The following is a 56,843-nucleotide window of genomic DNA, read 5'->3' on the forward strand; positions in this document are numbered from 1 at the left end:
GCCGTTCTTCACCGGCATGCCCTGCTCGCCCAACCACCCCGGGTTCCGGATGACGCTGATCCGGCGGCACGGCGACATGGAGCGCCCGGACGGCGGCTCCGCCGCCAACGAGATCATCGTGACCGGCGGGCACGTCGGCACGCACATCGACGCGCTCTCCCACGTCAGCCACAACGGCGAACTCCACGGCGGGGTCTCCGCCGCGGACGCGCAGCGCGGCGGGGCGTTCACCGCGCACGGCGCCGAGAACCTGCCCGGTCTTCTGTGCCGCGGCGTCCTGCTGGACGTGGCGGCGGTCCACGACGTGGCGACGCTTCCGCCCGGCTACGGCGTGACCGCCGAGGACCTCGACCTCGCCGCCAAGCGCGCGGGCACCGAGCCCGGCGAGGGCGACGTCGCGCTGATCCGCACCGGCTGGTCCCGCAACTTCGGGGACACCGCCGCCTACCTCGGCAAGGAGACCGGCGTCCCCGGCGCCACCCAGGACGCGGCGCGCTGGCTCGCCCGCCGGGGGATCGCCGCGACCGGGGCCGACACGACCGCCTACGAGCAGATCCCGGCGGGCGCGGGGCACGCCGTCCTGCCCGTCCACCGGATCCTGCTGGTCGAGTCGGGCATCTACATCCTGGAGCACCTCAACCTGGAGGCGCTCGCCGAGGCGGGGCTGCACGAGTTCGTGTTCATGCTGGCCCCGCTGCGGATCAAGGGCGGCACCGGCTCCCCCGTCCGCCCCCTCGCGGCGGTATCGGCATGACGGCCGACGGCGCGACCCCCGTCCAGCGCCTCGCCGCGCTGGCGTCCGACGCCGGGCGGCGCGGGCTGCCCGCCGACCTGCGCGCCGACGCCGCCCGCCGGGTCCTGGACGTCCTGGGCAACAGCCTGGCCGCCACGGCGGAGCCGCCCGCCCGCGCCGTGGGCGAACTCGTCACCGAATGGGGCGGCGCGGGCCGCGCCACCGCGATCGGCACCGGCATCCGCCTTCCCGAGCCGAGCGCCGCCCTGCTGAACGGCACCCTCGCGCATTCCCTCGACTTCGACGACACGCACCTGCCGTCCGTCCTGCACCCGTCGGCCTCGGTGGTGCCCGCCGCCCTCGCGGTGGCCGAGGCCCGCGGCGCCACCGGCGCCCTGCTGCTGGACGCGGTGGCGGTCGGCATCGAGATCACCGTCCGGCTCGGCATGGCGGGCTACGACCGCGACCTCGGCAACTCGGTGTTCTTCGAACGCGGGCAGCACGCCACCGCGATCTGCGGCGCGGTCGGCGCCGCCGCGTCCGCCGCCGTGCTGTCCGGCCTGGACGCCGCCGGCATCGCGGACGCCATGGGCATCGCCGCCAGCATGGGCTCGGGGATCCTGGAGGCGAACCGCACCGGCGGCACCGTCAAGCGGATCCACTGCGGCTGGGCGGCGCACGCCGCCGTCACCGCCGCCGGCCTCGCCCGGACCGGCATCACCGGGCCGCCCACCGTCCTCGAAGGCCGCTTCGGGTTCCTCCAGGCGTTCTGCGGCGACCAGGTCGACCTGGACGCCCTCACCTCCGGGCTGGGCGAGCACTGGGAACTGCCCGGCATCTTCTTCAAGCCGTACCCGTGCAACCACTTCACCCACGCCGGGATCGACGCCGCCCTCCGGCTGCGCGGCCGCGGCCTGGACCCGGCCGACATCGAGTCGATCGAGCTGGGCGCGCCGACGCCCGTCCTCCGCACGATCGGCGAACCCCACGAGGACAAGATCCGTCCCAGGTCGGGGTATCACGCGGCGTTCTCCGGGCCCTACACGGTCGCGGCTGCGCTCCTCGGGGGCGGCGGCCTCGGCGTGTTCCACGAGGACTTCACCGACGCGGCCGCCGCGGACCCCGGCCGGCTGGCGCTGGCCGCGAAGGTCCGCTGCGTCCCGGATGCCCGCTGCGACGAGATCTTTCCGCACCAGTTCCCGGCCGTCCTGCGCATCCGGACACGCGGCGGCACCCTGCTGGAGGAACGGGTCGACGCCAACCGGGGCGGGCCCGACAACCCGCTGTCGTCCGGCGAACTGGCGACGAAGTTCTGCCTGAACGCCGTCCGCCGCGTCCCCGAAACCCGGGCCGACCGGATCACCGACCTCACCTACGGCCTGGCCGAGGCGAAGGACCTTGCGCCGCTGACGTCCCTCCTGGCCTAGACGATTTCCGGCGGGCGGCCGGCGGGCCGGCGCGAGGAGCATGGCAATCTGGTCGGTGCGTGCAGAACGGGCTGCGCGGCATCGAACAGGAGCGGAACGTGGAGCATCTCGGCATCCTCGCCCACAGCGCGGAAGGCGCCGCGCTGTGCTTCCGGACCTTCTGCCAAGAGGGTTTCCGTGAGCTGGGCCCCGACGACCATCCCGACGTGACGCTCGACCTCATCGCGCTGGCACGGAGCATGCCCGCCTGGGACGCGGGAGACCACGACTCGATCCGGGCGACGCTGGCCGAGAGCGTCCGGAGGCTCGCGGCGGCGGGCGCCGGCTTCTTCGTCTGCCCGGACAACACCGCGCACATGGCCCTCGAACGGCCCGGCGACGATCTGGCGCTGCCCGGCCTGCACATCGCGCAGGTGGTCGCCGACCGGGCCGCCCGCGACGGCAGGACGCGCGTCGGCGTCCTCGGCACCCGCTACACCATGGACGGCCCGGTCTACCCCCGCGAACTGGCGGCGCGCGGCATCGCCGCCGAGGTGCCGGACGCCGGCGACCGGGAGACCGTCAACGAGATCATCTTCAAGGAGCTGGTCAACGGGGTCGTCTCCGGGGAGTCACGCCGGCGGTACGTCCAGATCATCGAACGGCTCGCCGAGCGCGGGTGCGACGCCGTCGCGCTCGTGTGCACCGAGATCCCGCTGCTGGTGACGCCCGATGTCTCGCCGCTGCCCACGCTCGACTCCACGCGCCTGCTCGCACGCGCCGCCTTCGACGTGGCGGTGGGCCGCCGCCCCCTCCCCGCATGGCGCGGCGGACACTTCGACCGGCACTGAAACGAACCGTCCCTACATTCGGGACGTGGACAACACAGACCTGCTCGTCACCGGGCACGCCGACGTCACGGCCGTCCTGGGCGACGCCCGATTCACCGTCCCGCCGGCTCTGGGCGACGCCCGTCCGCCCTCGCTGGCGTGGCTGCGGCGGACGGTGTGCCGGTTCAGCGAGGGCGCCGACCATGAACGGCGCCGCGCCATCGTGGTCGGCCCCGGCCCGGACGAGCGGGTCGCGGGCCGCATCGCCGTCCTCGTGCAGGCGTGCGAGGCGACCGCCGCGCTCATCCGCGCGACCCTGCCGTACGCCCGGCGCCCGGAGTCGCGCGGCCGGCCCGCCGGCCGGGTCGTCGCCGAGACACTGCGGTTCGACCCGCCCGTCCCTGTCATGCGCCGCGTCGCCGCCGAGGGCGCGCGGCTCAACGGCCGCGCGATCCCCCGGGGCACCGCCGTGACACTGGATCTGCGGGCCGCCAACCGGGACCCGGACGTGTTCGAGGAACCCGGCCGTTTTGATCCTGACCGGCGGGAACATCCCCACCTGACGTTCGGCGCGGGCCGGCGACCGTGCCCCGGCGGCGGCCACGCGCTCGAGCTGGCCGCCGGCGTGGTGGAGGCGGTCCTGCACGCAACGGAGGGCGGCCGGTGAACTTCCACGAACTGCACCACGGCGACCGTCCGCTGGTCCTGCCGAACGCGTGGGACTTCGCGAGCGGCGCCGCCCTGGTCAAGGCCGGGTTCCCCGCGGTCGGGACGACGAGCCTCGGCGTCGCCGCCGCGGCCGGGAAGAGCGACGCGGCGGGCGACACGCGGGAGGAGACCCTCGCGCTCGCCCGCGTCCTGTCCCGCCTGCCCGTGCCGGTGACGGTCGACATCGAGGGCGGGTTCTCCGCGCGGGTCGCCGACGTCGCCGACCTCGTCGCCGAACTGGCCTCGTTCGGGATCGCCGGGATCAACCTGGAGGACGGGCGATCCGACGGAACCCTCGCGCCGCTCGACCACCAGGCGACCGTCATCGCCGCGGTGAAGCGGGCCGCGCCGCAGGTGTTCCTGAACGCCCGCACCGACACGTTCTGGCTCGGCGACCCGGACCGCGACGAGACGCTGCGGCGGGCCCGCGCGTTCGCGGAGGCGGGCGCGGACGGGATCTTCGTCCCCGGAATCGTGGACGACGCCGACATCCGGGCCGTCCTCGACGTCGCGGACGTCCCGCTGAACGTCCTGTTCATGCCGGGCAAGACCGAGTACTCGCGGATGGACCGCCTCGGCGTGCACCGCCTGAGCACCGGTTCGCTGCTGTTCCGGAAGGCGCTGCAGGCCGCCGTCACCGCGGCCCTCGGCGTCACGGGCGAGGACGGCGACCACCCCGCGCCCTCGTACGGGGACGTCCAGGACCTCGTCGAACCCTAGTGGCCGGTGATCCTGTCGGCGGCGCGGGCCAGGACGGACGTTCTCGCCGACGGTGACGACGACTCGCGGGCGTCGGCGGCGCGGTAGAGGGCGTACATCGCGTGGACGCCGAGCCAGCGCAGCGGTTCGGGTTCCCAGCGGCGGACGCGGCGGTCCACCCACGGCAGCGCCGTGAGGCCGGTGTCGTCCCGCAGGACGAGGTCGCGGAGGGTGCGGCCGGCGAGGTTGGCGGCGGCGACGCCGTGGCCGGTGTAGCCGCCGGCGTGGCCGAGGCCGGCCGCGTGGTCGACGACTACGGTCGAGCACCAGTCGCGGGGCACGCCGAGGACGCCCGACCATGCGTGGGCGACCCGGCCCTCGTCGGCGACGGCGGGGAACATCGCGGTCAGCGTCGTCCAGAGGGCGTCGATCGTGGACGGGCGGGTCCGGCCGCCCTCGTCGATGCGGGAGCCGTACCGGTAGGGGCGGCCGCGGCCGCCGAACGCGATCCGGTCGTCGGCGGTGCGCTGCGCGTACATGTAGTAGTGCGCCATGTCGCCGAGGAGCTCGCGGCGTTCCCAGCCGATCGCCTTCCACGCCGTGTCCGGCAGCGGCGTGGTGACGATCATGGAGCTGTTCATCGGGAGCCAGTCGCGGTGGTGTCCGGGCAGCCCGGCGGTGAAGCCCTCGGTGGCGCGCAGCACGTACTCGGCGGTGACGGTGCCGAACGGCGTGACGGCGGCGGCCTGGACGCCCGCGCGCCGCGGGACGATCCGGACGACGGGCGTCCCCTCGTAGATCTTCACGCCGAGGCCCCGGACGGCGGAGGCGAGGCCGCGGACGAGCGCGGCGGGCTGCACGCGGGCGCAGTGCGGGCTCCACGCGGCACCGGTCGCGCCCTCGACGCGCAGCCGGTCGTCGCGTTCGGCGGCGGGCAGCGGGACGAGGTCGGCGTCCGTCCAGCCCCAGTCGTGCGCCTCGTCCACGAGCGCGGCGAGGCGGGCGCGCTGGGCGGCGTTGCGGGCGACGTACAGGACCCCGCCCTTGACGAGGCCGGCGTCGACGCCCTCGTCGGCGGCGACCCGGGCGACCTCGTCCACCGCGTCGAACATGGCGCGCTGCAACGCGATCGCGGCGGGGCGGCCGTGCCGGGCGGCATAGCGCTCCCGGGACCCGGCGATCTCCCCCAGCACCCAGCCGCCGTTGCGGCCGGACGCCCCGAACCCGGCGAACTCGCGTTCCAGCACGATGACCCGCAGGCCGGGCCGGGCGCGCTTGAGGTAGTAGGCCGTCCAGAGCCCGGTGTACCCGGCGCCGACGACGCACACGTCCGCGGTGCGCGGCCCCGGCAGCCGCGGGCCCGGCTCGGGACGTCCGGCCGCCCGGTGCCAGTGGGAGACCCCGCCGTTGGCGAACTCGGGGGCGAGGGGCGCACGACGCGACGAGGAGCTCATGCGCTCATATTGCTAAATTCCGCACTGAAATCAACAGTCGGCAACGGATTCTATGGGACGGCATCGACGATACGACGGGATCCGATCCAGCGAGAGCGGTCCGCCGCGTAGTAGGCCGCGCCGTCGGGGCCGCCCGGACCGTCCGGCCGGCGGCGCATCCCGAGCTGCAGGGCGATCTCCGCCGACGCCGGGTTCGCCATGTCGATCTCGGCGGTGACGCGGTGCACGCCGATCTCCCCGAACGCGTAGTCGAGCACCGCGCGGGACGCCTCGGCGGCCAGGCCCTGGCCCCACCGGTCCGGCTCCAGGCTGTAGAGGATCTCCACGTCCACGCCGTGGCCGAGCGGCCCGTCGTGGTGGCTGAGCCCCGCCACGCCGATCAGCGGCTCACCCGGCGCGGCCCCGCCGCTCCCGGCCCCGTCGATTCCCGTGGCCCGGCGCGCCGGGCGCAGCGCCCACAGCCCGTAGCCCTCGGTGGCGAAGTCCCGCTCGCTGGCGTCGATGATCTCCGACACCTGGACGGCGGAGATCATCCGGTCGGCGAACAGGTGGCGGCGGACGAGCGGGCCCGTCCAGTGCGTCAGCAGCGCGCCGTGGTCGCTCATCGTCACCGGGTGCAGGACGAGCCGGACCGTGCGCAGGACCTCATTCATCCCCGTCCTCCGCGGCGGCGTCCTCCGCGGCGGGCCACCCGGGCGGGGTCTCGCCGTCCGGGACGCCCACCCGGAACACGCGCAGCTGCAGCGCGAGCGCCTTGTAGTACCCGACGAGGGTGACCAGCTCGACGACGGCGGTGCGCCCCAGCGTGGCCGCCGCCTCGGTGAACACGGCGTCGCCGAGGTCGTTCTCGGCGACGAGCTGCCGCGTCGCCTCGTAGACGACGCGTTCGCGGACGTCGGCGAGCATGGGGGCGCGGCCCTCGCGCAGCGCGTCCATCTCGTCGTCGCCGAGCCCGGCGCGGCGCCCGATCCGCTCGTGCGCGTACCACTCGTAGTCGGACCGGACGTGCGCGGCGACGACCAGCGTCGCGATCTCCCGCTCGCGTTTGGTGAACGCTGTGCGGAAGCGCAGGGCGACGCCGAGATCCTGCAGCGGCAGGCCCACCGACGGGCTGTAGAGCATGGCGTTGAACGGGCCGTGGAGGCGGCCCGAGTCGTCGGCCATGCCGAACGGCGGCGTACGGCCGGTGGCGCGCGGGCCGCCGGTCAGCGCCTCGTAGACGGTTCGCTGCTCGTCGCTGAGCGAGCCGGGGAGCAGCAGGGGGAGCCGGGTCGTGGACGGACCGCGCGGAGGTCGGTCGTCGGCAGGCTCACCGCTCACGGGGTCGATCACTCACCGCACGGTAGGCGGTCGGCGGGGGCCGCTCAAGTCCCCGTCCGGAATGTGAAACCCCTGGCACACCGTGACGTAGCGGTCGCGTAACACCCGTCGGCGAACCTGGTCGCCGACCGCACCGGAGACGAACGGGCGCCCGGCCCCGTGAAGGGAACGTTCCCATGCCGCTGCTGCGCATCCGCACCTCGATCGAGGACAGGCCCGGCCGCCTCGCCCTGCTCACCGCCGCACTGGGCCGGCGGGGCGCCAACATCCTCGGCCTGTCCGTCCAGATGGACGCCGGGGGCGTGGTGGACGAGTTCATCGTGGACGTCCCGCACGGCGGCGCCGACGCGCGCGACCTCGCCGAAACACTGGGCGCGGCCGGCGGGATCGGCACGACCGTGCGGCCCGCCCGCCCCCACGAGCTGGTGGACGAGCCGACCCGCGCCCTGGTCCTGGCGTCCCGGTTGCGCACCGAGCCGCACGCGGTGCCCGCGGTCCTCGGCGAGCTGCTCCGCGCCGACGAGGCGTCCTGGACGGACCCCGGACCGGACGAAACGGACGCGTGCGTCCTCATGGTTCCGGTGGGACGGGGCCGCGCCGTCCGGCTCCGCAGGCTCGGCATGCCGTTCACCGCGACCGAGGCGGCGCGTGCGGACGCGCTGGTCAGGGCCGCGCTGCCCGCCGAGCCGCGGCGTCGCGCATCCCACCGCGTCGTGCTGCGCGACGGCACGCGCGCCGTCGTCCGGCCGATCCGGCGGAGCGACGCGGACGCCGTCCGCGCCCTGCACGAGCGGTGCTCCCTCGACAGCCGCCGGATGCGGTACTTCAGCCCGAAGCCGTTCCCGCCGCGGCGGGCGATCGAGCGGTTCTGCGACCCCGCGTACGGCCTCACGCTGGTCGCCGAGGGGCCGGACGGTTCGCTGCTCGCCCTCGCGCACCTCATCCACGTCCTCGACCCGGGCGTCGCCGAGGTCGCGTTCCTGGTCGAGGACGGCTGGCAGGGCCGCGGCCTCGGCCGCGCCCTCGCGGGCCTGCTCATCGCGCTGGGCCGGGACCGCGGCGTGGTGGAGCTGCGCGCGACCGCGCTGAGCGAGAACGCGCGGATGCGGCGCCTGCTCACCTCGCTCGGCGGCCGGACGCGGCGCACCGCCGACCCCGCCGTCGTGGAGATCCGGCTCCGCCTGGACGGCCGCCCCGCCGGCCCCGGCACGCTGGCAGGATGGCCGGGTGACCGGCATCTATGACGATCCCTGGGCGTACGAGCTGGCGTGCTCGTTCCGCGACGTGCCCGCCGAGGTGGACGCGCTGCTCGGCTGGTGCGCCGGGCACCGCCCGGCCGGGCGCCCCGGAACGGTGCTGGAGCTGGCCGCCGGGCCGGCCGAGCACGCCCGCGAGTTCGCCCGCCGCGGCCTGGCCGCGACCGCGCTCGACCTGAACCCGGAGATGTGCGCCTACGCCGCCCGCGAGGCCGGCCGCGCGAACGTCAGGGTCGAGGTCGTCCGGGACGACATGACCCGGTTCGATCTGGGCCGCCGGTTCGATCTCATCGTGACCATGCTCGACTCCACGTCCCACCTGATGACCCTGGACGCGTTCGTCGCGCACCTGCGCCGCGTCTCCGCGCACCTGTCCCCCGGCGGCCTCTACATCGTCGAGATGTCACATCCGCGGGACCGGCTGGGCGAACCGACCGTCAGCACCGGCTGGACGGTCGAGCGCGACGGTGTCCACGCCAGCGTGCGCTGGGGCGAGCCGGGCGACCGGCTCGACCCGGTGACGCAGATCGCCGACGACCACGTCACGATGACGATCAACGGCGGGGGCGGCGTCACTGCGGGAGGACGACCCCCCGGCGACGACGAAGTACGCGTGCTGCGCGACGTCGTCCCCTACCGCTTCTGGTCCGCCACCGAACTCGACGCCGCGATCCGCGTGGCCGGCGGCCTGGAGAAGGCGGCGCAGTACGGCGACTTCGGGGCCGGAGCGGACACCGTGGCCCTCACCGACCCCGAAGCCTGGCGCATGATCACCGTTCTGCGCGGCGCTCAGGGCGTGGACGTCCAGCCGGGCATCGGATAGGACGCGAGAAGCTCGCGGACCTGGCCGGCGACCCGCCGGGCGACCGTCTCGTCATCCTTGGCGGCGGCCTGCACGACCTCGTCGATCCACGCCGCGACCTGCGGCATCTGCGCCTCCTCCAGCCCGCGGGTGGTGATCGCGGCGGTGCCGAGCCGCAGCCCGGACGGGTCGAACGGCTTGCGCGGGTCGAACGGGACCGCGTTGTAGTTCAGCTCGATCCCGGCGCGGTCGAGGGCCTGCGCGGCGGGCTTGCCCGCGACGCCCTTATTCGTCAGGTCGATCAGGATCAGGTGGTTGTCTGTGCCGCCGGAGATCAGGTCGTAGCCGCGTTCCAGCAGCGCCGCGGCGAGGGCCTTGGCGTTCGCGACGATCTGCCGCGCGTACCCGGAGAAGTCCCGCTGCGCGGCCTCCCGCAGCGCGACGGCGATCGCGGCCGTCGTGTGGTTGTGCGGGCCGCCCTGCAGGCCGGGGAACACGGCCTTGTCGATCGCCTTCGCATGCTCGGCCGTCGACATGATCATCGCGCCGCGCGGTCCGCGCAGCGTCTTGTGCGTGGTCGTGGTGATCACGTCGGCGTGGCCGACCGGGGACGGGTGCGCGCCACCCGCGATCAGGCCCGCGATGTGCGCGATGTCGGCGGCCAGCACCGCGCCCGCCTCGCGGGCGATCTCGGCGAACGCCGGGAAGTCGATCGTCCGCGGGATCGCGGTGCCGCCGCACCAGATGAGCTTCGGCCGCTCCTTGAGCGCCAGGTCGCGCACCTGGTCCATGTCGACCCGGCCGGTGTCGGCGCGCACGTCGTACCGGACGGGGCTGAACCACTTGCCGGTGGCCGACACCGACCAGCCGTGCGTGAGGTGGCCGCCCATCGGCAGCGACAGGCCCATCACGGGGTCGCCGGGCTCCAGGAACGCCATGTAGACGGCGAGGTTCGCGGGCGACCCCGAGTACGGCTGGACGTTGGCGTGCTCGACGCCGAACAGTTCCTTGGCCCGGCCGATGGCCAGCAGCTCGATCGGGTCGACGTTCTGCTGGCCCTCGTAGTACCGCTTGCCCGCGTAGCCCTCGGAGTACTTGTTGGTCAGGACGGACCCGGTGGCCTCCAGGACGGCCGGCGACACGTAGTTCTCCGACGCGATCAGCCGGATCTTCTCGTACTGGCGGCGGGCCTCCGCCTCCACCAGCCCGGCGATCTCGGGGTCCTGGTCCTGCAGACGGGATACGGCCGGTTCGTGCATCGTGAGCCTCCGCGCTGTTCGCGCCGAGGCTTCGGGCACCCCGGCGAAGGGGACCCGTACACCCAGGCGCGCGGTGTGCGGACTACTTTCGCTCCCCGGTGGTCGTCTCCACCTTGACTGCGCCAGTCGCGTGGGCGCCATCATACCGAGCCGCCGCCCGCCCGCGCGGCGGCCGCGCCGGGAACGAGACGACGAACAGCCCGCCCAGCAGGAGCAGCGACCCGGCCGCGACCGGCGCCGACATCCGCTCGCCGAGGACGGCGATGGCCAGGCCCGTGGCCACAAGCGGCTCGGCGAGACTGAGCGTCCCGGCGGCCGCCGCCGTCACGCGGCCGAGGCCGGTGACGAAGCACATGTACGCGGCGGCGGTGGCGGCGATCCCGAGCCAGGCCACGAGGGCCGCCGACCGGGGCGCCGCGAGGGACGGCAGTCCAGTGATCATCCACGGCAGCAGCGCCGCTCCCCCGGCGAGCAGCGTCACCGACACGGCGGCCGCCATCCCCACGTCCCGCCCGGTGAGGACCTTGGCCGACACGGTGTAGACGCCGAAGCACGTCCCCGCGAGGAGGCTCAGCACGATCCCGGCGGGGTCGACGTGGACGGCCGTGCCGGGGACCATCAGCAGCGCGACACCGCCGATCGCGCACGCCGTCCCCGCCCACCAGCGCCGGCTCAGCCGGGACCCGAGCACCAGCCGTTCACACAGCCCCGTCGACACCGGCGCGAGCCCGAACACGACCGCGGTCGCGACGGCCGCGCCCGTCCGGTCGACCGAACTGAAGAACGCCGCCTGGAACGTCCCGGTGGCCGCCGAGGCGGCCGCCACCGGCGCCCACGTCCGCCGCGACAGCGACAGAAACGCCCGCCGGTTCGTCACGAGCACCAGCGCGGCGAGGACCAGGCCGCCCGACAAGATCCGGGCCCCGCCCACCGCCACCGGACTCGCGGACGACCCGGCCATCACCTGCGCCGGCCCGACCGTCCCCCAGAGCACCCCCGCCACCAGCACCAGCAGCGTCCCAGAAGGATTGCTTCGTCGGTACATGCTCGCAACGCTAAAAGAAAATGCGGGCCGCACCGCGACGAACCGACGTTCATGCGGTCAGCCCGCTGCTGACCGCCGATCGTTCACCACCGACACCTCAAGCCAAAGATCAGGTGTAGGACGTTCGGCCCTCACGCCGCTCCGCCATGGGAAGTTCGGACTGTTCCACCGGCTGGACGTAGTCGTAGACGACCAAGGTGCGCACGTCCACGAACTCCTTGCGCCGCGCCAGCCGGTCGAGCACGAAGTCACGCAGGTAAGCGGTGCTCGGCACCGCCACGTGAACGAGGAGATCCTCGTTGCCCGTCACCACGAACACCCCGACTGCCTCGGGCATCGCGGCCATGCCGTCGCGCGCCGATTCGATCGCCTCGCGCGACTGCGGCCGGATCCGGATCGAGATCAGCGCCTGCACACCTCGATCGAGCCGCTCGAAGTCGACGGCGGCGTGGAATCCCGTGATGACGCCACGGGAACGCAGCGCACGCGTCCGCTCCAGTGCCGTGGACGGCGCGATCCCCACCGCCTCGGCCAGTTCCCGATTGGTCTGCCGCCCGTCCCGCTGCAACCGCCGCAAGATCGCCTGATCGATGGCGTCCATGGAACTCCCCCTCCACGCCGAACTCTCACGCACCAACCGCGCCCAAACACCCACTCCCCCGAAGAATATTCGACAACGCCCCCGCCCCAGCGAAACCAGCCACAACGCAACCCACGCAATCCCAACCACACCCGAAGACAGGTCCCAAGCGAAGCAAGAGACCTCATCGCGCAGCGAGCCGCCAGGCGAGCCGGAGCGATGCAGCGACCGCACCTCCAGCGACGCCCAGGGCCAGTGCCATGAACACCACCATGTCAGTGACACCAGCCGCCGCCCCGGCCACGCGACAACCCCGGGATCCGCGATCGCGTCCGAAGGCAGGGTTCGAGCCTGCGAGAAACCTGATCGCGCAGCGAGCCGCTAGGCGAGCCGGAGCGATGCAGCGACCGCACCCCCAGCGACGCCAGGCCACTGCGATGAACACCACCGTGTCAGCGACCCCAGCCACTGCCTCAACCCGCGACGACCCAAACCATCGCGATCGCGTCCGAAGGCAGGGTTCGAGCTTGCGAGAAACCTGATCGCGCAGCGAGCCGCAAGGCGAGCCGAAGCGATGCAGCGATCGCACCCGCAGTTCCCGCCGAAGGAGGGCCCTCTAGGGCCCGACGCCAAGGGAACTGCAAAACAAACAGGCGATTTCGCCGATGCGGTTGGGGCTGGGGTGTCCCGACAATGGGCGGCTCACAGTTTCTGGCGCGGGGTGTCCGCCGGGCGGGGAGTCGAGGTCGACCTTGAGTGGAGCGCATCGCGGGAAGGGCCGGCGTACGCGGGGGCGGGCGAGGCGGGTCGCCGCGGTCACGGGGGTGGCGCTGGCGGCGGTGCTCGGCAGTTCGGTGTACGCGTTGTCGGAGGTCCGGGGGTGTTCCGGCCCCGTGCTCGGGCTGGACGTCGCGGTCGCACCGGAGATCGCCGGGGCGGTGTCGGCGGTGGGTGCGGACTTCAACCGGCGGGAGCACGGCGCCGGGGGGAAGTGCGTGCGGGTCGCCGTGCGGGCCTCGGCGCCTGCCGGGGTGCAGGCGCTGCTGGCTGGGCGGATTCCGCGGGACGCGGGCGTCCGGCGGCCGGACGTGTGGGTTCCGGACTCGTCGCTGTGGCTGCGGATGCTCGACCGGCCGCCCGTCGTCGTGGGCGCTCTCGCGCGCTCGCCGCTGGTGGCGGCGCTTCCCCGGGTGGAGGCGGGCCGGGTGAGCGGGTCGTGGGAGGATCTGCTGGGCGCTGCGGTGCCGGGGTCGGAGGGCTCCCGGTCCTTCCGGCTGACGCCGGCGGACCCGGCCCGCACGGGTGCGGGGATGATGTCGCTGCTGATCGTCCACGATCTGTACCGGAGGTCGGAGGGGTCCTTCGCGGCGTTCGCACGTTCGGTGCGGGAGAGCGCCGCGCCGGATGTGCGGGGGCAGTTCGCCGCGTTCGAGAGAGGCGGCGACGGGCGGGTCCCGATTCTGCTGACGCCCGAGCAGGCGGTGTGGGCTCACAATCAGGGTGCGGCGCCGGTCCCGGCGGAGGCCGTCTATCCCCGTGGCGGCACCCTGTCCCTGGACTTCCCGCTCACCTTGATCGACGAAGGGCCGGCGGCCCGGCTGTTCGCGCGGGCGCTGCGCACCGGCCGGGCCCGGGAGATCTTCCGCGCGCACGGGTTCCGGGACCCGGACGGCAGGCCGCCGGCGGCGTTCACTGCGGCCGGCGGGGTGAAGAGGTGGCAGCCGCCGGACCTGCCGTTTCCGGATGCGGCGGAGGTCCGGCGGGTCGCGCAGGCGTGGGCGCGGCTGGCGCTGAGCTCACGGATGCTGTCGGTGATCGACGTGTCCGGGTCGATGGCCCTGCCCGTCCCCGGTACCCGGCTCACCAGGCTTCAGGCGATCGCCCAGGCGTCGCAGCGGGGACTGGCGCTGCAGCCGGACGACACCGAACTCGGCCAGTGGGTGTTCTCCACGCGGATGGACGGCGACCGGGACTGGCGGGAGACGGTGCCGATGGGGCCGCTCGGCCGGCGGGTCGGCTCGGCGACCCGCCGCCAGCGGATCCTGAGCACCCTCTCGTCGCTGCGCCCGAAGCCGGACGGCGACACCGGCCTGTACGACACGCTGCTGGCCGCGGTCCGGTACATGCGCGAGACCCACAAACCCGAAATGATCAACACGGTGCTGGTGTTCACCGACGGCCGCAACGAGGACCCGGACGGGCCGACGCTCGCCGCGACGCTGACCGCGCTGCGCCAGGGGCGTGACCCGGCCCGCCCCGTCCAGATCATCGTGATCGGGTTCGGCCCGGACGTCGACGCCGACGAACTCGACAAGATCGCCGAGGCGACCGGCGGCAGCGTCTACACCGCGAACCGGCCGCAGGACATCCTGCGGATCTTCGGCCAGGCCACGGCGCGACGCCTCTGCGCCCCCGACTGCTGATCCCGCTCGCGCGACGGCCCCGTTCGCGGGCTCCCGCACGTGCGGTCGCGGGAGCCCGGTTCTTCGGGGTTCAGGGGGCGTCAAGGGCGCCCTGCGGACTCCAGTGCTCGCTTGACGGCGGCGCGCTTCTCGCGGAGCTTGGCGAGCGCCTCCTCGAGGATGGCCTCGCCGTCCTCGTCGCTGCGCCGCTCCTTCACGTACGCCAGGTGCGTCTTGTACGGCTCGGTCTTCGGCGGGGCCGGAGGGTTCTCCGAGTCCTGGCCGGCGGGGAACCCGCAGCGCGGGCAGTCCCATGTCTCCGGGACCGCGACGTCGGTCGCGAAGCTCGGACGAGTCTCGTGCCGGTTGGCGCAGTAGAACGTCACCCAGACGCGGGGGGCGGCGTCGCCGCGCTCCGCCTCTCCCATCGGACCGGCCCCGACACGGCTGCCCCGAATCGCGTTACCACTACCCACGGAGTTACTCCTCGCTCAGTGTTTCCGCCGCCGCCCGTGCCCTCCAGGACGGCGCGGCGTCGCCTATGCCTGACGGGTCGTTCAGCCGGCGCCGTTGCTCTTGAACAGCAGCCCGAGGACGACGATGGAGGCGAACCAGACCACGCCGACGCCGACGGTCAGCCGGTCGAGGTTGCGCTCCACCACCGACGACCCTCCCAGGGACGTCGAGATGCCGCCGCCGAACATGTCGGAGAGGCCTCCGCCCTTGCCCTTGTGCATCAGGACGAGGACCACCATCAGCAGGCTCGACAGGACGAGCACGATGGACGATGCGATGATCACTTTTCTTCAGCGCCTTGTCTTCGTAGTCAGGACGGTGGATCGGGCCGGGCGGTTTACCCGTCAGGTACGAAGGGTACGACGAACCGTCCGCTGGTTCGGCAAGAACCCCCAGTTCACGCAGAATTGATCAGTTTTGATCAGACGGGGAGATCCCGGTACCGGCAGATTTTGACGAACTCTCCCGGGTCCAGGCTGGCACCACCGACCAAGGCGCCGTCCACGTCGTCCTGCGCCATGAGCTTGGCGACGTTGCCGCCCTTGACCGATCCGCCATACAGGATACGCACCTGGTCGGCCAGTCCGCCGTCGTAGAGTTCGGCGAGCCGCGTCCTGATGGCCGCGCAGACCTCCTGCGCGTCCTGCGGGGTGGCGACCTCGCCGGTGCCGATCGCCCAGACGGGCTCGTAGGCGATCACGGTGCGCCGCACCTGGTCGGCGGGGATCTTCTCCAGCCCGCCGTCCACCTGCGCCAGGACGTGCGCCACGTGCTCGCCGACCTTGCGGACCTCCAGGCCCTCGCCGACGCACAGGATCGGGGTGAGGTCGGCGGCGAGCGCGGCCTTGGCCTTGGCGTTGACGGTCGCGTCGTCCTCGGCGTGGTACTGGCGGCGCTCGGAGTGCCCGACGACGGCGTAGGCGCACCCCAGTTTGGCCAGCATCGCGGCGGAGATCTCGCCGGTGTAGGCGCCGGAGGCGTGCTGGGAGACGTCCTGCGCGCCGTACTGGATCCCGAGCTTGTCGGCGTCGACCAGCGTCTGCACCGAGCGGATCGCCGTGAACGGCGGGATCACGGCGATGTCGACGGCGTCGTGGTCTGCCTCCTTGAACGCGAACGCCATCTTCTGGACGAGCGAGATCGCCTCAAGGTGGTTGTTGTTCATCTTCCAGTTGCCGGCCATCAGCGGCTTGCGGCCGCTCTGCTTGCCGGAAGGTGTCGTGGGGGCCATCGGTCAGTCCTCCAGGGCCTGAAGGCCGGGCAGCGTCTTGCCTTCGAGATATTCGAGGCTGGCGCCGCCGCCGGTCGAGATGTGGGAGAAGGCGGCCTCGTCGAAGCCGAGCCGCCGCACGGCCGCGGCGGAGTCGCCGCCGCCGACGACGGTGAACGCGCCGGAGTCGATGAGCCCTTGGGCGACGGCACGGGTGCCGTGCGCGTAGGGCTCCATCTCGAACACGCCCATCGGGCCGTTCCAGAACACGGTGCGGGCGTCGGCGAGACGCGAGGCGAACAGTTTGCCGGACTCGGGGCCGATGTCCAGGCCGAGCCGGTCGGACGGGATCGCGTCCGCGCCGACCACGCCGTGGTCGGCGTCGGCGGCGAACGCGGTGGCGGCGACGATGTCGACGGGGAGAACGAACTCCACACCGGTCTCCTCGGCCCGCCGCAGGTATTCGCGGACGGTGCCGAGCTGGTCCTCCTCCAGGAGGCTCTCGCCGACCTCGTGCCCCTGCGCCTTGAGGAAGGTGAACACCATGCCGCCGCCGATCAGGATGCGGTCGGCCTTGCCGAGCAGGTTGTCGATCACACCGAGCTTGTCGGACACCTTGGAGCCGCCGAGAGCGACGGCGTAGGGGCGTTCGACGTCCTCGGTGAGCCGCTTGAGGACCTCGACCTCGGCGGCGATCAGCCCTCCGGCGGCGTGCGGGAGCCGCTGCGGCACGTCGTACACCGACGCGTGCCTGCGGTGCACGGCGCCGAACCCGTCCCCGACGTAGATCTCGGCGAGGGCGGCGAGCCGGTCGGCGAACGCGCCGCGCTCGGCGTCGTCCTTGCTGGTCTCGCCGGGCTCGAAGCGCAGGTTCTCCAGCAGCGCGACGCCGCCGTCCGCGAGGCCGTCCGCGGCGGCGCGGGCGGAGTCGCCGACGACGTCGCCGGCGGCCGTCACGTCCGCGCCGAGCAGCTCGCCGAGCCGCTTCGCGACCGGGGCCAGCGAGAACTCGGGTTCGACCTTCCCCTTGGGGCGTCCGAGGTGGGCGCAGACGATGACCTTGGCGCCCCGGGACCGCAGCGCCTCGATCGTCGGGAGGCTCGCCCGGATCCGCCCGTCGTCGGTGATGGCGCCGTCCTGCAGCGGGACGTTGAGGTCCGCGCGGACCAGCACGCGCCGGCCGGCGACGTCGAGATCGTCAATGGTGCGCATCGGGATGCGGTGTCCTTCCGTACACGGCCGCGCCGTGGCCGCACGCCCCGGTCGGAGCACGGTGCGCGGCCACGGCGCCGGATGCCTTCGGTCAGAGCGGGCCGGCGGTCAGAGCTGCGAGCCGACGAGCTTGACGAGGTCGACGAGCCGGTTGGAGTAGCCCCACTCGTTGTCGTACCAGCCGACGACCTTGACCTGGTCGCCGATGACCTTGGTCAGCCCGGAGTCGAAGATGCAGGACGCCGGGTCGGTGACGATGTCGCTGGAGACGATCGGGTCCTCGGTGTAGGTGAGGTAGCCCTTCAGCGGGCCCTCGGCCGCGGCCTTGAACGCCTCGTTGACCTCTTCGGCCGTGGTCTCGCGGGACAGCGTCGCGGTGAGGTCGGTGGCGGAGCCGGTCGGCACCGGGACGCGCAGCGCGTAGCCGTCCAGCTTGCCGTTCAGCTCCGGCAGCACCAGCCCGATGGCCTTGGCGGCGCCGGTGGAGGTCGGCACGACGTTGACCGCGGCGGCGCGGGCGCGGCGCAGGTCCTTGTGCGGCGCGTCCTGCAGGTTCTGGTCCTGCGTGTAGGCGTGGATGGTCGTCATCAGGCCCTTCTCGATGACGAAGGTGTCGTGCAGCACCTTCGCCAGCGGGGCCAGGCAGTTCGTGGTGCAGGACGCGTTGGAGATCACCGTGTGGTTGGCCGGGTCGTACTTGTCCTCGTTGACGCCGAGGACGACGGTGAGGTCCTCGTTCTTGGCCGGAGCGGAGATGATCACCTTCTTGGCGCCGTTGTCGGCGTGCACCTTGGCCTTCGTGGCGTCGGTGAAGAAACCGGTGGACTCCACGACGATGTCGACGCCGACGTCGCTCCACTTGAGGTTGGCGGGGTCGCGCTCCTCGAACGCCTTGATGGCCTTGCCGCCAACGACGATCTCGTCCGCGGTGGCGCGCACGTCCTCGGGAAGGCGGCCGAGGATGCTGTCGTACTTGAGCAAGTGGGCCAGCGTGGCGTTGTCGGTCAGGTCGTTGACCGCCACGATCTCGATGTCGGCCCCGGATGCCTTCACAGCGCGGTAGAAGTTACGGCCGATCCGGCCGAAACCGTTGACGCCTACTCGGATGGTCACGGAACGGCTCTCCTCGCACGTCGATAGCGCCCGGCGTCCGCCGGACTGTTAACTACGGTCGATCCGGGGGTTCTCCCCCGACCACCGACCCTATCCAATGACCAGTGAGTAGCCCGACACCGCCGGTGTGGGAAATCGGGGGGTGAGCCCGCCTCCCCCGGGAGGGGGACCATTCCGTCGCATCCCCGGTCACGGGGGTTCGGCGATCATCACTAGACTCCCCCTCCATGCGCCGCGGGTGGTTCGTCCTCGTCTTGACCGGAATGCTCGCGTGCCTGCTCGCGGCCCCCGCCGCCGCGTTGGAGCGTGCCGATCCGGTGAGCCGCGCCGATCACCTCGCCGCGGAGTTGCGCCGCGATCCCGTCTACGTCACCGACCACACCCCGCGCGTGCTGCCGCCGGACGCCGCCGCGCAGATCAAGGCGTCCATCGCCCGGCTCGGCGTCCCGGCGTACGTGGCGGTGACGCCCACCTTCGGCCTCGGGCTGGGGAACCCCACCGACTCTCTCGTCGCGCTGCTGCGGGACCGGCTGCGCAAGGACGGGATCTACCTCGTGGTGTCCCCGTCGACGTCCGGCGGCGAGGTGCGCCAGTTCGGCGGCGGCCGGCGCCTCCCGGTCGACGACGCCTGGCGGGCGACGAGCCGGGAGCTCCCCTCCGACGCGACCGCCCCCGAGCGGGTCGCGCGGTTCGTCGACATCGCGTTGTCGGGCCATGCGCGGGAACGCGCCGACAAACCGGGCCCGCGGCCCAAGTCGGAGATCCGCAAGGCGCTGGACGCCGACGACGCGGCGGAACGGCGCGTCGCGTACGTGGAATGGGGGACGTTCGGCGGGGCCTCGGCGCTCAGCGGCCTGCCGATCCTCGCCCTCCTGGTCCGCCGCCGCACCCGCCGGAAGCAACCCCGGCAGGCCCTGCGAAGACCCCCGCAGGTCCAGGGAAAGAAGAAACAGGCCGGGAAGAAGCGGCAGAAGAAGGGACGCGGATGAGACGAACAGGCGTCCCGGCGCTGCTCACCGCGCTCGTCCTCACCGCACTCGTCCTCGCCGCATGGCCCACCGGAACCGCCGCCGCGGACGATCCTCCGCATGCCGACGACCGCCTGATCCGGGTCGCGGCCGCCCTCGCCGAAGACCCCCTGTTCGTCGACCCCGACGCCGGCGTCGCACTGGACGAGGCCGAGCGCGGCCGTGTCCGCCAGGCCCTCGGCGTGACCGCCCGGCGGCTCGGCGTGCCCGCCTACGTCGTCGTCCTCCCGAACCTGACCGACTCGGAGTCCCAGGGCCGCAACGACGCGTTCCTGTTCGCGCTGCACGAGCGGACGCGGCGCGACGGGCTCTACGTGATGGTCGATTCGCACGGCACCATGGACTCCGAGGCGTTCCGGGTGCCGCGCCGCTACCGGTACTCCTCCCTGGACGAGGACGAGCCGGGCAGTTCATTTCCGGCCGACCACGACCGTCCGTTCGACGGGCTCGCGGACCGGATCGTCGCGCGGCTGAACGGCTACGTCACGGCGCCTTCGGCGTCCCCCACCATGCCGACGCTGTACTCCACCCCGGACCCGTTCGGGGAGGAGCACACGCTGACACCCCCGGACGCCGAGATCCAGGCACCGCTCCTCACCGGTCTCCTGCTCGCCGGGCCGGTCGGCGCGGCGCTGCTGTACTGGATCGGCCTCGGCGTCATCGCCCTCCTGGGTCGCGGGGGCCGGCCCACCGGAGGCAAGCAGAGTCGCTACTGGAGCACGACGACTCCCAGCCTGCGCCAGCTCCGCCATCACGGCGCCAAGGAGCTGGAACGGCTCCAGAGCCTGCTCACCACGACCAGCGCCGGGCGGGGGCGCGCCTACGCCGTCTCCGCCTACGACGCCGCCCAGATCCTCTACGACGACGCCAAGGACGACGCGGACCGCGCCATCGACCTCGTCGGCGCGATCGTCCTCGCGCGCCAGGGGCAACTCGTCCTCAGCCAGAACATCGTCGAACCACCCGCCCCCTGTGTGGTGAACCCGCTGCACGGCGAGTCCACCACCCGCAGGCGCCTCGCGAAGCTCACCCACAAGGTCCTGCCGAAGGCGTGCCCGTTGTGCGAGGCCTGCGATGTCCTCGACCGGCGAATCGGGCTCACCGACCGGCACCTCCTCAAGGTCCCGGGGCCGGGCCGCCACCGCCCTCACACCGCGATCCCCGGTGTGTGGCGGGACGCGGCGTGGGGCGCCACCGGCAAGAACTTCCTTTCCCGCGTGATGAGGTACCTCGGTGTTGACTGAACCGTCCCCCGGCGAACGGCTGGCCGCGGCCCTCCGCCGCTCCCCGATCTACGTCGATCCGTCGCTGGCGTCCGCGCTCCCCCAGGCGGAACGGCGCAAGCTCCTCGCCAAGTTCGCGAAGGCACCGGCGCCCGTCTTCGTCGTCCTGGTCCCCCTCGTCAAGGGCGGCACCTGGACCGAGGCCGACCAGCTCGCGACCGTCGTCCACGACCGGCTGGGCCGCGACGGCATCTTCATCACCTTCGACGACGACACCGACGACCTGACCGCGCGCGAGTGGGGCGGCGACCACCAGGCCCGCGACGCCGCCTGGGCGGTCACCCTGGACCGCGCGATGGACGACGCGCCGCTCGCGGCCCGGCTGTCGCGCATCACCGACCTGATCGTCTCCGGCACCGGCTCCCAGGAGTACGACCGCGTCTCCGCCGAGATCAACGAACGCGCCAGGAAGCGCCGCGAGAAGGACGGCGCCACCGAACCCGGCGCGTCCGAGGACGACGGCGGGCTCGCGCTCCCCCTGGGCGCCGCCGGGGTGGCGGTGGCCGGAGCCGCGGGGTTCCTGCTGTGGCGCCGCCGCCGCATGGCGTCCGTCCGCCGCGAGGGCAGCGGCCTCCTGATGCCCCGCACGGTGTTCGCCACCGCGAGCCGCGCCAACGAGGAGCAGCTCCGCGAGCAGGCGTCCCGCGAGGTCATCGCGTTCGGCGAGCTCCTGGACGAGAGCGGCGTCCCCACCACCGGCGAAAAGGCCCGCGTCCTGATGGCCACGGCCCTGGACGCCTACCAGGCGGCCGGCAAGACCCTCGACGCGGCGCGCGGCGTCCCCGACCTGGCCGGCGTCCTCGTCCTGCTGGACCAGGGCCGCGACGCCCTCGCCTCCGCCCAGGCCGTCGCGAACGGCAAGCCGGAGATCCCGCCGATGCCGCTCTGCTTCTTCAACCCCCTCCACGGGGACGCCGCCACCAAGCTCGATTGGCGCCCCGTCGGATCGCGCAAGCGCCTCCGCGTCCAGACCTGCCGCCCCTGCGCCCGCGCGGCCCGCAACAAGCAGACCCCGGACGTCCTCATGGACCACCGCGACGGCCGCGACCTCCCCTACTACGAGGCCGACCCGTCCCAGAGCGTCTGGGCCGAAACCGGCTACGGCCAGCTCCGCGACGACCTGATCCACCGGATTCTCAGGGGCGACCTGGACCGCGAATGACGCCTACGGCGCCAGCATGTCGGCCGTGAGGTTGGCGTCGGTGCCGGGGATCCCCTGGTCGCCGGCGCGCTTGTCGGCCATGGCGAGCAGGCGGCGGATGCGGCCGGCGATGGCGTCCTTGGTGAGGGGCGGGTCGGCGAGCTGGCCGAGTTCCTCCAGGGACGCCTGCTTGTGTTCGAGGCGGAGGCGCCCGGCGTTGACGAGGTGCTCGGGGGCGTCGTCGCCGAGGATCTCGAGGGCGCGGGCGACGCGGGCGCCGGCGGCGACGGCGGCGCGGGCGGAGCGGCGCAGGTTGGCGTCGTCGAAGTTGGCGAGGCGGTTGGCGGTGGCGCGGACCTCGCGGCGCATGCGGCGCTCCTCCCACGCGAGGACGCTGTCGTGGGCGCCGAGGCGGGTGAGCAGCGCGCTGATGGCGTCGCCGTCGCGGACGACGACGCGGTCGACGCCGCGGACCTCGCGGGCCTTGGCGTGGATCTTGAGGCGGCGGGCGGCGCCGACGAGGGCGAGCGCCGCCTCGGGGCCGGGGCAGGTCACTTCGAGGGACATGGACCGGCCGGGTTCGGTGAGCGAGCCGTGTGCGAGGAACGCACCGCGCCAGGCGGACTCGGCGTCGCAGGCGGCGCCCGCGACGACGTGCCGGGGCAGCCCGCGGACGGGCCGGCCGTTGTTGTCGATGAGGCCGGTCTGCCGGGCGAGCGACTCGCCTTCGCGGAAGACGCGGACGACGTAGCGGTTGCCCTTGCGCAGGCCGCTCGGCGCGAGGACGACGACCTCGGACGTGTGGCCGAACACCTCCGCGATGTCCTTGATCAGGCGCCGTGCCGCGACGCCGGTGTCGATTTCGGCCTCGATCACGATCCGCCCGCTGACCAGGTGCAGACCTCCCGCGAACCGCAGCAGCGTCGAGACCTCGGCCTTGCGGCAGCACGGCTTCATGACCGTGAGCCTGCTCAGCTCGTCCTTGACCACACCGGTCATCGCCATCTGATGAACCCTCCCCCTATCGGACTCCCAGCAGTGTGGCCGATTCCGGCCCCGCGGGACGTCAGTCGGTGAATATCTGTACGAAGGCTTGGGCCAGGCGGGCGGGTTCATGACGCGGGGAGCCGTCGTCGGCGGCGACGTCGGCGAGGACGAGACGTCCGCCGATCTCCTTGACCGCCTTGTCGAGGGCGCCCGGGTCGTCCACGACCCCGCGGTCGGCGACGACGACGTCCACGTTCAGGTCGGGCGCGTGGGCGCGCAGGACCTCCAGGTGGGTCTGCGGGGAGAAGTCGTCGGTCTCGCCGGGCTGCGGCGCGAGGTTGAGCGCGACGGCGCGGCGGGCGCGGGCGGAGGTGAGGGCGCGGGCCAGCGCGGGCACTTTGAGGTGCGGCAGGACGCTGGTGAACCAGGATCCGGGGCCGAACACGATCCAGTCGGCGTCCTCGACGGCGGCGAGGGCCTCGGGGCACGCGGGCGGATCGGCGGGGACCAGCGACACCCCGAGGACGCTCCCGGGCGTCCTGGCGCACGCCGCCTGCCCTTTGACGTGGGTGATCTCGTCGGGGCGGGACGGGTCGGCGCCGCGGACCTCGGCGACGATGTCCATCGGGACGGCGGCCATCGGCAGTACCCGGCCGTGCGCGCCGAGGAGCCGGCCGACCCAGTCGAGGCCGGCGACGGTCGAGCCCGGCCTGCCCTCGGGCCCGGGCCCGACCTCACCGAGCAGTTCCCACAGCGCGACGATGAGGAGGTTGCCGACGGCGTGGTCGCGCAGGTCGCCCTGGCTGCGGAAGCGGTGCTGCACCACGTCCCGCCAGGTCTGCCCCCACTCGTCGTCGCCGCACAGCGCGGCGAGCGCCATCCGCAGGTCGCCGGGAGGCAGGACGCCGAGTTCGCGGCGGAGCCGTCCGCTGGAGCCGCCGTCGTCGGCGACGGTGACGATCGCGGTCAGCCGGTCGGTGACGCGGCGCAGCGCCGACAGCGAGGCGTAGAGGCCGTGGCCGCCGCCGAGTGCGACGACCTTCGGGCCGTTGGGCTTCACCGTGCCGATACTCTCCTCGTCCGGGACCCGCGCCGGGCCCCGGGGCGGGTCTCACTCGCGGCCGAGGTCACGATGGGCGACCTGCACCTCGATGCCTTCGTCCCTCAGCCGGGCGGCGATCTGTTCCGCCATGGCCACACTACGGTGTTTGCCACCGGTACATCCCACGGCGAGGGTCACGTAGTGCTTGCCCTCACGTTCGTAGCCGTCGGCGAGGAGCCGCAGGACCTCGGCGTAGGCGTCGAGGAACTCCTTGGCGCCGCGCTGGCCGAGGACGTAGTCGCGGACGGCGGTGTCGCGGCCCGTCTTCGGCCGCAGCTCCGGCACCCAGTGCGGGTTCGGCAGGAACCGGCAGTCGACGACGAGGTCGGCGTCGACGGGCAGCCCGTACTTGTAGCCGAACGACACGACGGTCGCGCGCAGGCTGGACTCGCCGGTGTCGTTGCCGAAGAACCCGATGATCTTGTTGCGCAGCTCGTGCACGTTGAGGCCGCTGGTGTCGATGACCAGGTCGGCCTCGGCGCGGACCTCGCGGACCAGCTCCCGTTCCCGCGCGATGCCGTCGACGAGGCGCCCGTCGTCCTGCAGCGGGTGGGGGCGCCGGACGCTCTCGAAGCGGCGCACGAGGTCGGCGTCGTTCGCCTCCAGGAACACCACCCGCGGGTGGACGCCGCGCGCCTCCAGCTCGGCGATGGAGGAGTGCAGGTCCTCGGTGAACGCGCGGCTGCGCACGTCGACGACGACCGCGATGCGGGGCACCGCGTTCTTCACCCGGCCGCCGAGGTCGGCCATCGTCGCCAGCAGCCCCGGCGGCAGGTTGTCGACCACGAACCAGTCGAGGTCCTCCAGGGACTTGGCCGCGGTGCTGCGGCCCGCCCCGGACATGCCGGTGATGATCACGATGTCCGGAATCTTCGTCTCTCTGGTCATGACCGTCTCCCCCTGTGTTCCCCGTCTCCGCCCGTGCCCGCGCCGCGCCCGCCCGGGCCCCCGGACGGGACGGCGGTGCCGTGCAGCGCCGCGACGATGCCCTCGGCGCTGCGCCGCCCGATGCCGGGGACCTCGGCGACCTGCTCTGGCGTCGCGTCCTTCAGCCGCTTCAGCGAACCGAAGTGTTTCAGCAGCGCCGCGCGGCGCGCCGGGCCCAAACCCGGAACGTTATCGAGTTCGCTCACCGTCATGGACTTGGATCGCCGCTGCCGGTGGAAGGCGATGGCGAACCGGTGCGCCTCGTCGCGGACCCGCTGGACGAGGAACATGCCTTCGCTGTTGCGCGGCAGGATCACCGGGTCGCTCTCACCGGGCAGCCACAGCTCCTCCAGCCGCTTGGCGATGCCGCAGACCGCGATGTCGTCGACGCCGAGTTCGTCCAGCGCCCGCTGCGCGGCGGCGACCTGCGGCGGGCCGCCGTCGACCAGCACCAGGTTGGGCGGGTAGGCGAACTTGCGCGGCCGGCCCGTCTCGGGGTCGATCGGCTGGTGCGCGCCGTCCTCCGGGTCGCCGAGGGCGTCGAGCTCGCCCGTCTTCTCGCTCTCGGCGAGGTAGCGCTTGAACCTGCGGGTGATGACCTCGTGGATGGAGCGGACGTCGTCCTGCCCCTCGACGGCCTTGATGGTGAACCGGCGGTACTCGGCCTTGCGGGCCAGGCCGTCCTCGAACACGACCATGGACGCGACGACGTTCGTGCCCTGCAGGTTGGAGACGTCGTAGCACTCGATGCGCAGCGGCGCGTCGTCGAGCTCCAGCGCGTCCTGGATCTCCTGGAGCGCGCGGCTGCGGGTGGTGAGGTCGGACGCGCGGCGGGTCTTGTGCTGCTTGAGCGCCTCGTGGGCGTTGCGCGCGACCGTCTCCAGCAGCGTCTTCTTGTCGCCGCGCTGCGGGACGCGCAGCCGGACGGGCCCGCCGCGCTGCTCGCACAGCAGCTCGGTCATGGCCTCCTCCTCGGGCGGCATGGCCGGAACGAGCACCTCCCGGGGGACCGACTCGCTCTCGCTGTAGATCTGGATGAGGAAGTGCTCGACGAGATCGGCGGTGGTGACGTCCTCGACCTTGTCGACCACCCAGCCGCGCTGCCCGCGGATCCGGCCGCCGCGCACGTAGAAGACCTGAACGGCCGCCTCGAGCTCGTCCTCGGCGAAGGCGATCATGTCGCAGTCGGTGGTGTCGGCGAGGACGACCGTCTGCTTCTCCAGGGCGCGCTCCAGGGCGCGGATGTCGTCGCGGAGCCGGGCGGCGCGCTCGTACTCCTGGGACGCGGCGGCCTCGCGCATGTAGCGTTCGAGGCGCTTGGTGAACCGGGTGGTGTGGCCGGCCATGAAGTCGCAGAAGTCCTCGGCGAGGAGGCGGTGCTCCTCCGGGGAGACGCGGCCGACGCACGGCGCCGAGCACTTGCCGATGTAGCCGAGCAGGCAGGGCCGGTCGAGCTGGTGCTGCCGCTTGAACACGCCGGCGCTGCACGTCCGGACGGGGAACACGCGCAGCAGCTGGTCGACCGTCTCCCGGATCGCCCACGCGTGGGAGTACGGCCCGAAGTAGCGCACGCCCTTGCGCTTGGCGCCCCGCATCACCATCACCCTCGGGAAGTCCTCGTTCAGGGTGACGGCCAGGTACGGATAGGACTTGTCGTCGCGGTAGCGGACGTTGAACCGCGGGTCGAACTCCTTGATCCAGGAGTATTCGAGCTGGAGGGCCTCGACCTCGGTGGCGACGACGGTCCAGTCGACGCGGGCGGCGGTCTGCACCATCGTCTGCGTGCGGGGGTGCAGGACGGAGAAGTCGGCGAAGTAGGAGTTCAGGCGCTGGCGCAGGCTCTTGGCCTTGCCCACGTAGATGACCCGGCCGTGCTCGTCCCGGAAGCGGTATACCCCGGGGGACTCCGGGATGGAGCCCGGTGCGGGTCGGTAAGTCGCCGGATCTGCCACGCTCAGAAGCCTAGTGGGCGGTACCGACACGCCGTGCGCCCGCGCGTCCCGTCCCAGGGTGACGGAGATCTCCCCTTTTCGACTGGATGATGCTAAAGCGAGTGGAAAGGGAGGGTCGAACGGAGGTTCCGGACCAAGGTCTCCACGCAGGCAGAGGGGGTCGTCGCACAGGTGTCGGCATTGTGGGGGTGGATCTTCCTGGCGGCCGTCGTCGCCACGTCCGCGATCATCGTGGAGGCCGGCCGGCGGCTGCTCGCCGGCCGCCTGTCGGTGCGCTGGCCGGGCGCCGGGCGCGCCGCCCGGCGCTGCACCGCGCCGGCGTTCGCGTTCGCCGCCGTGGTCAGCGCCAACGCCGCGATGCCCTACCACCTGCTCGCCGGCCAGGCGGAGGGCGGCGTCCGGCACGCGCTGCGGATCGCCGCGATCGGCGCCACCACCTGGCTGGTGCTGCGGATCGGCTACGCGCTGAGCGATCCGCCGCTGGAACGGCTGATGCGCATCGAGGGCGAGCGCAACCGGCGGGCCAGGCGGGCCCGGGCCCAGATGCTGCTCCTGCGCCGCATCGCGGCCGTGCTGATCGTGATCCTCGCGGTGGGCGCCGCGCTGTTCACCTTCCCGGGCGTGCGGGCGGTCGGCGCCGGGGTGCTGGCCTCGGCGGGCGTCGCCGGGCTGGTCGTCGGCATCGCGGCGAGGCCGACGCTGGGCAACCTGCTCGCCGGGCTGCAGCTGGCGTTCAGCGACGCGCTGCGGCTGGACGACGTCGTCGTCACGCAGGGCAACTGGGGACGGGTCGAGGAACTGACCCTGTCCTATGTGGTGCTGCGCCTCTGGGACGACCGCCGGATGATCTTCCCGGTCTCGCATTTCACCGAGCAGCCTTTCGAGAACTGGACCCGGCACTCCAACCGGCTGCTCGGCTCGGTCGAGCTGCACGTCGACTGGTCGGTGCCGATCGAGGAACTGCGCGCCGAACTGCACGCGGCGCTCAAGGAGAACCCGCTGTGGGACCGGCGGGAATGGATCCTGCAGGTGGTCGACGTGCAGCCGAACGGGCTCGTCACACTCCGGGCGCTGATGAGCGCCGCCGACTCGGCGAGCACCTGGGACCTGCGCTGCGACATGCGCGAACATCTCATCACCCACATCCGCGACCACTACCCCGACGCGCTCCCCCGCTTCCGCGTCGGCCACGAGGAGATCCCGGCAGGCGGCGCCGGGGACGGCGCCGGCTCGGACGGCGCCGGGGACGGCGCGGGCCCGGACGGCCGGGAGCCGGCGGACGGAGAGATCGTCGGCGGCGAGACGGCCGGCGGCCGGCCGGACGGCGATCGCGCCGACGACGGGCGGGCCGCCCCGCGCGAGGGCGGCCCGGCGCGCGCGAAGACGCTCAGGCGAGCATGATCTTGTCGCCCTGAACGGTGATCTTCTTCTCCTCCAGCGGCTCGTCCGCCGGCGGGCTCGCCACCGAACCATCGGTGATCTTGAACTTGCTGCCGTGGCAGGGGCAGTTGATCATGCCGCCGGACACCGACCCGACGCTGCAGCCCCGATGGGTGCAGGTGGCGGAGAACGCCTTGAACTCGCCCTGCGCCGGCTGGCACACCACGACCTTCGCGTCCTCGAAGACCTTGCCGCCGCCGACCGGGATCTCACCGGCGGACGCCAGGGCCGTGCCGGCCCCCGCGCCGCCCGTGTCCCCGCCGCCGGAGCCGCCCGAGCCTCCGGCGTCGCCGCCGTCGTCCCCCGACCCGCCGCACGCCGCCGCGAGCCCGGCGATGCCCGCGAGCCCCGCGCCGAGGAGAACGCCCCTGCGGGTGTTCCCCTCGGCCGGCGCGTCCCCGGCCGCCCGCTCCGCCCCGTCCGCCTGCGTCTCGGACTCCCGCATACTCGCCCTCCGGTGACATCTCTTGGTTCCCGTGTGTCACCGGGGAGAACGAATCCGCGACCGAGATGGTTCAAACCAGAACCAAACTCTCAGATTCGGGTGGCCGCCGCGTCAGGTGACGACGATGCCGCCGTTGCGGACCTGAACCGGATACTCCGCCAGCGGCTGATCCGCCGGCCCCTTCTGCACCGAACCGTCCGCGATCTTGAATTCGCTGCCGTGGCAGGCGCACCTGATCAGCCCGTTCTGCACCTTGTCCACCGTGCAGCCCTGGTGCGGGCAGACCGCCGTGAACGCCTTGTAGGTGCCCTGGGCGGGCTGGGTCACCACGATTTTGTCCGCGCCGTAGACCTTGCCCCCGCCGACCGGGATGTCGGCGGCCTTCGCGATCTCCTGGCCCTTGAGGTCCTCGGCGGTCTTCTCCTCTCCGCCGCTCGCGCACCCGGCGAGCACGGCGGCGCCGGCGACCCCCGCACCGCACAGCACCGTGCGGCGCCCGATCCCCCCGTTCCCGGCGCACCCCGCACGCTGCGAGGCTCCGGGCGTCACGTCGTCAGTCATGCCTCCATGATCCTGGACGGGCCCTCACGTGACGCACCGACCCACGGCAAAGCGCACCGGAGGTGGCCAGGGCGCACCGCTGGGGCCGCGTGGCGTGGATCAGTGAACCCGGGAAAACCTCACGTGAGGATCTTCGCGAGGAACTGGCCGGTGTGGCTGGCGTCGACCTCGGCGACGTCCTCGGGGGTGCCGGTGGCGACGATGGTGCCGCCGCGGGAGCCGCCCTCGGGGCCCATGTCGATGATCCAGTCGGCGGTCTTGATGACGTCCAGGTTGTGCTCGATGATGATCACCGTGTTGCCCTTGTCGACAAGGCCGTTCAGGACGCCGAGGAGTTTGCGGATGTCCTCGAAGTGCAGGCCGGTGGTCGGCTCGTCCAGCACGTAGATGGTGCGTCCGGTGGAGCGCTTCTGCAGCTCGGACGCCAGCTTGACGCGCTGCGCCTCGCCGCCGGACAGGGTGGGGGCGGGCTGGCCGAGCCGGACGTAGCCGAGGCCGACGTCGTTGAGCGTCTTCAGATGCCGGTGGATCGCCCTGATCGGCTCGAAGAACTCGGTGGCCTGCTCGATCGGCATGTCGAGCACCTCGGAGATCGTCTTGCCCTTGTAGTGGACCTCCAGGGTCTCCCGGTTGTAGCGGGCGCCGTGGCAGACCTCGCACGGGACGTAGACGTCCGGCAGGAAGTTCATCTCGATCTTGATGGTGCCGTCGCCGGAGCAGTTCTCGCAGCGGCCGCCCTTGACGTTGAAGGAGAACCGGCCCGGCTGGTAGCCGCGGACCTTCGCCTCCGTCGTCTGCGCGAACAGCTTGCGGATGTGGTCGAACACGCCGGTGTAGGTGGCCGGGTTGGAGCGCGGCGTGCGCCCGATCGGCGACTGGTCGACGTGCACGACCTTGTCGAGCTGGTCGACGCCGTTGACGCGCTTGTGCTTGCCGGGGACGAGCCTGGCGCCGTTCAGCTTCTTGGCCAGCGAGCTGTACAGGATGTCGTTGACCAGCGTCGACTTGCCCGAACCGGACACACCGGTCACGGCGGTGAGGACGCCGAGCGGGAACGACACGTCCACGTCGCGGAGGTTGTTCTGCTGTGCGCCCTTCACGGTGACCTCGCGGCCCCGCGTGCGGGGGCGGCGGATCTGCGGGACGGCGATCTCGCGGCGCCCGTCGAGGTAGGCGCCGGTCAGGGAGCGGTCGGACTTCTTCAGGTCCTCGATGGTGCCGGACACGACGATCTCGCCGCCGTGCTCGCCGGCGCGGGGACCGATGTCGACGATCCAGTCGGCGGCGGCGATGGTGTCCTCGTCGTGCTCGACGACGATCAGGGTGTTGCCCATGTCGCGCAGCCGGAGCAGCGTCTCCAGCAGCCGGTGGTTGTCGCGCTGGTGCAGGCCGATGGACGGCTCGTCCAGCACGTACAGGACGCCGACGAGCCCGGAGCCGATCTGCGTGGCCAGCCGGATGCGCTGCGCCTCGCCGCCGGCGAGGGTCGCCGACCCGCGGTCGAGGGTCAGGTAGTCGAGGCCGACGTCCAGCAGGAACCCGAGCCGGGCGTTGATCTCCTTGAGGACGCGTTCGGCGATGTGCGTCTCCCGCTCGCTCAGCTCCATCGCCAGCAGGAACTTCGCGGCCTCGCCGATCGGCATCGAGGCGACCTCGGCGATCGACATCCCGCCCATGGTGACGGCGAGCACGACCGGCTTGAGCCGGGCGCCCTCGCACGTCGGGCACGGGATCTCCCGCATGTAGCCCTCGAACTTCTCGCGGCTGGTGTCGCTCTCGGACTCGGCGTGCCGCCGCTGGATGTAGGGGATCACGCCCTCGTAGGCGGTGTAGTACGACCTCGTCCGGCCGTACCGGTTCTTGTAGCGCACGTGGACCTGGGTCTCGTGCCCGTTCAGGATCGCCTTGCGCGCTTTGGCGGGCAGCTTCTCCCACGGCGTGTTGAGGTCGAAGCCCATCGCGTCGCCGAGCGCGGACAGCAGGCGCAGGAAGTAGTCGCTCACGTGCCCGTTCGACCAGGGCTGGATCGCGCCCTCGCCGAGCGTCAGCTCCTCGTCGGGGACGACGAGCTCCGGGTCGACCTCCATGCGCGTGCCGAGGCCGGTGCAGTCGGGGCAGGCGCCGTAGGGCGAGTTGAACGAGAACGACCGCGGCTCCAGCTCCTCGAACGACAGGTCGTCGTAGGGGCAGTAGAGGTGCTCGGAGTACATCCGGGTGCGGTTCTCGTCGCCTTCGGGCAGGTCGACGAAGTCGAGGACGATCGTGCCGCCGGCCAGGCCCAGCGCCGTCTCCACCGAGTCGGCGAGCCGCTGGCGCGCGGTGTCCTTCACCGAGAGCCGGTCGACCACGATCGCGATGTCGTGCTTCTCCTGCTTCTTCAGCTTGGGCGGCTCGTCCAGGCGGATCATCTGCCCGTCCACGATCGCCCGGGAGTACCCCTTGGACTGCAGCTCGCGGAACAGCTCCAGGTACTCGCCCTTGCGCCCGCGGATCACCGGTGCGAGCACCTGGAACCGGGTGCCCTGCTCCAGCTCCAGCACCCGGTCGACGATCTGCTGCGGCGCCTGCCGGCTGATCGGCCGGCCGCACTCGGGGCAGTGCGGGTGCCCGATCCGCGCGTACAGCAGCCGCAGGTAGTCGTACACCTCGGTGATCGTCCCGACCGTCGACCGCGGGTTCTTGCTGGTCGACTTCTGGTCGATCGACACCGCCGGGGACAGGCCCTCGATGAAGTCGACGTCGGGCTTGTCCATCTGCCCGAGGAACTGGCGGGCGTAGGCCGACAGCGACTCGACGTACCGCCGCTGCCCCTCCGCGAAGATCGTGTCGAACGCCAGGCTGGACTTCCCGGAGCCCGACAGACCGGTGAACACGATCATGGAGTCCCGCGGGAGGTCGAGCGAGACGTCCTTCAGGTTGTGCTCGCGTGCTCCACGCACGATGAGTCGGTCATGCACGGCGTTCTTCCGGTTCCTCTTCTGGGCGCGGCGATAGGGAGAGACAGGTCGGTCTCAAGGCTAGCCAGGGGGTACGACAGAATCCCCCGAGTCCATCAACGGCGGCGGCCGCCGCCGCATTTCATGACGTTCCCCGCCCGCTCCCGGAGGGTCCGGACGGCACTACCGCACCGTACACGTGTTCGAACACCCCCCGCCACCAGAACACCCACGCGGGGGGCCTCCCGGAAATGGGGCATCGGCTCGGGTCACTCGTCGTCCAGGGCATACGAGAGGTAGCGGTCGGCGGAGCGGCGGACGGCGTTCTTGCCGTCGGTGTAGACGATCTTCTTCCACCAGGCGCCGTAGACGCGGTCGAACTCGTAGGGCTCCAAAAGGCGCAGGGCGCGGCGGACCGTGCGGGGGCGCTCCGGGATGAGGTTCGGGTAGCTGTACATGAAGCTGACCCAGTCGCGGTCGTTGACGACCTGGAGGATGTCGCCGGAGAACATCGCGCGGGCGTCCCGCCAGTGCAGGACCTGGCCGCCGTCGAAGTGCACGCCCGCATTGATGAGAGTGAGTCCGTCGGCCAGCTCGTGAGTGTCGCCGGACCAGAAGACCACCGCGTCGTCCGGGCGGGCCACCCAGCGGCGGTCGGCCTCGTGGATGTAGACGGGGGCGTCGAACGCGTGCGCCCACTCGATCATGGAGCCGTAGAAGTGCGGGTGGCTGATCGCGATCGCGGAGACGCCGCCCAGGTCGTTCACCTGGCGGATCAGGTCGTCGTCGATGTGGGTGACCATGTCCCAGAGGACGTTGCCGGACGGGGCGCGCAGCAGCAGGGCGCGCTGGCCGATGGCGGTGGACGGCTCGGTGCCGATGCCGACGACGCCGGGGCCCTCCTCGGCGACCCGGCCCCGGTGGTCGGCGCGCAGTTCCTCCAGGGTGGTCCATTTCTGGCCGTCCCAGCCGACGTACTGGCGCTCGTCCTCGCAGATCGGGCAGTCGGGGCGGGGCCCGGCGTACTGGACGCCGCAGGTCACGCAGATCGGAAGTTCCATGATCGCCATTGTGTGGCATGGGGAGGGTCGGTGCGAAAGGATGAAGGCTCTTTCGGTCTAGGAGGCGCGCAATGGACTGGCGAGAAGTGATCGATGAGCTGGATTCGGGCGTGGAGCGCATCGCCCGGACATTGTCGAAGCTCGGCGACCAGGATCTGCGCGCCGCGTCGGCGCTGCCCGGGTGGAGTCGCGGGCATGTGGCCACCCATATCGCCCGCAATGCCGACTCCCTGTGGAATCTGCTCGAAGGGGCGCGGACGGGGGTGGAGATCCCGCAGTACCCGAGCCTGGACGCCCGCAACGCGGCACTGGACGAGGGCGCCGGACGCGGTCGGGACGAGCTGATCGAGGACGTCCGCGCGACGGGCGCGCGGTTCGCCGAGCAGGCGAGGACGCTGCCCGACGAGGTCTGGAACGCTCCCGTGAAGGCGATGGGGGGCTGGTCGCACCCGGCCTGGTACACCGTGTACCGCCGCTGGAACGAGGTGGAGGCGCACCACGTCGACCTCGCCGCCGGGTACGGGCCCGCCGACTGGCCCGAGCCCTACGTCCGATGGTCGCTGGCCGGCACGCTGGCGGACATGGCCGCGCTCCCGGAGAAGCTCCGCGGCGAGCTCGCCGGGCTCCGGATCACCGCGACGGACTCCGGCGAGTCCGCCTCCCTCGGGTGGGCGCCGGGCGGCCCGGAGGCGTCCGGGTCCGGGCGGGCGCTGCTCGGCTGGCTGAGCGGCCGCACGGACGGTGCCGGTGTGAGCGTCCGCCCGGACGGACGGCTTCCGGTGCCGCCGCCCTGGCCGCACCGGCCCGCGGGTTTCTAACGGGCCCAAGACGCGGACGCGCGTCAGCCCGTCCTCCAGGGCCGGAGTTTCTCTGGGTTCCGCACCGCCCAGATGTGCCTGATCCGGTCGTCCGCGACGTCGAACGCCACCACCACGACGGTGACGCCGTCGAGCTGGGCCGCCAGTCCGGGCTGGCCGTTGACCGTACGCTCCAGGATCGTCAGGCCCGGAGCCTTGTCGGAGACGTCGGCGAACGCGCGCGCGACCCGCTCGGCGCCCTCGATCGGAAGGAGCTCGGCGCTGACGAGACCGCCGCCGTCGGCGGTCGCCGTGGCGTCGGGGTCGAGGAGCCCGATGAGGGCGCCGATGTCCTTGGTCTCCCATGCCCGCTTGAAGTCTCTGACGATGCCGGCCTGCCGGGCCGTGGGAGCGGCGGGAGCCTGCACCGCGCGGATGCGGCGGCGGGCCGACGAGGCCAGCTGGCGGCAGGCCGCCGGCGTGCGGCCGACGATCTCGGCCACCTCGGCGAACGGGTAGCGGAAGACGTCGTGCAGAACGAACGCCACGCGCTCGGCCGGCGTCATCGATTCGAGGACGACGAGGAAGGCCATGCTGACCGACTCGTCGAGGGTGACCCGGTCGGCCGGGTCGGCGGGGGCGCCGCCCGTCCGCCCGCCGACCCACTCCGTCCGTCCGGGCAGCGGCTCCGGGATCCATTCGCCGACGTAGCGCTCCCGCCGGGCCCGCGCCGAGCCGAGCTGGTCGAGGCAGATACGGCCGGCGACCTTCGTCAGCCAGGCGCCGGGCGATTCGATGGCCTCCTGCCTTTCCCGGGACATGGAGTACCAGCGGGCGTATGTCTCCTGCACGACGTCCTCGGCCTCGGCCAATGAGCCGAGCAGGCGGTACGCGAGATTGATCAGCCGGCGCCGCTCGCTCATGATCGCGCTCAGGCTCGGGTCGGGCCGGTCCCGTTCCGGCTCGGATCGGTCGGTCATGGTGTCGACGCCTCCCTTGGTCGCATCGGCCCTCACCCGTTCGACGAGACACCGCGACGAAACGTGAGGCCGGCGCGGTGCGGTGTCATGTTCCTCCGGTCAGTCCGCGTCGTGGCCCGCCAGGCGGTGCAGGGCGTCGACGGAGCGGACGACGATCGCGTTGCGGGCGACGGTGAGGCCGCCGCGAACGGGCTCGGCGGCGAGGATCTGCGCGACCTTCCGGCGGCCCATGCCCGCCCAGCGTCCGAGGTCCTGCTGGGTGACCGGGATCCGAACCTGGACGCCGCCGTCCCCGGTCACCTCGTCCGATCCCTCGGTGACGCCGTCCGGCCGCTCCTCCTTGACGGGGGAGCCGAAACGCGACACCAGGCGCAGCAGCCGGCTCGCGAGGCGCCGTTCGGGGTCGTCGGGGAAGTGGGCGACGCGCAGCTCGTTGGAGTCGCGCAGCCGCTCGGCGAGGACGGCGGCGACGGCCCAGGCCGAGCCGGGGTGGCCGTCGAGGACGGCGCGGAAGCGCGCCGCGGGCAGCACGAACGCCTCCACGCGGGTCAGCGCCTCGACGTTGGCGTGCCGGACGCCGCCGTCCACCGCCTCCAGCTCGCCGACGAGGTCGCCGGGGCCGAGGACGTCGAGGATGGCGATCTCGCCGTCCCGGTCGACCCAGACCTTCACCGCCCCGGCGCGCAGGACGAAGACCTGGGACGCGCGGGTGTGCTCGCGCATCAGGAAGGCGCCCGGCCGGATCACCACCGGGGCGCCCGCCTCCCGCAGCGCCTCGCGGGCGCGTTCGGGCAGCGCGTCCCAGAACGGTGCGGTCTCCATCTCGCCTCCTCCGCCGAACCCGGGCCGGGGCACGGTGTCTCATGATCGTTCATTTCATGATCCGTCGCCTTGTGGTCCAGTGAACGCGGCGCTGCGCCGATGGACTACGTCCTATGCCACATGTCGAGCGATCCTTGTCACCTGTCGAGGTCACATGTCGGGTGATCCGTCCGATTCGAGCCAGTTGTCCAGGGCGCGGACGCGGCGGACGCAGTCGGCCGCCGCGGCCTGGTCGCCGAGGGCCAGATGGGAGTCGCGCAGCAGCTCCAGCGCGCGCCGCAGGCCCCGCTGGTCGTCCATGTCGCGGCGGATGCCGATCTCGGCGTTGACGTGCTCCACCGCGTGGGCGTGCTCGCCGAGCAGCTGGGAGGCGCGGGCCATGGAGTGCAGCGCCGACGACTGCGCGCGGGTGTCGCCGAGTTCGGCGGCCAGGTCGTGGGCGCGGCGCCCGGTGTCCAGGGCCTCGTCGGCGCGGCCGAGGTCGAGGTGGATGGCGGCGAGGTGGACGAGGGCGGTGCCCTCGCTGTGCCGGTCGCCGACCTCGCCGAGGACCCGCAGCGCCTCGAGTTCGCGTTCCAGTGCCTCCTCCGGCCGGCCGGCGCGGCGCAGCACGGCGGCGAGGGTGTCCATCCCGACGCCGAGGCCGTACCAGTCGCCGCCCGACCTGCGGATCTCCAGGGCCTGGCGCGCGGCGCGCTCGGCGTCCCCGGGCAGGCCGAGCTGGGAGTAGGTGCGGGCCAGGCTGCCGAGCGTGCCCGCCATGCCGCCCTGCGCGCCGAGCTGGTGCCACAGGTCGAGGGCCTCCAGGCCGAGGACGAACGCCTCCTGGTGGCGGCCGAGGCGGCGCATGACGACCGTGAGGTTCTCCAGGTCGTGGGCTTCGCCGTGCTGGTCGCCGATCTCGCGGCGGATCTCCAGGGCCCGCAGGAGATGCTCGCGCGCCTCCCGGTACCGGCCGAGCCGCGAATGGACGATCCCGATCTGCGCGAGCGTCTCGGCCTCGCCGTGCCGGTCGCTGGTGTCACGGTGCAGGCGCAGCGCCTGCCCGCAGTAGGTGAACGCCTCGGCGAACTTGGTGGCGTCGCACATCAGCCTGCCGAGTGTGGTGAGCGCGCGCGCCTCCCCGTGGCGCGCGCCCAGGGCGCGGTACGTCCGCAGGGCTTGTTCGGCGTCCTGCTGTGCCATGTCGCGAAGGCCGAGCGTGGCGTTCATGCGCGCCAGCTCCGTCAGTGCCTGGGCGGCGCCGTACATGTCGGCCAGTTCCTGCCGGATGTACAGGGCCTCCAGTGCGTGCGACACCGCCTCGTGGAAGTTCCCCTGACGCCGGTGAACCTGCGCGATGCTGAGCAGGGTCTCCGCCACGCCCGGCTGGTCGCCTGTGCGGCGCCGTATGCCCAGCGCCTGGGCGGCGTGTTCCAGCGCCTGCTCGTATTCGGCGAGGCCCAGGAGAGCGCGGGCGAGGGTGTCGTGCCCTTTGGCGACTCCCCCGTCGACTCCGCCGTCGACGCCCTCGTCCCGCAGTTCCCCGTGGATGTCCAGAGAGCGGTGCGCGTGCTCGATCGCCGTCAGGTAGCGGCCCAATGCCACGTGCACGTCCGCGAGGGTGGCGAGCGTGACGGCCTCCCCGTACCGGTCGGGCGGGTCGACGGCCCGGAATCCGCGCCGCGCGTCCTCCCCGTACCCGATGGCCTGGACGGAGTCGCCCAGCTCGAAGTGCGCCATCGCCAGGTTGTGCAGCATGACGGCCGCCGCCGCCCAGTCCTCCTCGGTGCGGGCCGCGTGCAGCGCCACCTGGTGGACGGCGATGTTGTCCTCGCTGTAGCGCCGGAACTCCTGGAAGTCGAAGAGCGCGTCGGCGAGTTCCCAGCACGTCCGGTGCAGGCCGAGCCGGGCCGCCTGGTGGACGGCGGCGACGAGGTTGCGCCGCTCGGACTCGAACCAGCCGAGCCCGACCGCGCGTTCGGAGGCGGTGGCCGGGCGGCTCGGCGTCTCGGCGGGGTGCACGGTGGGACGGGGCCGTCCCGTCAGCACCGCTCCCGCCCTGCGCGCCTCGGCGAGGTAGCCGGCCAGCAGCCGCCGCTGCGCCGCCAACTGCTCCCCGTCGGAATCCTCCCGCAGCCCCCGCTCCCGGGCGAAGTCGCGCAGCAGGTCGTGCATCCGGTAGCGGCCGGGCCCGACGTCCTGCACCAGGTACGCCTGCCGCAGGCCCTCCAGGCACTCGCGCGCCTCTTCCACGGTCCGGTCCTGGAGCGCGGCGAGGGCGGTCGGGGTGAAGTCGTGGCCGGCGACGAGGCCGAGCCTGCGGAACGCCTTCCGCTGGTCGTGGCGCAGGCTGCGGTAGGCGACGTCGAACGTCGGGCTCATGACGGCCTGCAGCCCCGGCCCGGACGCGCCGTGCGCCGCGCCGTCGCCCAGCCCCGCGCCCGTCAGGCCCGGCCCGTACGGCGGCGGCGCGTCCTCGGCGTCGCGCGCCGTGAGTTCCCGGACGGTCGCGGCGACGGACTCGCCGGGGTTCTCCAGCAGCCGCCCGGCCATGACGCCGAGCGCCAGCGGCAGGTGCCCGCACTCGCGGGCCAGCCGCACGACCGCCTTGCGCTCGTCGCGGACGCGCGCGTCCCCCGGCCCGAGCACATTCGAGATGAGGTCCACCGCCTCCTGCGAGGCCATCTCGCGCAGCTCCAGCGTCCGGACGTCGGCGTCTTCGAGCAGCGCGGGCAGCCGCCGCCGGCTCGTCACGATCACCAGCCCGGACGTCGCCGCCGCCAGCAGCGGCCTGATCTGCTCGGGCCGGGACGCGTTGTCGAGGATCAGCAGCATCCGCCGGTCGGCCAGCATCGACCGGCACTGCGCGGCCAGTTCCCCCTCGGTGCGCGGAAGCTGGTCGCCGGGCACGCCGGCCGCGCGGAGCACCTGCCCCATCGCCTCCGCCGGCGTGACGGGGCTGCGCCGCGTGCCGCGCAGATCGGCGAACAGGACGCCGTCGGGGAACCGGTCGACGACCCGGTGCGCCCAGTGCAGCGCCAGCGTCGTCTTGCCGACGCCCGCCATCCCCTGGACGATCACGGCGCGCGGCCACTCGGACTGGCCGACCAGCAGGTCCAGCTTGCCGAGGCTGACCGTCCGGCCGGCGAAGAACGGGTTGTCGGCGGGCAGCCGGACCTGGGGCGGCCCGCCGCCCTCCAGGCGCACCGGCTCACGCGCCGCGATCACGGCGTCCCCGTCGGGTTCGGGACGCGGCGGCGCCTCCCGGTCCGGGTCCGGCCACTCGTCCCCCCACGGGCTGGCGGCCCGGCGCAGGCGCTCGGTGTCCAGGACGGTCAGCGGTCGCGGCCTGCTGTCGAGGATCCCCTTGCTCCGCCACAGCCGGAACCACCGCACCAGGGTCTCGCGCGAGATGCCCGCCCAGTTCGCCAGCTCCGCCTGGCTGAGCTTCAGCGGGATCCGCGTCCCCTGCCCGGCGACGGGCTCGCCGAACCGGTGGGCGAGCTCCAGCAGATGGTAGGCGAGCCGCTGAGGATGGTCGGCCGCCCGCACCGCGTGCCGGCGGCCGCCGAACGTGACGGTCTGGGAGATCGCGTGCATCATCGCCTCGGCGACCTGCGGGCTGGCCGCCAGCAGGCTGCGGAACTTGCGGCGGTCCACCCGCAGCGCCGCGACGTGGTCCAGCGCGGCGACGGTGCCGCGCTGCGGATGCCCCCACGGGCCGAGGACGCCGACCAGGTCGCCCGCCCCGAACAGATCGATGATCGACTCGTCGCCCTCGCTGGAGTCCACGAACTCCTTGGCCACCGCGTTGCTCGCCGCGCGGGGGGACGCCTTGAACACCACGTACACGGCCGGCGCGACCGAGCCCTGGTGGCACAGCATCCCGCCAGGCGGGATGTCGGTGCGCCGGCCCATGGCGCGCAGGGCCTGCCGGTCGGAGGGGGCCAGCCGCTCCCAGAAGCTGCCCGGCCGGACGTCGTGGTCGATCAAGGGGGTCAGCCTCCAGTCATCGCCGCCGCCAGCGTCCAGAACAGGAACAGCACCGAGGTCGCCGCCGCCCAGGCGACGGCCTGCCAGGACAGTTCTCCGCAGCGGTGCGCCGCCGACAGCAGCCGCCGGAGCTCCACGTCGCGGATCCGGTCGTCCAGCGCGGTCGCCGAACCGAACGGCGTCCACGGGACCCCGGGGTCGATGGGCGAGCCGGTCCTGCCGCGGACCCCGGCGAGCACCGACACCAGCGTCCGGCGCGACCGGACCGCGTACGCGGCCGAGATCGCGAACGATCCGGCCAGCACGGGCAGCAGCGCCAGCGCGGTGAGGCCGGGCATGCCGGCCGCCAGCCGGGACACGGTCCCGACCAGCACGAGGGCGAGGAACACCGCGGCGATGGCGGAGTCCCGGCCGCACAGCCGGACCAGCGTGCAGGCGTGCCCGAGCAGGTCCTCGGGCTTCTCCCTGTCCGGTCCGGGACGGAATGCGGTTACCAAGGTTCACCGTCCTCCCGCGTAGATCCTGATCTTCCAGTACCCATGATGCGCTGGCAAGACGGATGTTTCCGTCCGCCGGCGCACGGTTCGGCTGCGTCTGGCGACTCATTTCCATCAGGCGGCCGGGGCGGCGCGGAACCGGGGCGCCGATGATGGAGGATGGGGCTTCGCACCATCGACGGGAGGACGCATGACCTACACGGGAAACGTCGAGACCGGCGGCCGTCCCGACGTCCGGGAGCTGCCAGGCCTGACGGTCACGAAGGTGGCGGTGGGCCCCTACGACAACAACGCCTACATCCTGCGCTGCACCGCCACCGGCGAGCAGCTGCTCATCGACGCGGCCAACGAGGCGTCCCGGCTGCTGGAGCTGATCGGCGACGGGCCCCTGGCCCGCATCGTCACCACGCACCGCCACCAGGACCACTGGATGGCGCTGAGCGAGGTGGCCCGCGCCACCGGCGCCCCGGTCGTCGCGCATTCCCGCGACGCCGAGCCGCTGCCCGAACCGGTCGCCGAGCCCGTCGAGCACGGCGACACCGTCCGGGTGGGGCGCGCTTCCCTGGACGTCATCCACCTACGCGGCCACACGCCCGGTTCGATCGCGCTACTGTACGAAGCGGGCGGCGAACTGACGGACCGCCCGCACCTGTTCACCGGCGACAGCCTGTTCCCCGGCGGCGTCGGCAACACCTGGGGCGACCCGACCCGCTTCAAGCAACTGCTCTCCGACGTCGAGGAACGCGTCTTCGACCGTCTCCCGGACGCCACCTGGTTCTACCCGGGCCACGGCAAGGACTCGACACTGGGCCGCGAGCGTCCCGCGCTCCCCGAATGGCGGTCCCGCGGCTGGTGATCCCGGCCCCTCGGCCGGAACAAGCGGTGGTGGGTGTTCGTTGCTTCAACCACACTTCGGGCCGAGACCAGGAGACAGACAATCCGCGAACTCCACCAGGTGGACCCGGGACCCTCGCTGCGTTACCCGGCGGGCTCCCTCGTGCTCGTCGCCGGCCTTCCGGGGGCCGGCAAGAGCACACTGCTGAACCGCCTGTACGGGCTCGACGGTGACGAGACGGCGCCGGTGCCCGCCGGCGACGTCCTCATCATCGACTCGGGCCAGTCCCGCAACTGGTGGGCGCGGTCCCTGCGCCCGCTGCCCCTGCGGCTGCGCACCCCGCTCGTCCACGCCACCCACGTGTGGCGGATCGGCCGCGCCATCATCGCCGGGCACGGCGTCGTCGCGCACACCCGGGGCACCTGGCCGCACATCCTGCGCTTCTTCGCGTGGATGGCGCACCACCGCGGCAACCACCTGCACCTGATCCTCATCGACGTCGACCCCGAAACGGCCCGCGCCGGGCAGTTCGCCCGCGGCCGCGTCGTCACGTCCATCACGTTCGCCCGCCACTGCCGCCGCTGGCGTCCCCTCATCGCCCGCGCCCGCGGCGGCGACCCCCTGCCGCCCGCCGCCGGCGTCACGGTCCTCGACCGCGACGCCGCCGACAAACTCCAGGCCATCCACTTCACCTGACCCCCGCCACGCGGCGCCCGCGGCACGCGGCCCCGTACCCACTACCGTGCCCACTCCCGTGTTCCGGACGGCGGAAGCGGCCGGGGAGGCCGCCCGGGAAGGTATATAGGGTCGGAGGAAGATCCAGATCAGGAGAGGCGGCAGCATGGCGCAGCAGGTACGCGGGGTCATCGCACCGGGCAAGGGGCAGCCGGTGCGGATCGAGACGATCACCGTTCCCGACCCCGGGCCCGGGGAGGCGGTCGTCGACGTCCAGGCGTGCGGGGTGTGCCACACCGACCTGCACTACCGCGAGGGCGGGATCAACGACGAGTTCCCGTTCCTGCTCGGGCACGAGGCCGCCGGGGTGGTCGAGTCGGTCGGCGACGGGGTGACCGAGGTCGAGCCCGGCGACTTCGTGATCCTGAACTGGCGGGCGGTGTGCGGGCAGTGCCGGGCGTGCCTGCGGGGGCGTCCCTGGTACTGCTTCGACACGCACAACGCCGCGCAGAAGATGACCCTTGAGGACGGCACGGAGCTGTCGCCCGCGCTGGGCATCGGCGCGTTCGCCGACAAGACGCTGGTCGCGGCGGGGCAGTGCACGAAGGTCGACCCGGCGGCCAAGCCGGCGGTGGCGGGGCTGCTGGGGTGCGGGGTCATGGCGGGCCTCGGCGCGGCGATCAACACCGGCGGGGTCGGGCGCGGCGACTCGGTCGCGGTCATCGGCTGCGGCGGCGTCGGCGCGGCGGCGGTGCTCGGGGCGCGGCTGGCCGGCGCCGCCAAGATCATCGCGGTGGACCTGGACGAGCGGAAGCTGACCACGGCGTCCTCGCTCGGCGCGACGCACACCGTGAACGGCAAGGACGCGGACGTCGTCGAGACGGTCCGGGAGCTGACCGGCGGGAACGGCGCGGACGTCGTCATCGACGCGGTCGGCCGCCCGGAGACCTACGAGCAGGCGTTCTACGCCCGCGACCTCGCCGGAACCGTCGTGCTGGTGGGGGTGCCGACGCCGGAGATGAGGCTGGAGCTGCCGCTGCTGGACGTGTTCGGGCGCGGCGGGTCGCTGAAGTCGTCCTGGTACGGCGACTGCCTGCCCTCACGGGACTTCCCGATGCTCATCGACCTGTACCTGCAGGGCCGCCTGGACCTGGACGCGTTCGTGTCCGAGACGATCGAGCTGGACGGCGTCGAGGCGGCGTTCGAGAAGATGCACCACGGCGACGTGCTGCGCTCGGTGGTGATCCTCTGATGGCGGCGCGGATCGACCACGTCGTGACGTCGGGGACGTTCTCCCTGGACGGCGGCACCTGGGACGTCGACAACAACGTCTGGATCGTCGGCGACGACAGCGAGGCGATCGTCATCGACGCCGCGCACGACGCCGGCGCGATCGCCGGGGCGCTCGGCGGGAGGCGGCTGGTGGCGATCGTGTCCACGCACGGCCACGACGACCACATCGACGCGGCCCCGGCACTGAAGGCCCGCACCGGCGCGCCCGTGCTGCTGCACCCGGACGACCTGATGCTGTGGAAGCAGAGGCATCCCGACGCGAGTCCCGACGGCGACCTGTCCGACGGGCAGGTCATCACCGTCGCGGGCACCGATCTGACCGTCCTGCACACGCCCGGCCACAGCCCCGGCGCGGTGTGCCTGTACGCGCCCGGCCTGGGCACGGTGTTCTCCGGCGACACGCTGTTCAACGGCGGGCCGGGCGCGACGGGGCGGTCGTTCTCCGACTTCCCGACGATCATCGCCTCGATCCGTGAGCGGCTGCTGACGCTGCCCGCCTCCACCGAGGTCCGGACGGGGCACGGCGACTCCACCACGATCGGCGCGGAGGCCCCGCACCTGGACGAGTGGATCGCCCGCGGCCACTGATCTCAGGACGCGGCGCGTCCGGCCGGGCGGGGTGAGGCGAGCCGGGTGGGGCGGGTGCGTCCGCGGAGGGTGACCTCGTCGCCGAGGGTCCAGTGCGCCGCCTCGTCCGGCCCGGCGCGGGCGACGAGGGAGCCGGCCGCCAGCACCCGCTCGACGCGGGTCTTGGCGAGGTCGGTGAGGCGGGCGGCCTCGTTCACGGGGTCGCCGATGACGGTGTACTCGAAGCGCTCCTCGGCGCCGATGTGCCCGGCGACGGCCTCGCCCGCGGAGACGCCGACGGCCGCCCGCAGGCCGGGGACGTCGTCGCGCAGGCGGCCGGCCAGCTCGCGGGCGGCGGCGAGGGCGCGGCCGTGCGCGCCGTCCAGGTCGAGGGGCGCGCCGAAGATCGCCAGGGCGGCGTCGCCCTCGAACTTGTTGATCCACCCGCCGTGCGCGCCGACGACCTCGACGACCACGGCGAAGAAGTCGTTCAGCAGCCGGACGACCTCGGCGGGCGGGCGGTCGGCGGCCAGCCGGGTGGAGCCGATGAGGTCCACGAAGATCACCGCGACCTCGCGGAGTTCGCCGCCGAGGTCGATGCCGCGTTCGACGGCGACGCGCGCGACGTCCTCGCCGACCTGGCGGCCGAACAGGTCCTGGAGCCGCTCGTGCTCGCGCAGCCCGGCGGCCATGTGGTTGAAGCCGGCCTGCAGGAGGCCGACCTCGCTGGCGTCGTAGACGGGCACCTCGACGTCCAGGTCGCCGCGTTCGACGCGGGCGAGGCCGAGCCGCACCGACTCGACCGGGTCGGCGATGGCGCGGGCGGCGCCGTAGGTGACGCCGAGCCCGACGACGAGGGCGATGCCGCCGAGGGCGAGGACGGCCAGCGCGAAGTCCCGGACGGTGATCCTGGCGATGAGGAACGAGCCGACGGCCAGGGTGATCAGCCCGAGGATCGGGACGGCGGTGCCGAGCGCCCAGGCGAGGACGGAGCGCGCGACGACGCCCGGCAGGCCGGTCCGGCGCGGCATCTCGCTGTGCAGCGCCGTGGTGACCGCGCGCCGCAGCAGCCGCTCGGTCAGCAGGTAGACGACGGTGCAGGTGGTGAGCCCGCCGAGCAGGCTGGTCAGGCCGAGCTTGACGGCGAGCAGCGCGGAGAACGGGGCGTTGATGATCACCCAGCCGACCGTCCCGATGCCCCACAGGGTCAGGTGCAGGGCCATCAGCCGCAGCGGCCCGTACAACAGCAGGGAGCGTTCGCGCCGGCCGGGTTCCTCGTGCCGTTCGACCAGGCGGCGGACGCGGCGGAAGAACCGTTCGCCGAGGACGAGGCCGACGGGCATCGCGGCGGCGACGTAGGCGGTGAAGACGATCAGGTTGATCAGCTGCAGGCGTTCGGAGACGTCGCCGACCGGGTCGGGGACGACGACGGCGAAGGCGAGCACGACCAGCGCGCCGCCGAGGTTGGCGAGCCCGGTCGCGATCGTCACCAGGATGCGGGCGCGGCGTGCGATCTGGGCCCGCGTGTCGTCGGGGCCTCCGTCGATGAGCCGCCACAGGGGGCCGAGCAGGATCCGCCTGGGCCGTGGGGCAGGCGTCGCCTCTTCGGTCTCCATGAGCGTGCAGGTTATCCGGTCATATCCACCTATCTCGCCGCGCGCCCGGAAACCGGCAGGTCAGGTGCGGATGGGTTCGAGGAGCCGGTGCGGGGAGCGGAGGATCACGCTGACCGGGTCGCTCCTGCGGCGGAGGCCGGAACCGGCGTGGGCCTCCAGGTCCTCCGGCGGGACGCGGCGGCGGCAGGCGGCGCACGTGCCGTCCGGTCCGATCCGGGTGCCGCAGGCGGTGTGGACGAAGAAGCGGGACGGTTCGGCGGACAGGTGGTCCTCGGCCCAGCGTGCGAGCATGTGCAGGACGGGCCACAGCTCCTTGCCCATCTCCGTCAGGACGTAGTCGTGGCCGTCCTTGACCAGGACGCCGGTGTCGGCCAGCGCCTGGAGCCGCGCCGACAGCACCGCCCGCGGGATGTCCAGGTGGACGAGGAAGTCGCTGAACCGGCGGACCCCGTAGAAGGCGTCGCGGACGATCAGCAGCGTCCAGCGCTCTCCGACGACCTCCAGGGCACGGGCCAGCGAGCAGTCCTGCTCCGCGTAGTCCTTGCCGAGTGCCATGCAACCAGACTACCGCCCCTGTGGTTCATTGAACGAACCTAGTCGTGCTACCGTCGGCGCCTGGGTTCATTCAAGAAACCCACCAGCTGGACCCCCTGGAGAGTGCATGACGACCGTGGCGGCCTCCACCACCGCGCGCCGCACGCCCGGCACCGCGGTCGCGCTGGCGGTCCCCGCCGCCGCGACGCTGCTGGCCCTGATGAACTACACGGCGCCGATGGCGGCGCTGACCGACACGGCGCGCGGTCTGCACGCGGACCCGACGGCCCAGATCTGGCTGATGAGCTCGATCAGCCTCGGTCTCGCGGCGGCGCTGCTGGCCGTCGGCAGCCTCGCCGACGACCACGGGCGGCGGCGGGTGTTCCTGATCGGCGCCGCGATGCTCGCCGCGTCCAGCGTCGCCTGCGCCGTGGCGCCCAACGCGGCGGTCTTCGTCGCCGGGCGGATCGTGCAGGGGGCGGCGAGCGCGGCGCTGCTGGCGACCGGGCTCGGCATCATCGCCGCCTCGTTCGGGCCGGGGCCGCGCCGGGCGTACGCCACCGGGGTCTGGGGGGCGATGCTCGGACTCGGCGTCGCGGTCGGCCCGATCGCCTCCGCCGGGCTGGCCGAGGCCGGCGACTGGCGGCTCTGGTACTGGGCGGCGGCGGTCGGATCGGTGCTGCTCGGCGGGGCGGCGCTCCGGCTGCAGGAGTCCCGGGCCGAGCGGCCGCGCGGGCTGGACCTGCCCGGCCTGCTCACCATGTGCCTGGGCGTGGGGGCCCTGGTCACGGCGATCACGTGGGGGCGGCTGGGCTGGACGCGCCCGGTGGTCGGGGCGCTGTTCGCGGCGGCGGCCGTGCTGCTCGCCGCGTTCACGCTGATCGAGACGCGGCGGCAGGAGCCCATGATCGACCTCGGGCTGCTGCGGCGTCCCGCGTTCCTGCTGTCGATCTCGGGGGCGATGGTCACCGGGCTCGGGGTGATCGGGATCATGAGCTATCTGCCGACCATGATGACCCTGGTCATGGACATATCCCCGTTCGTGGCGGCCCTGGTCCTGGTGTTCTGGTCGGGGCTGTCGTTCCTCGCCTCGCTGCAGGCCCGCCGCCTTCCCGCCCGCTTCTCCGCCGGGAGGCTCCTCGGCGCCGGGCTCGCGCTCTGCGCCGCCGGGCAGTTCGCGATGCTGGGGATGGCGCCGCAGGACCACTGGGGGCGGCTCGTCCCCGGGCTGATCGTGGCCGGGCTCGGCGGCGGCCTCTCCAACGCGATGCTCGCCAGGCTGGCCGTGGACAGCGTCCCCGCCGACCGCGCCAGCATGGGGACGGGCGCCAACAACACCGCCCGCTACGTCGGCGCGTCGGTGGGCGTCGCGATCGTGGGCGCCATCGCCACCGGTTCGGGCACCGGCGTGTCCGAACTCGCCCACGGCACCAACGTGGCGATGTTCGTGTCCGCCGTCATCGCGATGGCCGGCGCCCTCCTCGCGGCCGCGATCCGCGTCAGGTGAGCTCCTCGATGAAGGCCGCCAGCTGGGTCAGGTTCCGGCATTCGTACATGGGGACGAGTTCGCCGTAGCGGGACGCGGCGGAGTCGCCGGTGTCCCACTGGCCGCGCGGCTCCGGGTTGAGCCAGTAGGCGTGCCGGGTGCGGTCCACCAGGGAACGCAGCACGGGCAGGGACAGCTCGCCGTAGTTGGAGCGGGCGTCGCCGAGGATCAGCAGCGACGTCTTGGGCGTGATGGCGTCGCGGTACCGGTCGTCGAACACCTTGATGGCGTGGCCGTAGTTGGAGCGGCCGGTGATCCAGACGAGGTCGGCCTCGGCGGCCAGCCGGGTCATCGCGTCCGTGACGTCCGCGCCCGGCGCGAAGAACCGGGTGATCTCGTCGGTGGTGTCGATGAACGCGAACGCGCGGACCTTGCTGAACTGCTCCCGCAGCGCGAACGTCAGCAGCAGCGTGAAATGCGCGAACGACGACACCGAGTCGCTGGCGTCGCAGAGCACGACCAGCTCGGGCTTGTGCGGGCGGCGCGGCCGGTGGTGGGTGGTGAGCGGCACTCCCCCGCTGGCCAGGGACGCGCGGACCGTCCGGCGGAAGTCGAGCCTGCCGCGCCTGCCGTGCCGCTGCTTCTGCACGAGCCGGGACGCGAGCTTGCGCGCCAGCGGGTGCACCTCGCGGCGCAGCGCCGACAGCTCGGCGCGGTTCGCGGCGGAGAAGTCGAGCCGCTCCAGCGGCGGGCGGACGGCGATGCGGGCGGTGCGCTCGACTCCGGTGTCCTCGGCGATGCGGCGCCGCACCTCGCCCGCGACGAGGGCCTCGAACCGGGCGATGCGGTCGCGGAACGTCCGGCGGGCGACCCGCTCGGCCATGCCGCCGCGTTCCTGCCCGGCCAGGACGGCGTTGAGCAGCCGGGCCATGAGCGTCTCGGGCGACATGGCGCGCATGACGCCGAACGAGAACCACGACTCCTGCCCCGGCGTCCGGCCGTAGTCGGCGACGGCCATCCGGGCGAACTGCCGCAGCGCGGCGTCGTCGCCCGACAGCAGGAGTTCCGCCAGCTCGCCCCGGCGGGCCTGCACCTCCGGGTCGAGCGCGGGCGGGACGGGGCGCCCGTCGTCGTCCAGCGTCCGGGCGGGACGGTCGGGGTCCGGGTGCGCCCCCGCGCCGTCCCCGACGGCGCCGGGGAACCACAGGTCGAAGAGGGTGTCGAACGTCGGGCGGTGCTGGGGCCGTTTCACGAGCGTCGCGGCGTAGGAGGCGCGCAGCGACTCGCGGTCGAGCAGGTCGATGGCCTGCATGGCGCGGACCGCGTCCAGGCCCTCGGCGACCGACACCGGCATCCCGGCGCGCCGCAGCTCCGCGACGAACCCCGTGTGCCGGTCGATGAGGGAGGCCATGTCAGTGTCCCGGGGTCAGCCCCGCAGCCCCAGTTCCTTGGCGGCGCGTTCCTGGTCGGTGACGTGCTTGAGGACGACGCCGAGCGTGCGGGCGACGGCGGCCTCGTCCAGGTCGTCCAGGCCGAGGGCCAGCAGGGTGCGCGCCCAGTCGACGGTCTCGGCGATCGACGGGGCCTTCTTGATCTCCAGGTCGCGCAGCGTGCCGACGGTGCGGACGAGCTGCTCGGCCAGCTCGGCCTCGATCCCGGGCACCTGGGCGAGGACGATGTCGCGTTCCCGTTCGGGCGCCGGGTAGTTCAGGTGCAGGTAGAGGCAGCGGCGCTTGAGCGCCTCCGACAGCTCCCGCGCGGCGTTCGAGGTGATCACCACGAACGGGCGGCGGACGGCGTCGACCGTCCCCAGCTCGGGGATCGTGATCTGGAAGTCCGACAGGACCTCCAGCAGCATGCCCTCCACCTCGACGTCGGCCTTGTCCGCCTCGTCGATCAGCAGGACGGTCGGGCCGGTGCGGCGGATGGCCGCCAGCAGCGGCCGCTCCAGCAGGAACTCCTCGGAGAAGATGTCGTCGTGGGTCTCCTCCCAGGCCCGGTCGGACGGCGCGGCCTGGATCGCGAGGAGCTGCTTCTTGTAGTTGAACTCGTAGAGGGCGCGGGCCTCGTCCAGCCCCTCGTAGCACTGCAGCCGGATCAGCTCTGCGCCGGTCGAGGCGGCGACGGCCTTGGCCAGCTCGGTCTTGCCGACCCCGGCCGGGCCCTCGACGAGCAGCGGCTTGCCGAGCGCCTGCGCGAGGTACACGGTCGTGGCGATCGACTCGTCGGCGAGGTAGCGGACCTCCGCCAGCCTGCGGTCCACGTCGGCGGGGGACGCGAACGCCCCGTCCACGATGTCGGTCATCCCCTGCCCCTCTGTGCGCCGCGCTTCTGCGCGGCCGCCTTCTTGTACGTCTGGTTGGTGCCGGCGAACACGAACGATTTGCGGTCCTCGTTGAGGGAGACGCCCCAGTAGGACGCGGTCTTCGGGTCGCCGCCCTTCCAGGAGAAGCGGTACTTGCCGCCGCCCTCGGGGATGGCCGTCCCGCTCCAGAGCTTCTGCTTGCCCTTCACCCACACGCCGCTGCCGTCCGCCGTGAACTGGAAGTAGTCCCCGGCGGTGCCGGCCCAGCGCCCGACGAGCGGCTTCATGTCGGAGGGCTTCACCACCGGGATCGGCGCGAGCGTGGTGGGCGGTGCGGACGAGGCCGTGCCCGCGGCCTCACCCTCGCCGCCGCAGCCGGTGAGGGCGAGCGCGGCGGCGGCCGTGCAGGCGGCGAGGGCGGTGACTCTCACGAGGACCTCCGGGACGATCTGGGGTGAAGCGGCAGTTTACCGGCGGTCACGTCCTCGTCCCCGCCGAGACCTGCGGTGAGACCTGCGGGGTAGGCGCCGGTTGGCACCGGCGGGTGACGCGTCCGCGGCGGGCCGTTGCCTATAACCGAACCATGACGACCCCACGACTCCCCCGCGACGACCTCACGGCGGCGATGGCGGCCCGGCGCGAGCTGGGGCCCGACTACGACGACGCCTTCATCGAGACGGTCGTCGACCGCATCCAGGAGACCCTCGACGCCCGCGCCGCCGCGTCGCCCCGGACCCGGCCCAGGTTCGGGCCGGGTCCGGGGCACGGCGGCCGCGATCACAGCCTGGCCATGGCCGTGCTGTCGCTGCTGGCCGCGATCCCGCTGAGCGCCATCGGGGTCGTCCACGCGGGCCTCCCCGGCCTGGTCGTGACCCTCACCGCGATCGTCCTGGTGAACGTCACCTACACCTGCCGTAGGCGTTAGCCCAGGGGGGCGACCCCCTGGAACCCCCGTCACGAGCCGGTCGATCCTCACGACACGGTTTTGGTTGTTGTGACCGTGCGGGTTCGTGGCGTGTCGCTGCGGTCGCCCGGCTCGGCGGGTCGTGCGACCTGCGCTCGCTGCGCTCGCTCCGGCCGCACAACCCGTGACCTTGGGTCTCGCTTGAGGCGACCCTTGGTCACTTGCCCGGCTCGGGGTCGCGGGGGAGGCCGAGGAGGCGCTCGCCGATGATGTTGAGCTGCACCTCGGTGGTGCCGCCGTAGATCGTCATCGCGCGGCTGAACAGCATGGCGCGCGCCACGATGCCGCTCTCGGCCAGCGGCACCTCGGTGGCGGCCGCGGTGCCCTGCGCCGCCCAGCAGTGGTCGGCGACGTCCTGGTTGAACTGGACGCCGAGGAGCTTGCGGACGCTGGCCTCCGCGCCCGGCTCCACGCCGTTCAGCTGCTTGAGCGTGGTGCGCAGGCCGAGCAGGTCGATCGACTGGCCCTGGGCGACGAGCTTGCCGACCTCGGCGGCGGCGACCGGGTCCAGCGTCCGCCGCTTGAAGAACTTCAGCAGCTCGGGGACGCCCATGCCGAGGCCGCCGCCGGTCGACAGCGACACCCGCTCGTTGGACAGCGTGTTCCGCGCGACCTGCCAGCCCTTGTCCACCTCGCCGACCACGCGGTCGTCCGGGACGAACACGCCGTCAAGGAACACCTCGTTGAAGATGGCCTCGCCGGTCAGCTCCTTGAGGGGCCGGACGTCGACGCCCTCGGACTTCATGTCCACCAGGAAGTAGGTGATGCCGTCGTGCTTGGGCGCGTCCGGGTCGGTGCGGGCGATGCAGAAGCCCCACTGGGCGTAGTGCGCGAGCGAGGTCCAGATCTTCTGGCCGGTGAGCCTCCAGCCGCCCTCGACCCGCTCGGCCTTCATCGACAGCGACGCCAGGTCGGAGCCGGCGCCGGGCTCGGAGAACAGCTGGCACCACACGATCTGGCCGCGCAGCGTCGGGCGGAGGAACCTCTCCTTCTGCTCGTCGGTGCCGTACCGGACGAGGGACGGCACCAGCCAGGCGCCGATCCCCAGGTTCGGGGCCTTGACCTGCGCGGCCTTCAGCTCCTGCTGGATGAGGATCTGCTCGACCGGCCCGGCCTCGCGTCCCCACGGCTTCGGGAAGTGCGGGACGCTCCAGCCCTCGTCGCCCAGCTTCGCGTGCAGCGCCTCCTTGTCCTCGATGGCGGCCAGCTCGGCGACCTCGGCGCGGATCCGCTCGCGGAGCGGCTGGGCGTCCTCGTCCAGTTCCAGGACGACCTCGCGGCGGCGGCCGTCCAGCGCGAGCGCCGCGATCTCGGCGGCCCAGTCCTTGGACGGGCCGAGCAGCGACCGCAGGGTCAGGGCGCGGCGCAGGTAGACGTGCGCGTCGTGCTCCCAGGTGAAGCCGATGCCGCCGAGGATCTGGATGGCGTCGCGGGCGGTCTGCACGCCCGCGTCGACCGCGATGACGGCCGACACCGCGGTGGCGAACCCGGCTTCCTCGGTGCCCTCGTCCAGGGCGCGGGCGGCGTCCCAGGCGGCGGCGCGGGCCTGCTCCAGCGCGATGAGGCTGCGCGCGGCCTTGTGCTTGACGCCCTGGAACTGCCCGATCGGCCGCCCGAACTGCTCGCGGACCTTGGCGTACTCGGCCGCGGTCGTCACCAGCCAGCCGGCGAGGCCCGCCGACTCGGCGCCGAACAGCGCCGCGGCGAGGTCCCGGACACGGCCGGTGGTGACGCCGTCCAGCACGCGGTCGGGGGCGACGGCGACGCCGGACGCCTCGACGGACGCGACGCGGCGGACCCGGTCCAGGCTCGCGACCGGCGTGACGGTGACGTCGGCGGCGTCGACCGCGATCCACTGGTCGCCGCCGCCGTCCGCGACCGGCAGGACGATCACGTCGGCGAGCGCGCCGCCGAGAACCGTCGCCGACGTCCCGGACACGACGAACGAGTCGCCGTCGCGGCGGCCGGTCAGCTCGCCGTCCAGGGCGACGGCGGCCGTCCTGGACCCGTCGGCGAGGGCGGGCAGCAGCTCCGCGCGCACCTTGGCGTTGCTGGACGCGTTGACGACGGCGCTCGCGAGCACGGTCGGCAGGAACGGGCCGGGCGCGGCGGCGCGGCCCAGCTCCTCCAGCACGACCGACAGCTCCAGGAGGCCGTAGCCCTGGCCGCCGTGCTCCTCGTCCAGATGCAGGCCGAGCAGGCCCTGCTCGGCCAGGGCCGGCCAGAACCCGGGCCTGGTCTCCTCGTCCGCCTCCAGCGCGGCCCGGACGGCCGTCACCGGAATGTTGCGCTCGGCGAAGCCGCGCACCGAATCGGCGAGCGCCTCGTGCTCCTCGGTCAGCCCGATGGCCATGCGTGAACCCTCTCTCAGCCGCTTTTGACAGCGATTCTAGAACAGGATTCGGTGCTGTGGTCCAGTGCCGCCGGGACTCAGCCTTCGCGCGTTGCCGCGGCGTCCGCGTCGGCGTCCGGGAGCGCGTCGGCGTGCGCGTCCATGGGCGGCCCGGCCGGCACCGCCTTGTTGCCCCCGCCGGGGGCCTTGCGGCCGACGGCCAGGCTGGCGATGGTGGTCGCGACGAGCGTCCCGGCGATCACCGCCAGGGACAGCCAGATCGGGATCTCGGGCGCCCACGCGACACCGTACTCGTGCATCGCGTGGAAGATCAGCTTGGCCCCGATGAAGCCGAGGATGAACGCCAGCCCGTGCGCGAGGTAGACGAGCCGGTCGGTGAGCCCGCCGAGCAGGAAGAACAGCTGGACCAGGCCCATCAGCGCGAACGCGTTGGCGGTGAACACCAGGTACGGCTCGGTCGTCAGCCCGAAGATCGCGGGAATGGAGTCCAGCGCGAACAGCACGTCGGTGGAGCCGATGGCGATCATGACGATGGCCAGCGGGGTGACCAGTCGGCGGCCGTGCCGCCGGACGACGAACCGGTTCCCCTCGTACTCGTCGGACGTCGGGATGACCCGCTTGGCCCACCGCAGCAGGACGTTCTCCTTGAACTCGTCCTCCTCGTCGCCGCCGCGGACCAGCCCGATCGCCGTCCAGATGAGGAACGCGCCGAAGATGAAGAAGACCCAGGTGAACGTCGAGATGGCGGCGGCGCCGACCGCGATGAAGATGCCGCGCAGCACCAGCGCGATGACGATGCCCGCCATCAGCACCGTGTGCTGGGACCGCTTCGGCACGGCGAACCGGGTGAGGATCACCATGAACACGAAGAGGTTGTCGACGCTGAGGCTCTTCTCGGTGACGAAGCCGCCGAAGTACTCACCCGCGTACCGCGCGCCGGAGAAGATCCACACGCCGATGCCGAACAGCACGGCGAGGCCGATGTAGATCGAGGACCAGAACGCGGCCCTGCGGGTGGTGAACTCCCGCGTGTCGTTCCTGTGGATCAGGAACAGGTCGGCGGCGATGACGGCGAGGATCCCTGCGATGGTCAGGGCCCACACCAGGGGTGAGACGGACAACGTGAACACCTCCAGCGGACATGAACGAGCGCTGGAGGTCTCTCCCGCCCCGGACGAGCGAGGGCCGCGGAACCCGGGACGGTATGGACCGGCCGTATTGACGGGAACCGTGCGCGGGGATACTCCCCTCCACTGCCTTCTTCAACGCGAGCCCCACCAGGGCGGTTCCCCTCCGCGCGAACTTTCTCGATCTTTTCTCGAACCGGACCGCCGGAAACCGCGTCCAAGGCGCCGTCGCCCGCGCCTTCCGGCTCAGCGGCGAGGGCCCGCCAGTTCGCGGTACAGGTCGGCGAGCTGGTCGACGGCGTCGTCCTCGCCCGGCAGCAGGGCCGACCGCTGCGCGGCGGCCGACCCGAGCCGCGCGGCGAGGGCCGGATCGTCCAGAACGCGGCTCACCGCACGTTCCAGCGCGCCCGCGTCGCCCGGGGGCACCAGCAGCGCCGCCTCGCTCTCGGGTCCGTGCAGCAGCGGGCCCGCCGCACCGCCGTCCGCCGTCCGCTCCTCCGCGCCGACCATGCCGGGGATGCCGCCGACGCGGGTGGCGACGAGCGGCCGGCCCGCCCGCAGGATCTCCTGGACGATCAGCGGCTGCCCCTCCCACACGCTCGGCACGACCGCCACGTCGCAGGCGGCCAGCAGCCCGGCCACGTCCGAACGGCGCCCCATCAGGCGGACGGGCAGTTCCTCGGCCTCGACGCGGCTGCGGAGCTCGTCCTCCAGCGGGCCGTCCCCGACGACAGCGACGAGCGGCGGCGGGGTCCGGCCGGCCCAGTCCCGCGCCGCGTCCAGCAGCGTCGGCAGGCCCTTCTGCTCGGCGAGCCGCCCCACCGTGACGATCAGCGGCCGCTCCCCCACGCCCAGTTCCGCGCGCAGGTCGGCGCGGACGGCCGGTCCCGGCGGGGCCTGCGGCGCCGGCGCGGGGACGATGGCGTGCCCCACCGACCGGGCGCCGAGGGCCCGCATCCGCTCCTCCAGGTCGGGTGAGACTCCGAGGACGGCGGCGGCGCCGCGCGCCACGACGCGTTCCAGCGTCCCGTAGACGGCGGCCGTCCGCCCCCCGGCGATGACGGCGTTGTGCAGGGTGACGACCAGCGGCGGCCCGCCCCGCGCGAACCGCAGCGGCCCCGGCGCGACCCGCGCGCACGCCGCGACGGCGAGGGCGCCCGCCCGCAGCCCGTGGGCGTGGACGACGTCGGCGCCGCGCAGCAGCGAGCGGAGCCGGGCGACGGCCTTGGCGTCGTTCAGCGGGCGGGGCCGGTCGGCGAGATCGACTTCGGCGAAACGCGCACCGCCGCCGGTGAACCCGAACAGCTCCTCGGTCGACGCGGGCCCGCACACCAGCACCCGGGCGCCGCGTCCGGCCAGGCCGGCGGCGACGGACTCGACATGCCGGCCGACGCCGCCGGCGCTGGTGCCGAGGACCAGCGCGACGCGCAGCCCGTCCAGATCCTTCTTCTCAGACATTGCGGGTGACCTTCCGGCTGAGGACGGCCCGGAGATCGCGGCCGTCGATCACGAATGCGATGAGCAGGAAAACCGCGCCGGCCACCAGCGCCGCCAGCGCCCCGGCCCCGACGCTGCGCAGTTCCCCGCCCGTTCCGAGCAGGGCGGCCGTCGCGTATCCGGCGGCGGCGCCCGCGACGGCGCCCGCCAGCCCGGCGGCCAGGGCGCGGGGCGTCCCGGCCACGGACGCGGCGCCCCGGGCGCGGACGAGCGTCCCCAGCAGCAGCGCGCCGGCGACGGTCATCCCGGTGGCGTTGCCTACGCCGAGCGCCGCGACCACCCATTCCCGGTCGACCGTCAGCACCAGCGCGACGTCGGCGGCCATCACGACGAGCCAGCCCGCCACGACCGCCGCCGCGCCCATCCGGCCCCGGTGGCAGGCGAACAGGACGCGCCCGAGGTGCGCGACGAGCCCGTAACCGATCAGTCCGGGCGCGAACGCGAGCACCGCGCGGGACAGCACGTCCTGCTGGTCGGGAAGGCCCGGGTTGAACACCGCCGCGACGGGCACGGCGACCGCGGCCAGCACCGCGGCGCCCGCGCACGACACCAGCACGACCGCGCGGGTGGTGGACGCGGTGACCTGGTCGAACCGGTCCTGCTCCCCGGAACTGATCCGCGCCGACAGGGTCGGGAACGCGCTCGTCGCGATCGGCACGACCAGGATCGCCCACGGCAGCAGGTAGATCGCCCACGCGTACTGGTAGTTGGCGAGGGCGCCGCCCGTGCCCTCGTAGCTGAGCCGCACCACCAGCAGCGCCGACAGCTGCTGCGCGGCGACCGTGGCGAGCCCGGCGAGCGCGAGCCGCCGCACCCGCCGCGCCACCCCGTCGGGGAAGCGCAGCGTCGGCCGCAGCCGGAGCCTCAGCCGCCACGCCGCGATCCCGGCGGTCGCCGCCATCGCGACGCCGCCGAGCGCCGTCCCCACCGACAGCGTCAGCTCCGCGTCCAGCGGCAGCCCCGCCAGGTCGTTCTCGTAGCCGCGGCCGAGCGGCGCGTAAGCGACGTAGGCGCCGATCACCACCAGGCTGGACATCAGCGGGGCCAGCGCCGGCGCGACGAACCGGCGGTGCGACTGCAGCAGCCCGTACAGGACGACCGCCACCCCGTAC

Annotated in this window: 50 protein-coding genes, 1 pseudogene and 1 riboswitch (2 of these 52 cut by a window edge); of the genes and pseudogenes, 19 read left to right on the forward strand and 32 right to left on the reverse strand. The window is 73.0% G+C overall.

Annotated features, from left to right (window positions below; translation table 11 throughout):
• The 5 genes in view from AB0C35_RS20465 to AB0C35_RS20485 are tightly spaced (at most 59 nt apart) and all read left to right on the forward strand, a layout consistent with a single transcriptional unit that may run on beyond the window.
• Positions 1–754, forward strand: partial view of a cyclase family protein gene (locus AB0C35_RS20465; protein WP_358458050.1) — the 3' portion only. The gene continues 65 nt to the left of window position 1, outside the view; the window shows 754 of its 819 coding nt (coding positions 66–819); its start codon lies off the left edge, out of view; it ends in the stop codon at positions 752–754.
• On the forward strand, positions 751–2,160 hold the full coding sequence (locus AB0C35_RS20470; RefSeq protein WP_358458052.1) for an MmgE/PrpD family protein: 1,410 nt from the start codon (positions 751–753) through the stop codon (positions 2,158–2,160). The genes AB0C35_RS20465 and AB0C35_RS20470 overlap by 4 nt, the downstream gene beginning before the upstream one ends.
• 59 nt (positions 2,161–2,219) lie before the next feature.
• A complete protein-coding gene (locus AB0C35_RS20475; RefSeq protein WP_358458054.1) occupies positions 2,220–2,990 on the forward strand; it encodes an amino acid racemase in 771 nt (256 codons plus the stop codon).
• Positions 2,991–3,015: 25 nt separating this feature from the next.
• Positions 3,016–3,636 (forward strand): cytochrome P450, encoded by a 621-nt coding sequence (locus AB0C35_RS20480; RefSeq protein WP_358458056.1) that lies wholly within the window; start codon positions 3,016–3,018, stop codon positions 3,634–3,636.
• Positions 3,633–4,397, forward strand: coding sequence for an isocitrate lyase/phosphoenolpyruvate mutase family protein (locus AB0C35_RS20485; RefSeq protein ID WP_358458058.1), 765 nt, complete (start codon positions 3,633–3,635; stop codon positions 4,395–4,397). Before AB0C35_RS20480 ends, AB0C35_RS20485 begins: the two co-directional genes overlap by 4 nt.
• On the opposite strand, the gene AB0C35_RS20490 is transcribed toward AB0C35_RS20485, so the two are convergent.
• Genes AB0C35_RS20490 through AB0C35_RS20500 form a run of 3 tightly spaced genes read right to left on the reverse strand, consistent with a single transcriptional unit; the run spans position 4,394 to position 7,162 of the window.
• On the reverse strand, positions 4,394–5,830 hold the full coding sequence (locus tag AB0C35_RS20490; protein ID WP_358458060.1) for an FAD-binding oxidoreductase: 1,437 nt from the start codon (positions 5,828–5,830) through the stop codon (positions 4,394–4,396). The genes AB0C35_RS20485 and AB0C35_RS20490 overlap by 4 nt on opposite strands.
• Positions 5,831–5,880: 50 nt before the next feature.
• Complete coding sequence (locus AB0C35_RS20495; RefSeq protein ID WP_358458062.1) at positions 5,881–6,483, reverse strand: GNAT family N-acetyltransferase; 603 nt, start codon at positions 6,481–6,483, stop codon at positions 5,881–5,883.
• On the reverse strand, positions 6,476–7,162 hold the full coding sequence (locus AB0C35_RS20500) for a carboxymuconolactone decarboxylase family protein (RefSeq protein ID WP_358458064.1): 687 nt from the start codon (positions 7,160–7,162) through the stop codon (positions 6,476–6,478). Before AB0C35_RS20500 ends, AB0C35_RS20495 begins: the two co-directional genes overlap by 8 nt.
• Positions 7,163–7,326: 164 nt before the next feature.
• Here AB0C35_RS20500 and AB0C35_RS20505 point away from each other — a divergent pair, with 164 nt between their 5' ends.
• Positions 7,327–8,394, forward strand: coding sequence for a GNAT family N-acetyltransferase (locus tag AB0C35_RS20505; RefSeq protein WP_358458066.1), 1,068 nt, complete (start codon positions 7,327–7,329; stop codon positions 8,392–8,394).
• Positions 8,378–9,229 carry a class I SAM-dependent methyltransferase gene (locus AB0C35_RS20510; RefSeq protein WP_358458068.1) on the forward strand — a complete coding sequence of 284 codons (852 nt, stop codon included), beginning with the start codon at positions 8,378–8,380 and terminating at the stop codon, positions 9,227–9,229. Before AB0C35_RS20505 ends, AB0C35_RS20510 begins: the two co-directional genes overlap by 17 nt.
• On the opposite strand, the gene glyA is transcribed toward AB0C35_RS20510, so the two are convergent.
• The 3 genes and pseudogenes from glyA to AB0C35_RS20525 all read right to left on the reverse strand — a co-directional run bounded on the left by glyA (position 9,196) and on the right by AB0C35_RS20525 (position 12,113).
• The gene (gene glyA / locus AB0C35_RS20515; RefSeq protein ID WP_358458069.1) at positions 9,196–10,467 is read right to left on the reverse strand and encodes a serine hydroxymethyltransferase; all 1,272 of its coding nucleotides are present in this window, start codon (positions 10,465–10,467) and stop codon (positions 9,196–9,198) included. The two genes, AB0C35_RS20510 and glyA, sit on opposite strands and share 34 nt — an antisense overlap.
• Positions 10,468–10,520: 53 nt before the next feature.
• A riboswitch (ZMP/ZTP riboswitch) is annotated at positions 10,521–10,607 on the reverse strand.
• A gap of 104 nt (positions 10,608–10,711) precedes the next feature.
• Positions 10,712–11,512: pseudogene (locus tag AB0C35_RS20520) on the reverse strand (EamA family transporter); the annotation flags it as partial.
• Between the two features lie 109 nt (positions 11,513–11,621).
• Positions 11,622–12,113: an Lrp/AsnC family transcriptional regulator gene (locus tag AB0C35_RS20525; RefSeq protein WP_358458070.1), complete on the reverse strand. Its 492-nt coding sequence runs from the start codon at positions 12,111–12,113 to the stop codon at positions 11,622–11,624.
• 731 nt (positions 12,114–12,844) lie between these two features.
• On the opposite strand from AB0C35_RS20525, the gene AB0C35_RS20530 reads away from it, so the two are divergent.
• Positions 12,845–14,515: a substrate-binding and VWA domain-containing protein gene (locus tag AB0C35_RS20530; RefSeq protein ID WP_358458071.1), complete on the forward strand. Its 1,671-nt coding sequence runs from the start codon at positions 12,845–12,847 to the stop codon at positions 14,513–14,515.
• An 80-nt stretch (positions 14,516–14,595) separates the two neighbouring features.
• On the opposite strand, the gene AB0C35_RS20535 is transcribed toward AB0C35_RS20530, so the two are convergent.
• The 5 genes from AB0C35_RS20535 to gap all read right to left on the reverse strand — a co-directional run bounded on the left by AB0C35_RS20535 (position 14,596) and on the right by gap (position 18,545).
• Positions 14,596–14,970: an RNA polymerase-binding protein RbpA gene (locus tag AB0C35_RS20535; protein ID WP_358458073.1), complete on the reverse strand. Its 375-nt coding sequence runs from the start codon at positions 14,968–14,970 to the stop codon at positions 14,596–14,598.
• 81 nt (positions 14,971–15,051) lie between these two features.
• The gene (gene secG / locus AB0C35_RS20540; RefSeq protein WP_358458075.1) at positions 15,052–15,294 is read right to left on the reverse strand and encodes a preprotein translocase subunit SecG; all 243 of its coding nucleotides are present in this window, start codon (positions 15,292–15,294) and stop codon (positions 15,052–15,054) included.
• Between the two features lie 137 nt (positions 15,295–15,431).
• Entirely contained in the window at positions 15,432–16,241 is an 810-nt protein-coding gene (gene tpiA / locus AB0C35_RS20545; protein ID WP_358458077.1) for a triose-phosphate isomerase, read from the reverse strand.
• 3 nt (positions 16,242–16,244) lie between these two features.
• Complete coding sequence (locus AB0C35_RS20550; protein ID WP_358458079.1) at positions 16,245–17,432, reverse strand: phosphoglycerate kinase; 1,188 nt, start codon at positions 17,430–17,432, stop codon at positions 16,245–16,247.
• A 108-nt stretch (positions 17,433–17,540) separates the two neighbouring features.
• Entirely contained in the window at positions 17,541–18,545 is a 1,005-nt protein-coding gene (gap, locus tag AB0C35_RS20555) for a type I glyceraldehyde-3-phosphate dehydrogenase (protein ID WP_358458081.1), read from the reverse strand.
• Between the two features lie 227 nt (positions 18,546–18,772).
• Here gap and AB0C35_RS20560 point away from each other — a divergent pair, with 227 nt between their 5' ends.
• The 3 genes from AB0C35_RS20560 to AB0C35_RS20570 are packed head-to-tail and all read left to right on the forward strand — an operon-like array spanning position 18,773 to position 22,018.
• Positions 18,773–19,534: a hypothetical protein gene (locus AB0C35_RS20560; protein ID WP_358458082.1), complete on the forward strand. Its 762-nt coding sequence runs from the start codon at positions 18,773–18,775 to the stop codon at positions 19,532–19,534.
• Entirely contained in the window at positions 19,531–20,817 is a 1,287-nt protein-coding gene (locus AB0C35_RS20565; RefSeq protein ID WP_358458084.1) for a hypothetical protein, read from the forward strand. The genes AB0C35_RS20560 and AB0C35_RS20565 overlap by 4 nt, the downstream gene beginning before the upstream one ends.
• Positions 20,807–22,018 (forward strand): hypothetical protein, encoded by a 1,212-nt coding sequence (locus AB0C35_RS20570; protein WP_358458086.1) that lies wholly within the window; start codon positions 20,807–20,809, stop codon positions 22,016–22,018. Before AB0C35_RS20565 ends, AB0C35_RS20570 begins: the two co-directional genes overlap by 11 nt.
• Before the next feature lie 3 nt (positions 22,019–22,021).
• Here the strand turns inward: AB0C35_RS20570 and whiA are convergent, their stop codons facing one another.
• From whiA to uvrC, 4 genes are all read right to left on the reverse strand, one after another.
• Positions 22,022–23,002 (reverse strand): DNA-binding protein WhiA, encoded by a 981-nt coding sequence (gene whiA, locus AB0C35_RS20575; protein ID WP_358458088.1) that lies wholly within the window; start codon positions 23,000–23,002, stop codon positions 22,022–22,024.
• A gap of 61 nt (positions 23,003–23,063) precedes the next feature.
• Positions 23,064–24,044 (reverse strand): uridine diphosphate-N-acetylglucosamine-binding protein YvcK, encoded by a 981-nt coding sequence (gene yvcK / locus AB0C35_RS20580; protein WP_358458090.1) that lies wholly within the window; start codon positions 24,042–24,044, stop codon positions 23,064–23,066.
• A gap of 51 nt (positions 24,045–24,095) precedes the next feature.
• Positions 24,096–24,974 (reverse strand): RNase adapter RapZ, encoded by an 879-nt coding sequence (gene rapZ / locus AB0C35_RS20585; RefSeq protein WP_358458092.1) that lies wholly within the window; start codon positions 24,972–24,974, stop codon positions 24,096–24,098.
• The gene (gene uvrC, locus AB0C35_RS20590; RefSeq protein WP_358458094.1) at positions 24,971–26,965 is read right to left on the reverse strand and encodes an excinuclease ABC subunit UvrC; all 1,995 of its coding nucleotides are present in this window, start codon (positions 26,963–26,965) and stop codon (positions 24,971–24,973) included. Before uvrC ends, rapZ begins: the two co-directional genes overlap by 4 nt.
• 171 nt (positions 26,966–27,136) lie before the next feature.
• Here uvrC and AB0C35_RS20595 point away from each other — a divergent pair, with 171 nt between their 5' ends.
• A complete protein-coding gene (locus AB0C35_RS20595) occupies positions 27,137–28,366 on the forward strand; it encodes a mechanosensitive ion channel domain-containing protein (protein WP_358458096.1) in 1,230 nt (409 codons plus the stop codon).
• On the opposite strand, the gene AB0C35_RS20600 is transcribed toward AB0C35_RS20595, so the two are convergent.
• From AB0C35_RS20600 to AB0C35_RS20615, 4 genes are all read right to left on the reverse strand, one after another.
• Entirely contained in the window at positions 28,353–28,850 is a 498-nt protein-coding gene (locus AB0C35_RS20600; RefSeq protein WP_358458098.1) for a Rieske (2Fe-2S) protein, read from the reverse strand. The genes AB0C35_RS20595 and AB0C35_RS20600 overlap by 14 nt on opposite strands.
• Before the next feature lie 111 nt (positions 28,851–28,961).
• Entirely contained in the window at positions 28,962–29,411 is a 450-nt protein-coding gene (locus AB0C35_RS20605) for a Rieske (2Fe-2S) protein (RefSeq protein WP_358458100.1), read from the reverse strand.
• 119 nt (positions 29,412–29,530) lie between these two features.
• Complete coding sequence (gene uvrA / locus AB0C35_RS20610; protein WP_358458102.1) at positions 29,531–32,368, reverse strand: excinuclease ABC subunit UvrA; 2,838 nt, start codon at positions 32,366–32,368, stop codon at positions 29,531–29,533.
• A gap of 248 nt (positions 32,369–32,616) precedes the next feature.
• On the reverse strand, positions 32,617–33,408 hold the full coding sequence (locus AB0C35_RS20615) for an MBL fold metallo-hydrolase (RefSeq protein ID WP_358458103.1): 792 nt from the start codon (positions 33,406–33,408) through the stop codon (positions 32,617–32,619).
• Between the two features lie 71 nt (positions 33,409–33,479).
• On the opposite strand from AB0C35_RS20615, the gene AB0C35_RS20620 reads away from it, so the two are divergent.
• Positions 33,480–34,226, forward strand: a complete 747-nt coding sequence (locus AB0C35_RS20620; protein ID WP_358458105.1) for a maleylpyruvate isomerase family mycothiol-dependent enzyme — start codon at positions 33,480–33,482, stop codon at positions 34,224–34,226.
• Positions 34,227–34,249: 23 nt separating this feature from the next.
• On the opposite strand, the gene sigJ is transcribed toward AB0C35_RS20620, so the two are convergent.
• The 4 genes from sigJ to AB0C35_RS20640 all read right to left on the reverse strand — a co-directional run bounded on the left by sigJ (position 34,250) and on the right by AB0C35_RS20640 (position 40,479).
• Positions 34,250–35,185 carry an RNA polymerase sigma factor SigJ gene (gene sigJ / locus AB0C35_RS20625; protein ID WP_358458107.1) on the reverse strand — a complete coding sequence of 312 codons (936 nt, stop codon included), beginning with the start codon at positions 35,183–35,185 and terminating at the stop codon, positions 34,250–34,252.
• A gap of 99 nt (positions 35,186–35,284) precedes the next feature.
• Positions 35,285–36,007, reverse strand: coding sequence for a Crp/Fnr family transcriptional regulator (locus tag AB0C35_RS20630; RefSeq protein ID WP_358458109.1), 723 nt, complete (start codon positions 36,005–36,007; stop codon positions 35,285–35,287).
• 150 nt (positions 36,008–36,157) lie between these two features.
• Positions 36,158–39,982: a tetratricopeptide repeat protein gene (locus AB0C35_RS20635; RefSeq protein ID WP_358458111.1), complete on the reverse strand. Its 3,825-nt coding sequence runs from the start codon at positions 39,980–39,982 to the stop codon at positions 36,158–36,160.
• Between the two features lie 5 nt (positions 39,983–39,987).
• Positions 39,988–40,479 carry a hypothetical protein gene (locus tag AB0C35_RS20640; protein WP_358458113.1) on the reverse strand — a complete coding sequence of 164 codons (492 nt, stop codon included), beginning with the start codon at positions 40,477–40,479 and terminating at the stop codon, positions 39,988–39,990.
• Positions 40,480–40,669: 190 nt separating this feature from the next.
• Here AB0C35_RS20640 and AB0C35_RS20645 point away from each other — a divergent pair, with 190 nt between their 5' ends.
• The 4 genes from AB0C35_RS20645 to AB0C35_RS20660 all read left to right on the forward strand — a co-directional run bounded on the left by AB0C35_RS20645 (position 40,670) and on the right by AB0C35_RS20660 (position 43,870).
• Positions 40,670–41,335 (forward strand): MBL fold metallo-hydrolase, encoded by a 666-nt coding sequence (locus AB0C35_RS20645; protein ID WP_358458114.1) that lies wholly within the window; start codon positions 40,670–40,672, stop codon positions 41,333–41,335.
• 99 nt (positions 41,336–41,434) lie between these two features.
• The gene (locus AB0C35_RS20650; protein WP_358458116.1) at positions 41,435–42,010 is read left to right on the forward strand and encodes an ATP-binding protein; all 576 of its coding nucleotides are present in this window, start codon (positions 41,435–41,437) and stop codon (positions 42,008–42,010) included.
• Positions 42,011–42,155: 145 nt separating this feature from the next.
• A complete protein-coding gene (locus AB0C35_RS20655; protein ID WP_358458118.1) occupies positions 42,156–43,241 on the forward strand; it encodes an S-(hydroxymethyl)mycothiol dehydrogenase in 1,086 nt (361 codons plus the stop codon).
• Positions 43,238–43,870 (forward strand): MBL fold metallo-hydrolase, encoded by a 633-nt coding sequence (locus AB0C35_RS20660; protein WP_358458178.1) that lies wholly within the window; start codon positions 43,238–43,240, stop codon positions 43,868–43,870. Before AB0C35_RS20655 ends, AB0C35_RS20660 begins: the two co-directional genes overlap by 4 nt.
• A 2-nt stretch (positions 43,871–43,872) precedes the next feature.
• Here AB0C35_RS20660 and AB0C35_RS20665 read toward each other — a convergent pair whose 3' ends face one another.
• Both AB0C35_RS20665 and AB0C35_RS20670 read right to left on the reverse strand, forming a co-directional pair.
• Positions 43,873–45,465 carry an adenylate/guanylate cyclase domain-containing protein gene (locus AB0C35_RS20665; RefSeq protein WP_358458120.1) on the reverse strand — a complete coding sequence of 531 codons (1,593 nt, stop codon included), beginning with the start codon at positions 45,463–45,465 and terminating at the stop codon, positions 43,873–43,875.
• A gap of 60 nt (positions 45,466–45,525) precedes the next feature.
• Positions 45,526–46,020, reverse strand: a complete 495-nt coding sequence (locus AB0C35_RS20670) for a helix-turn-helix domain-containing protein (protein ID WP_358458122.1) — start codon at positions 46,018–46,020, stop codon at positions 45,526–45,528.
• 106 nt (positions 46,021–46,126) lie between these two features.
• Here AB0C35_RS20670 and AB0C35_RS20675 point away from each other — a divergent pair, with 106 nt between their 5' ends.
• Entirely contained in the window at positions 46,127–47,506 is a 1,380-nt protein-coding gene (locus AB0C35_RS20675) for an MFS transporter (protein ID WP_358458124.1), read from the forward strand.
• On the opposite strand, the gene AB0C35_RS20680 is transcribed toward AB0C35_RS20675, so the two are convergent.
• Genes AB0C35_RS20680 through AB0C35_RS20690 form a run of 3 tightly spaced genes read right to left on the reverse strand, consistent with a single transcriptional unit; the run spans position 47,499 to position 50,221 of the window.
• Positions 47,499–48,896, reverse strand: coding sequence for a VWA domain-containing protein (locus tag AB0C35_RS20680; RefSeq protein WP_358458126.1), 1,398 nt, complete (start codon positions 48,894–48,896; stop codon positions 47,499–47,501). The two genes, AB0C35_RS20675 and AB0C35_RS20680, sit on opposite strands and share 8 nt — an antisense overlap.
• 15 nt (positions 48,897–48,911) lie before the next feature.
• Positions 48,912–49,790, reverse strand: coding sequence for a MoxR family ATPase (locus AB0C35_RS20685; RefSeq protein WP_358458128.1), 879 nt, complete (start codon positions 49,788–49,790; stop codon positions 48,912–48,914).
• Positions 49,787–50,221 carry a hypothetical protein gene (locus AB0C35_RS20690; RefSeq protein WP_358458130.1) on the reverse strand — a complete coding sequence of 145 codons (435 nt, stop codon included), beginning with the start codon at positions 50,219–50,221 and terminating at the stop codon, positions 49,787–49,789. Before AB0C35_RS20690 ends, AB0C35_RS20685 begins: the two co-directional genes overlap by 4 nt.
• 152 nt (positions 50,222–50,373) lie before the next feature.
• Here AB0C35_RS20690 and AB0C35_RS20695 point away from each other — a divergent pair, with 152 nt between their 5' ends.
• Complete coding sequence (locus AB0C35_RS20695) at positions 50,374–50,715, forward strand: hypothetical protein (protein WP_358458132.1); 342 nt, start codon at positions 50,374–50,376, stop codon at positions 50,713–50,715.
• A gap of 196 nt (positions 50,716–50,911) precedes the next feature.
• Here AB0C35_RS20695 and AB0C35_RS20700 read toward each other — a convergent pair whose 3' ends face one another.
• From AB0C35_RS20700 to AB0C35_RS20715, 4 genes are all read right to left on the reverse strand, one after another.
• Positions 50,912–53,107 (reverse strand): acyl-CoA dehydrogenase, encoded by a 2,196-nt coding sequence (locus tag AB0C35_RS20700; protein ID WP_358458134.1) that lies wholly within the window; start codon positions 53,105–53,107, stop codon positions 50,912–50,914.
• Positions 53,108–53,184: 77 nt separating this feature from the next.
• Positions 53,185–54,228, reverse strand: coding sequence for a TerC family protein (locus AB0C35_RS20705; protein WP_358458136.1), 1,044 nt, complete (start codon positions 54,226–54,228; stop codon positions 53,185–53,187).
• Between the two features lie 252 nt (positions 54,229–54,480).
• Positions 54,481–55,692 (reverse strand): glycosyltransferase family 4 protein, encoded by a 1,212-nt coding sequence (locus AB0C35_RS20710; protein WP_358458138.1) that lies wholly within the window; start codon positions 55,690–55,692, stop codon positions 54,481–54,483.
• Positions 55,685–56,843, reverse strand: partial view of a lipid II flippase MurJ gene (locus tag AB0C35_RS20715; RefSeq protein ID WP_358458140.1) — the 3' portion only. 458 nt of this gene lie beyond the right edge of the window; 1,159 of the gene's 1,617 nt are visible here — the last part of the coding sequence; its start codon lies off the right edge, out of view; the stop codon is at positions 55,685–55,687. The genes AB0C35_RS20710 and AB0C35_RS20715 overlap by 8 nt, the downstream gene beginning before the upstream one ends.

The sequence above is a fragment of the Spirillospora sp. NPDC048819 genome (assembly GCF_040650055.1).
GTDB lineage: Bacteria > Actinomycetota > Actinomycetes > Streptosporangiales > Streptosporangiaceae > Spirillospora.

What these genes read in the sequence shown, in the direction of transcription:
- AB0C35_RS20550 (WP_358458079.1), bottom strand. Translation starts at nt 17,432, where the DNA reads ATGCGCACCATTGACGATCTCGACGTCGCCGGCCGGCGCGTGCTGGTC.
- AB0C35_RS20490 (WP_358458060.1), bottom strand. Translation starts at nt 5,830, where the DNA reads ATGAGCTCCTCGTCGCGTCGTGCGCCCCTCGCCCCCGAGTTCGCCAAC.
- AB0C35_RS20615 (WP_358458103.1), bottom strand. Translation starts at nt 33,408, where the DNA reads ATGGAACTTCCGATCTGCGTGACCTGCGGCGTCCAGTACGCCGGGCCC.
- AB0C35_RS20685 (WP_358458128.1), bottom strand. Translation starts at nt 49,790, where the DNA reads ATGACCGACATCGTGGACGGGGCGTTCGCGTCCCCCGCCGACGTGGAC.
- AB0C35_RS20620 (WP_358458105.1), top strand. Translation starts at nt 33,480, where the DNA reads ATGGACTGGCGAGAAGTGATCGATGAGCTGGATTCGGGCGTGGAGCGC.
- AB0C35_RS20710 (WP_358458138.1), bottom strand. Translation starts at nt 55,692, where the DNA reads ATGTCTGAGAAGAAGGATCTGGACGGGCTGCGCGTCGCGCTGGTCCTC.
- AB0C35_RS20470 (WP_358458052.1), top strand. Translation starts at nt 751, where the DNA reads ATGACGGCCGACGGCGCGACCCCCGTCCAGCGCCTCGCCGCGCTGGCG.
- glyA (WP_358458069.1), bottom strand. Translation starts at nt 10,467, where the DNA reads ATGCACGAACCGGCCGTATCCCGTCTGCAGGACCAGGACCCCGAGATC.
- AB0C35_RS20505 (WP_358458066.1), top strand. Translation starts at nt 7,327, where the DNA reads ATGCCGCTGCTGCGCATCCGCACCTCGATCGAGGACAGGCCCGGCCGC.
- AB0C35_RS20655 (WP_358458118.1), top strand. Translation starts at nt 42,156, where the DNA reads ATGGCGCAGCAGGTACGCGGGGTCATCGCACCGGGCAAGGGGCAGCCG.
- whiA (WP_358458088.1), bottom strand. Translation starts at nt 23,002, where the DNA reads ATGGCGATGACCGGTGTGGTCAAGGACGAGCTGAGCAGGCTCACGGTC.
- AB0C35_RS20560 (WP_358458082.1), top strand. Translation starts at nt 18,773, where the DNA reads ATGCGCCGCGGGTGGTTCGTCCTCGTCTTGACCGGAATGCTCGCGTGC.
- AB0C35_RS20675 (WP_358458124.1), top strand. Translation starts at nt 46,127, where the DNA reads ATGACGACCGTGGCGGCCTCCACCACCGCGCGCCGCACGCCCGGCACC.
- AB0C35_RS20680 (WP_358458126.1), bottom strand. Translation starts at nt 48,896, where the DNA reads ATGGCCTCCCTCATCGACCGGCACACGGGGTTCGTCGCGGAGCTGCGG.
- AB0C35_RS20645 (WP_358458114.1), top strand. Translation starts at nt 40,670, where the DNA reads ATGACCTACACGGGAAACGTCGAGACCGGCGGCCGTCCCGACGTCCGG.
- AB0C35_RS20525 (WP_358458070.1), bottom strand. Translation starts at nt 12,113, where the DNA reads ATGGACGCCATCGATCAGGCGATCTTGCGGCGGTTGCAGCGGGACGGG.
- AB0C35_RS20665 (WP_358458120.1), bottom strand. Translation starts at nt 45,465, where the DNA reads ATGGAGACCGAAGAGGCGACGCCTGCCCCACGGCCCAGGCGGATCCTG.
- AB0C35_RS20495 (WP_358458062.1), bottom strand. Translation starts at nt 6,483, where the DNA reads ATGAATGAGGTCCTGCGCACGGTCCGGCTCGTCCTGCACCCGGTGACG.
- AB0C35_RS20700 (WP_358458134.1), bottom strand. Translation starts at nt 53,107, where the DNA reads ATGGCCATCGGGCTGACCGAGGAGCACGAGGCGCTCGCCGATTCGGTG.
- AB0C35_RS20565 (WP_358458084.1), top strand. Translation starts at nt 19,531, where the DNA reads ATGAGACGAACAGGCGTCCCGGCGCTGCTCACCGCGCTCGTCCTCACC.
- rapZ (WP_358458092.1), bottom strand. Translation starts at nt 24,974, where the DNA reads ATGACCAGAGAGACGAAGATTCCGGACATCGTGATCATCACCGGCATG.
- AB0C35_RS20695 (WP_358458132.1), top strand. Translation starts at nt 50,374, where the DNA reads ATGACGACCCCACGACTCCCCCGCGACGACCTCACGGCGGCGATGGCG.
- sigJ (WP_358458107.1), bottom strand. Translation starts at nt 35,185, where the DNA reads ATGACCGACCGATCCGAGCCGGAACGGGACCGGCCCGACCCGAGCCTG.
- tpiA (WP_358458077.1), bottom strand. Translation starts at nt 16,241, where the DNA reads ATGGCCCCCACGACACCTTCCGGCAAGCAGAGCGGCCGCAAGCCGCTG.
- AB0C35_RS20630 (WP_358458109.1), bottom strand. Translation starts at nt 36,007, where the DNA reads ATGGAGACCGCACCGTTCTGGGACGCGCTGCCCGAACGCGCCCGCGAG.
- AB0C35_RS20600 (WP_358458098.1), bottom strand. Translation starts at nt 28,850, where the DNA reads ATGCGGGAGTCCGAGACGCAGGCGGACGGGGCGGAGCGGGCGGCCGGG.
- AB0C35_RS20605 (WP_358458100.1), bottom strand. Translation starts at nt 29,411, where the DNA reads ATGACTGACGACGTGACGCCCGGAGCCTCGCAGCGTGCGGGGTGCGCC.
- AB0C35_RS20670 (WP_358458122.1), bottom strand. Translation starts at nt 46,020, where the DNA reads ATGGCACTCGGCAAGGACTACGCGGAGCAGGACTGCTCGCTGGCCCGT.